The following is a 57,315-nucleotide window of genomic DNA, read 5'->3' as shown; positions in this document are numbered from 1 at the left end:
CGGCCCGGTGTCAGCGGCGTTCGACCAGGGCCTGGGTGACGACCCGCACGCTGCGGGCGATGTGCTGCAACTGCATGACCTCGGCCGCGTACATCTTGATCGTGTGCTCGATGACCGACTCGGGCATGCCGAGGCCGGGCAGGTCGGCGCGGGCGGTCTGCAGCGCGGTGCGGGCGACCCGGATCTCCTGCTGGACCTGGAGCTGGGCGTGCCGGCCGAGCAGCACCGGGTGGCGGAGCATGGCCGGATAGCTGGCGTAGCGGGCCGGCACCAGTTCACGCAGCCACTTCGCCGCCGAGCGCTCCCAGTCGTAGGTGCCCGGGGCCTTGACCTGGCAGGGCCAGTCCGAGGTGGTGCGCATGGTCATCAGAGTCATGGTGATCGCTTCCGGGATTGCGGCGTCGAGAGGGTGGTCCGACGAGGTCGGGGCGGCCCCGGCCTAGGGGATGACCGGGGCCGCCCGGGTGAGCCCCCTCGGCGCCGACGCGGGTAGGAGACGGCGGCTGGGAGGGCCCGTCGCGGCGCCCGCTGGACCGACGGGGAGCGCACGGCGAATGGGGAGTCGTGCGCAAGAGCGGAACCGGCGGCTTTCTGCGGGCGGGTGCGGCGTGGAGAAGTATTTATATATGCCGTCCGGTTTGCAAGACGTATGAAAACATTCATGCCCGCTTGGTGCCGGACGGTGCCCGTGTGCTCCGGTTCGGCCCCCGTGGCGCAAGCGCTTGCCGGTCCCGCGCGGGGCGGGACCGGGCGGGACCGGGCGGGCGGGACCGGGCGGGACCGGGCGGGCGCGTCAGTCCCGGAGGAAGAACTGGTGCTGGTCGGAGATCTGCTCGTAGTCCTCGAGCCGGGCCTGGGTGCGCTCGGGGTCGGCGTCGGTCATGGCCTGGAGCAGGGCGGCGGCCATGACGCCGGGCGCCGCGTAGGAGTCGAAGACCAGCCGGGATCCGGTGCCGGTCGCGAAGACGACGTCGGCGGCGTCGGCCACCGGTCCGAGCGCCAGGTCGGTGACGAGCGCGATCCTCAGCCCCGCGCTGCGCGCCACCCGCACCGCCGTCAGCGTCTCCTGGGCGTGCCGCGGCATCGAGAACGCCAGCACCCAGGTGCCGCCGGCCTCGCGTGACTGCAGCAGCGCGTCGTAGGCGACGCTGCCGCCCCGTGTCACCAGCCGCACGTCCGGGTGGATGCGGCGTGCCGCGTAGGCGAAGTACTCGGCCAGCGACGCCGAGATGCGCAGGCCCAGGACGGTCAGCGGGGTCGACGCCGACAGTTTGCGGCCCAGCTCGATCAGCTGGTCCGGGTCGCTGAAGTCGCGGCGCAGGTTCTCCAGGTTGTCGATCTCGGCGTCGACCGCCGCCTGGAGTTCGTTGCTGCCGTTCTCCTCGGTGGCCGGGCCGCCCGACAGCGTGCCGAGCGCGATGGACTGCAGCTTCTCCCGCAGTGCCGGGTAACCGCTGAAGCCGACCGCGGCGGCGAAGCGGGTGACCGAGGGCTGGCTCACCCCGACCCGCTCGGCGAGATCGGTGATCGACAGGAAGGCGGCCTCGTGGATGTTCTCGATCAGGTACTGGGCGATGCGCCGCTGGCCCGGGGACAGGTGGGGGCCGTCGAAGAGCGTTCTCAGCCGGGAAGTGGGGGAGGCCTCCGTCTCCGGAGCGGTCTTCCCCGAGGTGATGGCGGATGCCTGCGCGCGTGCCTGCTGCGGCGATGGCACGGGGGCGCCTCCTTTGTCTTCCACAGTGCCTCAACATAGCTCACACACCGTGTTGGCCAGGAGGTCGCCGACGGGCACGGGGAGCGCGGAAGCGCGTCACCCGCGGTGCGCCGCGGGTGAGATGGGGGAGAGCACGTATCGATCAGCGCCGAAAGATGGTGATCGAGTGGCCGACCGTATCGATCGGACGGCTGCTGTCGATCAACTCGGCGAGTCTGCCCTTCGCCTTGGCGATGGAGCTGTCCGAAACGACCAGCAGTCCGCGCACCTTCCGCGCGGGCACGGTCCGCGGGTCGGCGGCCCTGATGCCGTAGTACCGGGGCACCCCGCTGCCCTTGTACACGAGCCAGACGCGTTCGCCCGGGTGACGTTCGCGCAGCCGGTCTGCCAGCCGGCCCAGGTCCTGCCCCCAGTCCACGGCCGCGTCGTGCAGCCGCAGATGCGTCTTCGCGGGACCGCCGAACGCCTCGTTGGAGTACGGCAGATAGTAGGGGAAGGCCCGCAGCGAACTCACCGCGACGCAGGCCGCCAGCACCGCCGTCACGGCCACGGCGCGCACCCGGGCCCCGCCGCGGCCCACCGCGGTGACACAACCCGCCGCCACGGCCAGGAACATGGGCACGAACACCGCGTACCGCGTCCCGAAGTCCCGCGACCCCAGCATCGCCGCCGCCAGCAGTACGGCCGTCGGCGCGAGCAGGTACGGCGCCGCGGGCCGCAGCCGCCGTACCGCGAGGACCGCCGCCGTGCCGGCCGCCCACAGGGCCAGCATCCCGAGCGGGGTCTTCACCAGCAGCGCGGCGGGCAGGTAGTACCAGAGCGAGCCGGTGTAGACCCGCCCGAACAGGAACCCCTGCCAGGGGTGGTTCTCGAAGGCGAACTGGATCCGCATCCCGTCCCGGTACGCCTCCGGCAGCGGCAGCACCTCCACGGCCAGCCCGTGCAGCCCGCGCGCCACCGGCACCGGCTGCTCCGGCGCCCAGCGCAGCCGCGGGTCCACCAGCAGGTAGGTGATCCAGACGACGGCGACGGCGGTCAGCAGCACGACGCACGCGCCCGCCACGGCCCGCCGCCACGCCCCGCGCCGCTCAGGCCCCCGGCCCGCCCACCACGCCGACGCCGCCGCGAGCCCCACGACCACCGGGACCACGGCCAGCGCGCTCATCTTCGTCGCCAGCGCCGCGCCCAGGGCCGCCCCGGCGAACGGCAGCCACAGCCGTGGCCGCAGCCGGGCCCGCCACAGCAGCCACACCGAGGTCAGCACGAAGCCCGCCGCCGGCACGTCCAGCGTCGCCAGCGAACCGTGCGCGACCAGGTCGGGGGAGAAGGCGTACAGGGCCAGCGCCGCCAACCCGCCGACCGGACCGGCCAGTTCACGGGCGAAGGCGAACACCACCAGCCCGAACAGCAGGGTCAGCGCGATCACCGGGAGCCGCGCGAACAGCATCAGCCGCCAGGGATCGTTACCCGACCCGTACAGCAGGTGGCGCCCCACCTGCCCCTGATCGCCCTCGAAGGAGGCGTCGTAGGCCGGACCGGCGAGCGCCACCCCGACGCCCACGACGAGTTTGCCCAGCGGCGGATGCTCGGGGTTGAGCCGCAGCCGGTGCTCGTGGAGGTAGGAGGCGGCCGTCCCCACGTAGACGGGCTCGTCGATGGTGGGCGTCTGCCGGACCGCCGTCGTCACCATCGCCACCGCCATCTGGGCCAGCAGCACGGCCACCAGCAGCGGCACCGGCCAGGGCCGACGGGGCCGGTGGGACCGCGTCGGCACATCGCCGACCGCGGGCGGGCGGGGGCGGGTGCCCGGTTCGCTCGCCATCATCCGCCCCGCGGTGCGAACGGCCGGGAGGTGGCGGGAGGGGTGGTGCGGCGCCTCATGCGCCTACTGTGCACCAGCTCCCGCCGCCGACGGCGTCACCGCCCCAGGAGTCGTACCGACATCCCGTCCGCCGTGTAGACGGGTACGGCGCGCAGCGCGGCGGAGTTCAGCTCGATCCGGTCGAACTGGCCGCGCAGCGCCGCCGCGTGCAGCACCGGCACCGTGCTGCCCGCGGCCGGCGGCCGCTCGGCGTCCAGGCGCAGCGACAGCGCGGAGCCCCGCTCCAGCCGGGCCCGCCCCCGCACCCGCAGTGCGGGCGTGCGGCCGGCGCCGAGCGTGACCCGGAGGGTGCCGGAGTCCTGGACGTAGCCGCCCTCGACGCGGGCCGGTTCGGCGACGTCCAGCGTGCCGGCCGCCGTCACCCGCACCTCGCCGCGGCCCAGGGCCCGGGAGGCCCCGGCCACCAGCACACCGCCCGCCACCACGGTCCCGCCCCGGTAGCCGTTGTCGCCGGTCAGGGTGAGCGTGCCGGTGCCCAGCTTGGTCAGGCCGCCCACGCCGTCGATGTCGTTGCGCCAGCTGTCGGCCGCGTGGAAGCCGCCCGCCGCCGCGTCGAGCGTGACGCGCACGTCGGTGTCGAAGGCGCCGTACCCGTCGGCCGCGGCGAACAGGTTCAGCCGCCCCCACCCCTCGGGCCCGTCCAGCAGGACGTACCCCGCGGGCAGCGCGGTCCCGGCCAGCACCGCGCGCCGCTGCGCCGCGTCCAGGTAGGGCAGCCGCGTCTCCAGCAGCACCTCCGCGCCCTTGGGGACGGCCAGGGGCAGATCACGGCCGCGCCTCGGGAGGATGTACGTCAGCCGCGGGCGCGCGGAGCGGGCGTTGGCCGCCCGGTCGGCGTAGGGGTCGGTGGCGGTGTCCGCGGAGTGCGCCCAGGCGTACAGCCCGTCGGCCGTGGCGCCGGTGCGCTCCTGGAAGTAGGCGAGCGCCTGGGCGCGGGCGGCGGCCTTGAGTTCGGCGTTCGCGGGGTCGGCGAGCGCGGCCGCGGCGAGCGCGGTCGCCATGACCCGGCCGCCGATCACGTCGAACGGCGAGTGCATGCCGGCCGTGATCCGGGTGTCGGCCAGGGCGAGGGCGTGCGTCACGAGTTCCTGGAAGCGTTCCGGTACGGCGTACGCGAACGCCAGTCCGGCCAGGTGCAGGGCGTTGGTGTGACCGCTCGGGAACCCGCCGTCCTCGGCCGGGTTGGCGCCGCGCTGCCGCAGCAGTTGCGGGGCGACGACGACCCGGGAGTCGTACACCGGGTGGCCGAGGGCGTCCTTCTGCCCGGTGTCGACGACCTCGCTGTCCTCGTTCATGCGCCACGGACGGGGGTACTGGTAGGCGGCCTTGGCCGGGTTGCCGGAGGCGAACGGGCCGCGCACGGTGTCCACCAGCTGGGCCACCTTGCCGAGTTCGGAGGTGTACGAGCCCGCGCCGAGCGCCGATCCGGCCGGGGCGCCGGCGGGCACGGCGTCGCTGACGGTGCCGGCCGGGGTGCCGTCGGGGGCGGCGGTGATCGAGGTGACCGCCTTGGCGCCGGTGCGGTACAGCTCGGCGAGCGGGCCGAGGCCGGCGATCATGGCGTAGCTCTGGTGCTGACGGTCGACGACGAAGGCCTCCTTCGCCTGCTCCGCCGTCCGGGTGGTCGTCACCCGCACGCAGTGGCGGACGTTGGCGCGCAGCACCTCGGGCATCAGCGGGGTGCCGGTGTTCCAGGCCTCGCCGGTCCGCCACACCTCGGCGAAACCACCGAGGATCCGGACCACCGCGTTCGTGTCGGCGGTGAGGTTGGCGACGGTGTTGGTGCGGTAGTCGTCGACGAAGGCGGCGGCGCCGGCCGCGGCCTTGGCGTCGGCTGCGGCCAGCCAGGTCACGAACGTGGGCGCGGCCAGCACCCCGGCCGAGGCGCCCAGGGAGGTTCTGAGGAAACCCCTTCTGTTCAGGGGGACTTCACGGACCGCGGCGAGGGGGCGGGGCCCGGCGGTGGACGGCATACGACTGCCTCTCTGGAGCTTTACGGCACTGCGGCCGGGGGATCCGGCGCGGCGACTCGACGGTTCCGCGCGCCTCGTGACCGAGGGCGGGGGGCGTACCGCGAGGGGCGGTCACGGCGGATCGAGTCGTACCAGCGAAGATCTACGGGCGAGGGGTGTCGGTCGAGGGATCGTCCGGCGACCGCCCGCTGTCCCGGAAGTGAACGGGAAAGCGCTGTCGTGCAGTTGACCGGCGGAGCTGTGGACTGCCTGTATACGGGCTGTGGAGCGCTTTCGGTCGAGGTCGCGGGGATGCGGGGGCCGGTGTTGTCCCGCGCCGGGTCTTGCCGCGTCTCGCCGCGCGAACTGCCGGACTCGGGGCGGGAGTACGGCGCCGCCCTGGCCGACGGCATGGAGTCCTCCCCGGCCCGCCTCACCCTCCGGGGCGGCCGCGTGCACGCCGGCCGTGCGCGCCTCGGTGACAGTTGGGTGGCGGTGTGGTGGCCCCCGCCCTCAACTCCGGCGCCAGCCTTGATCCCCAGCCCTCAGCCCCCGCCCGCGTGAGCGCGTGCGCCCCGGACAACCGCCGTAACCCCCGTACCCCGGGCGCGCACCGCGTCCGTCACGGCATGGATCGGCTCCCCGGCGGGAGGAACCCGCGGGGAGCCGGAGTGGAGGGGGAGCCGGTCAGGCGGCCAGGATCCTGGCCTTCTGCTGCGCGAACTCCGCCTCGGTGAGCACGCCCTGGGCCTTCAGCTCGCCCAGCTGCTTCAACTGCTCGATCTTGTCCGACATGTCGGGGGCGGCCGGCGGTGCCGCCGGCTCGGCGTACGACGCCGCCTGCTGCGGTGGCGGCTCGTAGCGGTTCTGTTCCTGGGCGGCCCAACGCCCTTGCTGGCGGCGGCTCACCCGGTTCGACACGGCGGTGGCCGTTCCGGCCACGACCGCGGTGCGCGCGACTCCGCGCAGGAGACCTGGCATGACTGATCCCTTTCGGCCCGTCTGACGTGATCGGTGGTCGTTTCAGGTGGTGGCGGACTCGGCCGCGTCGAGGGCGGCCATCACCGCCGGCATGGGGATGCGCCCCGAGGCGACGAGCCTGGCGCCGCTGCGGTGCATGGCGGCGGCGAAGGGCGCCGCCCAACTGTTCTCGTAGATCAGAATGCCGGCGGAACTGCCCGGCTCCAGCGCGGAGGCCGCGTCCTCCAGGTCGTCCTGGCCGAGCAGCCCGGACGAGGCACCCTCGAAGACGGACAGGTCGAGCGTGCCGTCGCCGTCGAGGTCGGCGATCTCCATGCCGCTCACGGTTCCGTCGGTCTCCTTGCGGACGAACATCAGGTCGAGGATCCGGATGATGCCGCGGTCCACGAGGTCGACCAGGAGGGGGAAGCCCTCGCCCGTCATCCGGTTGCCCGGGAACTCGACGACCAGGTAGTCGATCGGGCCCACGGCTTCGTGTGCTTCGCTCACCATGTCACTCCTGCTCCTCGCGGCTACGCTCGGTGACGCCCCCCTCCCTCAATTGCAGCACCGGCCCGCGCTCCTCGCATGTCGGTCCGCCCGGCGACGGCACGGCCGACGCGGTGACCACCAGGTCCGCCCGCCGCCGGGTCCCGGCGACCAGTTCGGCGTTGCGCTGGTCCGACCTCATCACCCAGTCGACCGCCTCCCGGTGGCTCTTGCCGAACTCCTCGTGCCGGGCGATCAGCCGGCGCAGGCGCTCGTCCTCGTCCAGCGCGCAGAACCACACCTCGTCCAGTTCGGACCGCACCCGGGCCCAGTCGCCCGTCCCCAGCAGCAGGTAATTGCCCTCGGTCACCACCAGGCGGGCCTCGGGCGGCACCGGGATCGCCCCCGCGAGCGGCTGCTCCAGGACCCGCTCGAAGCCCGGCGCGTACACCGTGCCCGACGCGTCCGGCTCCGTGCGCAGCCGGTGCAGCAGGGCCGCGTACCCGGCGGCGTCGAAGGTGTCCGGGGCGCCCTTGCGGTCGCGGCGGCCCAGCCGGTCCAGTTCCACGTCGGCCAGGTGGAAGCCGTCCATCGGGACGTGGGCGGCCCAGGGCTCGCCGGTGCCGTTCAGCCGCCGTACGAGATGTTCGGCGAGGGTGGTCTTCCCGGCGCCCGGGCTGCCCGCGATGCCGAGGACCGCGCGGGGTCCGTCGGTGGTGAGGGCGCGGGCACGGGCGAGGAGGTCGTCGAAGGTCTGCGGCACGGGCCGAGTCTGCCATCGCCCACCCCGCCGGCGTCATCCGCGCGCACCGCGGCAGGCCCGCCGAGTCCGCCACCCGCGCACATCGCGGCCGACCCGCCGATTACTTCCGGCCGCCCAGGAAGTCGACATCAGGAGAAGCCGACGTAACGACCGGAGAGGGAAAGGAGGCGCGCCGTGTCCGAGGACGAAACGCGGATCCGCGCACTGATCACACGATGGGCCGAGGCCGTGCACCGGGGTGACCTCGACGGCGTGCTGCGGGACCACGCCGAGGACGTCGTCATGTTCGACGTGCCCCCGCCGCACGAGGGCATCCACGGCATCGAGGCGTACCGGGCCACCTGGCCGCCGTTCTTCAGCTGGCAGGCGAACGGCGCGTGCTTCGAGATCGACTCCCTCGACGTCACCGCCGGCACCGACGTGGCCTACGCCCACGCCCTGCTGCGCTGCGCCATGCCCGAGGAGCTGGCCAAACACCCCACGCACCGCCTCAGGCTGACCCTGGGCCTGCGCAAGGAGCACGGCCGCTGGATCGTCGCCCACGAACACCACTCGTTCCCGCACGACTGACCCCGCGGCGGCGCTGCCCGCGAACCGTGCACGCGACCGTACCGGAGAACGGCTGCGCGACCGGACCGGCGAAACCGGTGCGCGACCGGCCCGCGATGGTGTGTCATCCGGGGTGTGGCGATCGACTTGGGCGGGCCGGGGACCGAAGGACCGAGCGGGATCGTCGGCCTGCTGCGGGAGTGGCAGCACGACGGGGCGCCGTGGCAGCTGCACCCCGGGGACCTCGGCTGGCACTGGCGCTTCGGCGCGCGGGCGACGGCCGCGGCCCTGCGCACCTGGAGCCGGGACGGACGCATCCTCGCCGTCGGCCTGCTGGACGAGCCCGACCTGCTGCGGCTGACGACGGCGCCGGACGCGCGCCGCGACGAGGAACTCGCCCGGCGGGTGGCCGCGGACCTGTCCGCGACGCAGGGCGGCGTGTTCGCCGGACCGGAGGCCGCCGCCGAGGTTCCCGCGGGCACCCTGGTCCGGGAGCTGCTCGCCGCGGACGGCTGGGCCGACGACGAGCCCTGGGCGCCGCTGTGCCGCGACCTGACGGACCCGGTGCCGGACGCCGGTGCGCGGATCGAGGTGGTGGGGCCCGGACGGGCGGGCGCGCGGGCCGCCGTGCAGCGGGGGGCGTTCGGCAGCTCGACGTTCACCGAGGAGCGCTGGCACACCATGGCGGCCGGCCCGGCCCACGCCGACGCCCGCTGCCTGCTCGCCCACGACGACCGGGGCCGCGCGGTGGCCGCCGTGACGGTGTGGTCGGCGGGTCCGGGCAGGCCCGGTCTGATCGAGCCGATGGGAGTGCACCGGGACCACCGCGGACGCGGCCACGGCCGGGCGGTCACCGTCGCCGCGGCGGCGGCCCTGCGCCGGCTGGGCTCGTCGAGCGCGCTCGTCTACACCCCGGCGGCGAACACCGCCGCCGTGGCCACCTACGAGTCGGCCGGCTTCCGGCGGCTCCCGGAGATCCGCGACCTGCGCCGCGGCGACAGCCCCGGATAGCACCAGGCAGACCGCAGACCGCAGACCGCAGACCGCAGACCGCAGACCGCAGACCGCCGTCAGGCGCTCGGCGGAACCGGCGCTGCGCACCCGCCATCAGCGGGTTAATTTGTCCGTGTTTCATGCGTTTCCCTGACTCTTTGTCTCTCTGCTCCCCGTGACCCCGCCCGCCCTCGGCGGCTCCCACGGCGCGTAGCGGTAAGGGGTGGACGATGGCCCACGGCACCGACGCCATGCTCGTCGGCGGGGGGCGACGCGACACGGTGGCCGTGTCCGGCCCGTCCTGGCGGACCCGCGACAACGCGCTGCTCGCGGCCCTGGCCGGTGCCTTCACCGCCGCCCAACTCCTCCTCGTCCCCCCGGGCCTGGGCCTCGGCTGGGACGAGGTCGTCTACGTCAGCCAGGTCGACGACCCGGCCCCGGCCGCCTTCTACAGCGCGCCGCGCGCCCGGGGCGTGTCCCTGCTGGTGGCCCCGGTGGCGTCCTGGTCGTCCTCCGTGGTCCTGCTGCGCATCTACCTCGCCGTCCTCTCCGGCCTCGCCCTCCACCTGGCCCTGCGCGCCTGGCGCGGCCTCTTCCCGGCCCGCGTCCTGGCCGCCGGCGGCGCGCTGTTCGCCTCCCTGTGGGTGACGCTCTTCTACGCCCCGCAGGCCATGCCCAACCTGTGGGTCGCCCTCGGCGCCCTGCTCGCCGTCGGCTGCTTCCTGCGCGCCCTCACCTGCGCCCGCCCCGCCCCGGCGACCTTGTGGGGCGTGGCCGCGGGCGCCGCCCTCATGGCGCTGATGCGCCCCACCGACGCCGCCTGGACCGCGCTGCCCCTGCTCGTCGGCGCCCTCCTGCTGCGGCGCGTACGGCTCGGCCTGGTCACGGCGGCCGGGCTCCTGGCGGGCGCCGTCCCCTGGGTGGTGGAGGCGTACACCTCCTACGGCGGACTGCGGGAGCGGCTCTCCGAGGCGTCCCGGGTCCAGGGCGGGCTGGGCTGGCACCTCGCCGTCGACGACCAGCTGCGCGGCCTGGTCGGGCGCACCCTGTGCCGGCCCTGCACCGGCGCCCTCCCCAACCCCGTCGTCACCGCGTGGTGGGTGGTCCTGCCCCTGCTCGCCGTCCTCGCGCTCGTGATCGCCGTACGGTCCGGGCGCACCGCGCGCACCCTGATCCCCCTGGCCTGCGCCACCACGGCCGCCGTCCCGTACCTGTTCCTGATCGGGTACGCGGCCCCCCGCTTCCTGCTGCCCGCCTACGCGCTGGTGGCCGTGCCCGTCGCCGACGCGCTGCGCCACCTGGTCACCACCCCCGGCGGGCGGTGGCACCCGCTGCCCGCCGGCCTGCTCGCCCTCGGACTGGCCGGGCACCTGGCGGTGCAGTACGCCGTCCTGGACCACGTCGTCGACCGCACCGCCGCCGACCGCCGCGCCTGGGAGCGCACCGCCGACACGCTGCACTCCCTGGGAGTGGTCGCGCCCTGCCTGCTCACCGGGCACCAGGCCATCCCGGTCGCCCACTACACCGGCTGCTCCTCGGGCGCGATCGGCGGCAACAACGCCAACACCACGGCGGCGGAGATCCTGCGCACCGCCCGCCGGGTCCCGGTCGCCACCCTCAGCGTCCCCGGCGCCCCACCCCCCTCCTACGCGCGCGGCTGGCAACTCCACCGCGTCGAACGACTCGACGTCCGCATCGCCCCGGGTGGCACCGGCGGCGCCCCGGGCCGGGCCGGCGGGCCGGAGTGACGGCCGGGCCGGTCACCGGCGCCCGCGCGGGCGGACGGGCCGCCTACTGGCACGGCGCGATCGCCCTGACCGTGCTGGCCGTCGCGGGATGGCTCGCCAGGCGGCACTGGCCCGTGCTGGAGTCCGGCGCGGTGCGGCTGGCCCTGGCCGATCAGGGCTGGCTGCTGGTGGCCGCGACGGCGGCGGCCGGCACCTGGCTGTGCGCCGCGCTCGCCCAGCAGGGCGCGGTGTGCGCCCCGCTGCCCCGGGGGCGGCTCGTCGCCGCGCAGTTCGCCGCCTCGGCCGCCAACCACGTCCTGCCCGCCGGACTCGGCGCCGGCGCGGTGAACCTGCGCTTCCTGATGCGCTGCGGACTGCCCGCCGCCCGGGCGGCCACCGCGGTGGCGGTCAAGGGCACCGCGAGTGTCCTGGTGCGCGCGCTCCTCATCGCCTCCCTGGCCGTCGCCTGCCCGGGCGTGCTCCACCTGCCGGACGGCGCCCCGGCCGTGCCGGTCGCGGCAGGCGTCACCGTCGTGGCCGCCGCCGTCCTGGCCGGACCCCTGCGCGGGCGCTGCCGGCGGTGGCTCGGCGCCGCCCTGGCCGACATCGGCGCGGTCCACGCCCTGCCCCGCCGGGCGACGGCCCTGTGGGGCGGCTCGCTCGCCTTCGCCGTACTGCACTGCGCCGTCCTGGTCGCCGTGGCCCAGGCCGTCGCGCTGCCGCTGCCCCCGCCGCGGGTGGCGCTGCTCTACCTCGCCGCGAGCAGCGCGGCCGCCCTGCTGCCCACCCCCGGCGGCCTCGGCTCCCTCGACGCGGTCCTCGCCCTGGCACTCACCGCCGCCGGGGCGCCCGCGACGGCCGCCGCCTCCGCGGTGATCGGGTACCGGCTGCTGACGGTGTGGTTGCCGCTGCTCCCGGGGCTGCTGGTGCTCGCCGCGCTGATCCGCCGCAAGGCGCTGTGACCCGGGCGGAGTTTCCCGCGCGCACGGTTCAGGTAGGACCTTGGGTGTCGGTCCGGACCGAGGGGGAGTGCCATGACGCACGGCGAGCACGGCGGGCAACTGGGCGAGGAGTTCTTCACCCCGGGGTCCTCCTCGTTCACGGAGTTCCTCGCCGCCCACCGCCCCGAACTGCTCGCCACGCGCCGCGTCCTGCCCGACGGCATGCGCGCCGACGACGACCGGGTACCGCACGGCACCACCGTGCTCGCCCTCACCTACCGCGACGGCGTCCTGATCGCCGGAGACCGCCGGGCCACCATGGGCAACCTCATCGCCCAGCGCGACCTGGAGAAGGTGCACCCCGCGGACGACCACACGGCCGTCGCCTTCGCCGGAACCGTCGGCCTCGCCCTCGACATGGTCAAGCTCTACCAGGTGGAGCTCACCCACTTCGAGAAGATCGAGGGCACCCCGATGACCCTGGGCGGCAAGGCGCGCAGGCTCGCCGGGATGATCCGCGAGAACCTCGGCCAGGCCATGCAGGGACTCGCCGTGGTCCCCCTGCTCACCGGCTACGACCCGGCGAGGCCCGAGGGCGAGCGGGGCCGCATCTTCGGCTTCGACCTGGCCGGCGGGCTCTACGAGAAGCGGGACTTCCACGCCGAGGGGTCCGGGTCCCCCTTCGCCCGGGGCGCGTTGAAGAAGCTCTACCACCGGGACATGACCCGCCGGGAGGCGGCCCTGGCGGCGCTCCAGGCGCTGTGGGACGCCGCCGACGACGACTCGGCCACCGGCGGCCCGGACCTCGGCCGCCGGATCTACCCGATCGTCTCGGTCATCACCGAGGACGGCTTCGAGCGGCTGACCGAGCCCGAGACCGCCGCGCTGGCCCACGAGATGATCGAGCACCGCGGCAGCCGCCCCGACGGGCCGGCCGCCGCCCTGTGACTCAGGGCCCGGGCAGCAGCTCCCGCCGCCACTTGGTGAGCTGGCGGACCGGGTCCCCGGTGTACGACCAGGGAGTACGGGTGGCCCGGCGCCCGCTCGCGCGCAGCAGCTCGGCCGCGATGTCCGCAAGGCCGGCCAGACAGGCGGCATGGGTGAGGTAGTGCAGGTCGCGCAGTTCGGCGGGGGCGACCGAGTGCCCGCCGCGGCCCTGGAACCAGCGCTGCCAGGTGCGCCGTACGTCGCCCACCGCGCCGGCGTGGTCCCAGTGCTGGCCGAGCCCGGTGAGGGTGCTGCGGTCGCGGGCCGCGTCCAGCGTGTGCCGGTACTCCTCGACCCGGGCGTACTGGAGCAGCACCGGCAGCGCGCAGCCCGGCGGCGCCACCCCGGCCGCGTCCCGGGCGAAGTCGTACATCAGGCTGTGGCTGCCGTGCCAGCGCGCCGAGTAGTAGTGCAGCACCTGGAGGTGCCCCTCCACGCTGTACGGGTCCCGCCGGTGCAGCTCGTCCCACCAGCGGGCCAGCTCCTGGCGCCGTACCCCGGACGGGTACAGCCGGGCCACCGAGATCAGCGAGATCCACGGCGTGGGATCACCGGCGTACGCCTCGGCCGCCCGCAGACACGCCAGTACGGCCGTGTCGATGCGGCGCCGGTCGATCGGCACGCCCCGGCCGGCGGCGATGGCCAGGTTGAAGGCCCGGGTCGTCTCGGTGGCCGCCCGCAGCACCAGCGCGTCGGCGCTGTCCGGTTCGGCGGCCAGCCAGGACTCCACGGCGGACCGGTCGGCGCAGTACTGGGCGAGTGTGCGCACCCGGTGCCCGCGCGAGACCCAGTCGGGTCCGGTGACGCGCAGCAGGTCGCGCAGCCCCTGCCAGCGTCCGATGACGATGTCCTGGCGCGCGGAGGTCAGGGGCGCGTCCCCGCAGTCGGGGTCGAAGTCGGGAGTGCAGTGGTCTCGCGCCATCGCGGGCCCCCTCAGAAGTCGGTGGGGAGGCCCTCGTGGACGCGGGCGTGCGCGGTCGGGCGGCCCGCGGGCACGTACTCCGTCTCGACGGCGCGGGCGGCGTCCAGCCGGGCGGGCCGGTAGTAGTCGCTGCCGCGCCGCCGGTACCAGAACATCGGCAGCAGCCCCGCGGCCAGCCCACCGATCCCGATCGTGATCGCGGCCGCGTCCAGCTCACCGAGCGACTCGAAGAACACCCAGAACATGAACAGTGCGCCGAACAGCGGCCACACCCCGCCGAGGACGAAGCGGACCGGGGACCTCAGCAGCGTCCTGCGGTAGGCGACCACGACGGCGAGGCCGGTCAGGCCGTAGTAGAAGGCGATCTGCAGGCCGATCGCGGAGATCGCGGCGGCGAGGATGTCGCCCACCGTGCCGAGGGCGTTGGAGGCGACGAACATCACCAGCGCCACCGCGCCCACCACGACGACGGCCACCCACGGCGTGTTCCAGGTGGGGTGCACCTTCCCCAGCGCGGACGGCATCGTGCGGTCCCGGCCCATCGCGAACAGCGAGCGGGTGACCTGGATGAGGGTGGTCTCCAGGGTGGCGACGGTGGACAGCATCACCGCCAGCATCAGCAGCCGCCCGCCCCAGCCCGGCCAGATCTCCTCGCCCAGCGCGGCCAGCACGTTGGCCTCGCCGGCCCGGATGCGGTCCGAGGAGAGGACCACGTTCACCGCGACGGTGAACACCTCGAACAGCAGGAAGACCACCCCGAGGCCGATCAGCCCGGCGAGGCCCGTGGTGCGGCGGCTGTCGCGGGTCTCCTCGCTGAGGTTGCCGGTGACGTCCCAGCCCCAGAAGTAGAACGCGGCGATCAGCGCGCCCGAGGCGAAGCCCGTGACACCGTCGAAGTGGCCGAGGCCGAACCAGGACCAGTCGAAGGCGCGGGCGTGCTCGGAGTGCAGGACGGCGAGGACCGCGAACAGGGCGAGCAGCAGCAACTCGACGCCGGACATCACCAGTTGGGCGCGTACGGTGAGCCGGACGCCGCCCAGCACCACCAGCAGCATCAGCAGGAACCAGGCCGCGCCCACCACCGTGGCCCACGCGGTGTTCCGGGCGAGTTCCTCGTCGAACAGGGCGAGCGTCATCGACCCGGCGGGCAGCGAACCGGCCACCATGAACACGGTCGCCGACACCACCAGCGCCCAGCCGCTGAGGAAGCCCAGGAAGGGATGGAGGGTGCGGCCCACCCACGAGTAGCCGGCGCCCGCGTTGACGTCGATACGGCCGAGGTAGCGATACGCCAGCGCGATGCCGAGCATGGGTATCGCGCAGTAGAGCAGGGCGGCCGGTCCGGCCGTGCCGACCGCGCCGAACAGGACCGCGGTGGTCGCGGCGAGCGAGTACGCCGGGGCGCTGCCGGCGACCGCCATCACCACCGTGTCGAACGTACCGAGGGCACCTGCCTGAAGCCCTCTGCCCCTGGGGTTGCGCATGGCTGTGCTGCTTTCGTCGTGCACGCCACCGGGGCGGCCGACGGGCCCGGACGGCGTATGGGGGGTGGGGGGATGCACCGGCCGCGGTCCGGGGAGGGATGGCCTCGGGCCCGGACGGCGAAGGGGAGTTGGGCGACCGGTCGGGTCGTGCGACCGCAGAGTCGGCGTACGATCACACCGCGTGTGCACGTGATGAGTGATGATAGCCCCAGCCGCGGACCGTGCGGGACCGGGTGGGCGCGTACCGTCACGGACACCCGAAACGCCTTCGCGAGCAGGGGCGTCGGCCCGACGCCCGCCCCTCGGAGCGGAAGGTTCCGGGGGTGGGCGCGCAGGCGTCGCGTACGGGGTGTCAGCCGTCCATGCGGTCCAGGTGCCGGAGCCGGTTGGTGGCGTCCAGCGCGGCGACCTTGTACGACTCGGCGAGGGTCGGGTAGTTGAACACCGCGTCGACCAGGTAGTCGACGGTGCCGCCGCAGCCCATCACCGTCTGGCCGATGTGGATCAGCTCGGTCGCCCCGGAGCCGAAGCAGTGCACCCCGAGCAGCTTGCGGTCCCCGGGCGAGACCAGCAGCTTCAGCATGCCGTGCGAGTCGCCGATGATCTGCCCGCGGGCCAGCTCGCGGTAGCGGGATATGCCCACCTCGAACGGCACCCGCTCCTCGGTGAGTTGGTCCTCGGTGCGGCCCACGAAGCTGATCTCCGGGATGGTGTAGATCCCGATCGGCTGGAGGTGGTGCATCCGCCCCACCGGCTCACCGAACGCGTGGTAGGCGGCGGTTCGGCCCTGCTCCATGGAGGTCGCGGCCAGCGCCGGGAAACCGATCACGTCGCCGACGGCGTAGATGTGCGGCACCTCGGTGCGGTAGTGCTCGTCGACCTGGATACGGCCCCTCGGGTCCGCGGAGAGCCCCGCCTTGTCCAGGTCGAGTTCCTCCGTAAGGCCCTGCCGGCCCGCCGAGTACATCACCGCGTCGGCGGGGATCTTCTTGCCGCTCTCCAGCACGGTGAGCGTGCCCCGCGGGTGCTGCTCGACCGAGGCGACCGTCTCCCCGAACCGGAAGGTCACCGCCAGGTCCCGCAGGTGGTACTTGAGCGACTCCACGATCTCCACGTCGCACATGTCGAGCATCGCGGCGCGCTTCTCCACCACGGTGATCCGGCTGCCGAGCGCGGCGAACATGGAGGCGTACTCCATGCCGATGACACCCGCGCCGACGATGACCATGGAGCGCGGGACCCGTTCCAGGGTGAGCACGTTGTCGGAGTCCATGATGGTCCGCCCGTCGAAGGCGACGCTGGCGGGCCGCGCGGGCCGGGTGCCCGTCGCGATCACGATGTGCTCGGCGGTGAACAGCTGGTCCTTGCCGTCGGCGTCCCGTACGGCGACGGTGTGGTCGTCGACGAACCGGCCGGTGCCGGCGTACAGCGCCACCTGGTTGCGGGAGAGCTGGCTGCGGATGACGTCCACCTCGCGCCCCACGACGTGCTGGGTGCGCGAGATGAGGTCGGCGACGGTGATGTCCTCCTTCACCCGGTAGCTCTGGCCGTACAGGTCGCGCTGGGTGAGTCCGGTGAGGTAGAGCACCGCCTCGCGCAGGGTCTTGGAGGGGATGGTGCCGGTGTGGATGGAGACACCGCCGACCATGTCGGGGCGGTCGATGACGGCCACCCGGCGGCCCAGCTTGGCCGCGGCGATGGCGGCCTTCTGGCCACCCGGACCGGATCCGAGGACGAGCATGTCGAAGTCGGGCATCCTCCGGAGTCTGGCAGCACCAAGACCGTTTCCGAAAGGGCGGACCGGGAAACGGCGTCCGGCGAACGCGCCTCGGCCGCCCGCCAGTTGGACGACGGCCCGGCGTGATGCCGGTTCCCGGAGGGCGGTGCAGGGTCTTGGGGGCGCGGGGCGGCGATGCCGGCCGCCCGCCGGGCTTCACGGACTTGACGGCCCCGCCCGGCTTTCCGAACGTCACGGTACCCGTCCGGCTTTCCGAACGTCACGGTCCCCGTCCGGCTTTCCGAACGTCACGGTCCCCGTCCGGCTTTCCGGACCTCGTGGCCCGCACCGGCGCGCAGGCCACGCACACCGCGGGCCACCGGCGCCGAGGGCCGCACGCGGCCGCCGAGGCGCCCGTGGAGCCGCGGCGGATTCGCCGGTCATCCGGTCCAGCGGGTCCGGGCGGTGTGCCCGGACCCGTCGGAGCCCCGCCGAGCCGCTGTCCGCCCGCTCAGGGGAGCATCTTGTCGAGGGCCGCGGGTCCCTCCGCCTCCAGCTTCCGCCGGGCCCATTCCATATTGCGCGGGGTGATGTCCTTGCCCGAGGCAAGGACCAGGTCCTCCGGTGACACTTCGGTGCCCGTGCGGGCGTGGAGCAGGTCGTCCGGGGTGGCGCGGTCCTCGGACGGCCCGGACGAGGGCTGTGACGTCGGCATGATCTCGGCTCCTCGGGTCCGTTCACTGGGTGCGGCCCGGGCGCTGAAGCGCGAACGGGTCAGTTATCACCATTCAACGCCTCGGCGCGCCGTGCATCCCGAGGAGCCGACGAATCTGAAATGCCCACTTGATCGCGGCGGCGTCTAATGGGGAGGAGGCATCTCTCGGGCTACGCAGAAACACGGAGCTCATGTCACCGACTCGCGACACGACGGGGGAGCAGACGGGGGCGCCGCGGCCACGCGGACTGCGCAGGCTGGGGGAGGCATGCGCCCGGCATTTCGTGATCGTCATCGTCGCCTGGCTGGTGGCGCTGGTCGCCCTCCAGACGCTGAACCACCTGCACGGCGGAGAGTACTCGGACAACTTCTCGCTGCCCCAGTCGCAGTCGCAGAAGGGCCTCGACGTCCTCCAGGCGCACGATCCCGCGGCAGGCGGCTACAGCAGCCAGATCGTCGTCCACGACAAGGACAAGGCGCTGTCCTCGCTGGACTCGCAGATGTCCACCACGGTCGGCGACCTGGGCAAGCTCTCCCACGTCCTGTCCGCGCAGAACCCGCTCGACGCACCGCCCCCGCCCAGCGGCCAGCCCAACGTCGGCCCGGTGTCCACGGACGGCAAGACCGCCTACATCACCATGCGGTTCGACGTGCAGCCCTCCACCCTCGGCGACAGCTACCTCGACGGCGTGGACAAGGCCGTACAGCCGCTCAGATCGGCCGGGGCGGAGGTCGAGTACGGCGGTCCGCTCGGTGAGCTGGCCCGGCCCGAGGCCAACGACCGGGTGAGCGAGCTGATCGGCTTCGCGGTGGCGATCGTGGTGCTGCTCATCGGCTTCGGCAGTGTGATCGCGGCCGGCATCCCCCTGGTAACGGCCCTGATCAGCGTGGTCGGGGGCCTGGCCTGCCTCGGGCTGCTGGCCGCCGCCTTCACCTTCGCGACCGTCTCCCCGACCCTGGCCACGATGATCGGCATCGGCGTCGGCATCGACTACGCGCTGTTCCTGATCACCCGCCACCGGCAGAACCTCATGGACGGCGCCGATCCCGTCGAGGCCGCCGGCCGGGCCGCCGCCACCAGTGGCCGGGCCGTCCTGGTCTCCGGCTGCACCGTGATCGTCGCCCTCGCCGGCCTGTCCGCGTCCGGGGTGTCCTTCATCAGCAAACTCGGCGTCGCCGCCGCCGTGACGGTGGTCTCCGCGGTCGCCGGCGCCCTGACGCTCGTCCCGGCCCTGCTGGGCCTGATCGGCACCCGCATCGACCGCTACCGGGTGCGTAGGCCGGTCGCCGAGACCGACGCCGAACCGGGCGCCGAACCGCAGGGCACCTGGCACCGCTACGCGCAGCGCGTGGCGCGCCGGCCGGTGCGCTACCTGACCGCGGGCCTGGTCACCATCGCGGTCCTCGCCATCCCCGTCTTCTCCATGCAGCTCGGCCACATCGGCGACGGCGCCGACCCCACCTCCTTCACCGACCGGCGCGCCTACGACCTGATGACCGACTCCTTCGGCCCCGGCTCCAACGGCCCGCTGACCGTCGTCGTGGACCAGACGAAGGTGCCCGACTCCCAGCGCTCGGACCTGTCCTCGAAGGTGCAGAAGAGCCTCGACGACGTGTCCGGGGCGGCCGTCGCCACCCCGCTCACCACGACCAAGGACGGCGACGTCCTGATCTCCACCGTCTACTCCAAGACCTCCCCGCAGGACGCCGGCACCACCGACCTCACCAACCGCCTGGTCGACGACACGCTGCCCGACGCGGTCGCCGGCACCGACGCCAAGGGCTACGTGACCGGTACCACCGCGGCCCAGGTCGACTTCCGCGACATCGTGGCCGAACGGCTCCCCCTGATCATCGCCGTGGTCGTCGCCCTGGCCTTCCTGATCATCCTGGTTGTCTTCCGCGGCCTCCTGGTCGCCGTGAAGGCCGCTGTCCTCAACGTCCTGTCGATCGCCGCCTCCTACGGCGTCGTCGTGGCCGTCTTCCAGTGGGGCTGGGGCGGACCCGCGCTCGGCGTCAACGGCAAGGTGCCCATCGAGAGCTATGTGCCGATGATGATGTTCGCCATCATCTTCGGGCTGAGCATGGACTACGAGATCTTCCTGCTCTCCCGGGTGCACGAGGCGTGGCTGCGCACCCAGGACGCCAAGGCGTCCGTCGCCCACGCCCTGGAGATCACCGCCCGGGTCATCACCTGCGCCGCCCTGATCATGGTGAGCGTCTTCGCCGCGTTCATCGTCAGTGACAACATCGTGGTCAAGATGCTCGGACTGGGCCTCGCCGTGAGCGTACTGATCGACGCGACCGTCGTGCGCCTGCTCATGGTGCCCGCCGTGATGACCCTGCTCGGGTCGCACGCCTGGTGGACACCCCGCTGGCTGGACCGGGTCCTCCCGCACATCAACGTGGAGGGGGAGGAGGTACGGCGGCCGTCCGGCGCGGCCGAGCGGTGAGAAACCCGTGTGCCCGACGGCCCTCCAGGGGGTAAGGTCGCGATCTTCGGCCGGCGGAAGCCGCCCGGAGTCCCCGTGAGGGCCCCGCGCATGAACCTCGACGACACTCCCGCCCGGCTCCGCCTGCGCCACGCGCTGGACGGCCTGGACATCACCTTCCGCGGTGCGACCGCTGCCGCCGACGAGACCCAGTGCGAGTGCCACTGGGGCAGCGACGAGGAACTGGACCTGCTGAAGACCCCCGACGTGGAGCTGGACGCGGACCTGCTCCGCCGCACCTGGGACGCACCCGACTGGGACGACCACGGCGCGGTGCTGCGCCGCATCCTGCCCCAGTTCGGCAGGGAGCTGGTCGCCGGCCGGGCGGCGCCGATGTTCGGCATGTACGAGGTCGGCCGGTCGTTCGACCGCGGCCACTGGCGCGAGTGGCCCGCGCGACAGACCGTCGTCGTGTGGGAGTTCCTCCACGCCTGGTGGGCCGCCTGCCTCCAGGACCCCGAGCCCGCCGTCCCCGCGCACGAGCTGCTCGCCCTGTGCGCGGAGGCGTCCGGCGCGCTCACCCCGTGGCTCGACGTCTGGGCCGGCCTCGACCACCCCGTGGCCTCCCGCCACCTGGCGACGGCGGCGGCAGCGTGGGAGTACGAGCTGCTCGGCGACGAACTGCCCTGGCACACCTGGCACGACCCCGAGCCCCTGCGCGTCCAACTCGCCGACTGGCTTGTCCGGTTCGCCCCCGACCGGCTGCGCGCCCTCGACGTACCGGAGCAACTCCTGCACCGCATAAGGCTGATCGGGCTCACGGGGCCGGACCGCTGGTCGGACCCGCACTATCCGAACCGCGCGTACTGAGCGGCCTGGGCGCCGCCGTCAGGTGAGGACGGCTTCCCAGGTGTCCACCGCGTAGCGGACCGTCATCCCGTGCCGGGCGTAAAGGCCCGGCGCGCCCGTCGTGTTGCCGGTGTCCACACCCAGGCCCACCGTCTCCCGTCCGCGGCCCGCGAACACGGCGAACGCGTGGCGCAGCAGCAGTCCGCCGAGACCGAGGGCGCGCGCCTCGCCGCGTACGCCGAGGGAGCGGATCCAGCCCATGGCCTCGCGGTCGTCACGGGCGAGGAGGAAACCGGCGTCCCCGTGCTCCTCGGTGCTCGCTATCCACACCAGCGACCAGTCGAGGCCCTCGGCGTCGATGTCGTGCAGCCACTGCTCGTAGGCGCGCGGCTGGAAGTCGAAGTGCTCGGCGAAGGTGGCCTGGTACAGCTCGTGGACGCGTCGGCGGTCGGCCTCGTCGGCGCAGGCCCGCAGCCGGACGCCCGAGGGGGGAACCGGCGCCGGGTTCGCCTCCGGGTCCACCGGCCGGTGCAGGACGTGGTAGCGCCGGACGACGGACCAGCCGCGCTTCTCGATCAGCGCAGTGTCCAGCGTGGGCGCGACGTTGAGATGGAGATGGACCACGGCCCGCTCCGCGCCGTTGCCGCGGGCCCTGGCGAGCGCCCTGGTCTCCAGCGCCGTGAACAGCCGCTGCCCCGCCTCCTGGTGGTCGGGCAGGACGTAGTGGTCGACGTCGACCCGCTCCCCGCCCGACTCGTCCCACAGCAGCGCGTACGCCACCAGCCGTCCCTCGTCGAAGGCGAGCCAGGAGTCCTGGGCCAGATCGGTCTCGGGGTGCTTCAGATCGGCCTCGACGGTGCCGAGGTCGGTCTCCGGGCGGCCGATCTCGATGACGTCGACCTGGTTGAGGAGTTCGGTGACGGCGGGTGCGTCGGCGAGGGTGGCGGGGCGCACGAGGTAGGGCATGCGGCCAGGGTCGGATGCCGGGCGGGGCGTCCGCAACGGATTATCGGCGGGGCGGGCTTCAGGCGTCCTCGACGACCGTCCGCACCGGGGTGCCGGCCTCGATCGTGCGGCTGACCGTGCAGAGCCGGTCGTGCGAGGACTTCACCGCGCGCGGCAGGATCGCGCGGGCGCGGTCGCCGCCCTCGCCCTGCGGGAAGGCGACGGAGAAGGTCACCTCCAGGTCCGTCATCCGGTTGCCCTGCTCGTCGCTCACCTTGTGCCCCTTGACGGTGACGGTGAAGCGGTCCGGCTCCGCGTGCCGGGCGGTGGCGACGTCCACGTCGGCCATCGTGCAGCCGCCGATCGCGGCGAGCAGCAGTTCCACCGGGGTGAAGTCGGCGCCCTCGGTGCCGAACGCGAGTGTGCCGCCACGGGCGTTGACGGCGGTGAAGTGTCCGGTGGCGGTCCGCTCGACGGTGACGGAGCGCAGGGATTCGTCGGTCATGGGGCCGACCCTAGCCCGGCCCGGCCGCGGGAAAAGCGTGGACGCACCCGGGAGGATCCCCTACGGTGTGATCATCACGCCTTGAGACGACGGAAGGAGGCGAGTGCCGTGTCGTTCACCCTCTCCAGCGCTCCCCTCCCCGCAGTCCCGGCGTGCTTCGGCTGATCCGACCGGGAGCGCTCCTCGCAGCTCGTACACCGGAGGATTCACCCATGACCGAACCGGTCATCCGTACGCTCGACATTCACGACGCCCACCTGTTCGACGCCCTGCCCGACCCGCTGGGCGCCGCCGAGGCGCACCGCGCCACCGTCCACCGGCCCGAGTGGAAGCGCGTCGCCCTGCGCGACGGCCGCGTCGTCGCGCGCGGCGCCTGGTGGGGCGGCCCCGACGACACCGAACCGGTCAACATCAACTGGTTCGACGTGGCCGAGGGCGAGGAGGAGGCGGGCGCCGCACTCCTGCGCTCCGCCCCGTGGCAGGTCGAGCTGGAGTTCAACCTGCCCGCCGGGGGACGCGAGGACCCGGCCGTCCGCGCGGCGGCCGACACCGCCTTCGCCGCGGCCCGGGCGGCCGGCTACGAACCGCTCGTCGAGCGGTACCTGTACCGCTGGACGCCCGAGTGCGGACTCCCCGAGCGGCCCGGCCGGCTCGCCTTCGCACCCGAGGCCGACGACGCCGTGTTCCTCGACGCCCTGCGCCGCATCCACTCCGCCACGCTCGACGCGCACGCCCTGAAGGCGATCGAGGAGGGCGGCGTCGAGCAGGCCGCCCGGGAGGAGCTGGAGTTCTTCCACTGGTGCCCCTCCCCGCGCGAGTGGTGGCAGGTCGCCCGGAACGCGGACGGCGAGCCGGTCGGCATCCACATCCCCGCCCGCAACCAGACCTCCGCCGTCATCGGGTTCATCGGCGTCCTGCCCGAGCACCGCGGCAACGGCTACGCCTACGACCTGCTCGTGGAGTGCACCCGCTTCCTGGCCGAGCAGGGCGCCGAGTCGATCAGCGGGGCCACCGACCGGGGGAACTTCCCGATGGCCGCGAACTTCGCCCGGGCCGGCCACCCGGTGGTCCGGGAGCGGATCAACTTCCACCTCCCCGCCGTCACCGCGTGACCCCGCCGCTGTCGGTGCCGGGTGACATGCTGATCCGGCACTGACGGCGACAGACTGCTTTACGGAGGCACGGTGGGGTTCGACGGCATGGTGTGGCAGGTCCGCAGCGGGGACGAGTCGGTCGGGCGGATCACGATCGACGAGGCCGACTTCCCCTGGCTGTCCGGCCACTTCGCCCCCGGTCCCGCATACGCCTCGGTGCGCGACCTCTTCGCCCGTGAACTCGCCCTGCTGGAACGGGTCGACGAGCACGTGGAGGAGTGGGAGGCGGCCTACGGCGAGATCGAGCGCCGCGTTACCCTCTCCTCGCCGGACGGCCCGGTCGCCGAGTTCCTCCTGCACATCGAGGGGGACCGGGCCTGGTTCCGCTGGAACGAGACGCCCTTCGAGGAGTAGCAGGCGCGGGAGCGGTGGACCCGGCCCACCTCACCCGCCCGCACCCAGCAGGGCGTCCGCCTCGGCGAGGGTCCGGGTGACCCGCAGGGCGAAGGCCGCGTCGCAAGGGTGCGGACGGCCCGTCCGGGCGGCCGTGAGCAGGGCGTCCGTCGCCCGTCCGTAGGCCTCCAGCGCGCCCTGCCCGCTCGCCGGCAGACGCGTCACCCCCGCCGCCCCGCGCAGCTCCACGGCGCTCCCCGCGGCGGCCTCGGGCGCGGTCAGGCTCAGCGTCAGCGTGCTCGACGCCCCGCCGGCGTGCTCCAGGACCAGATGCGCGGTGTCCCCGGGGCCGTGCGCGGCCGCCGCCACCCGCCGCACCTCACCGAGGACCGGCACCAGCACCGACAGGGCGTGCGGACCCACGTCCCACAGGGCGCCCTTCTCCCGCCGCCACGGCGTCGCGAACGGACTGTCGCCGCCGCTGAACACGGCGCCCAGCCACTGGGCGTACGCGGTGAACCAGCCGTCCACGGAAGCCTGTTCGGCGATCCACGCGTCGATCTCCGGCTGGAACCGGCTGGTGAAGAACACCACCGACGCCACCCCCGCCTCCTCGGCCGCCCCGACCACCGCACGCCCCTGCTCGACCGTCGTCGCCAGCGGCTTGTCCAGCAGCAGATGACGGCCCGCCCGCGCGGCCCGCACCGCCAGCTCGGCCTGGACCGCCGGGGGCAGGGCCACGGCCACGGCGTCCACGTCGGCCAGCAGCGCGTCGACGTCGTCGTGGGCCGGGACCCCGTACCGGTCGGCCAGTACCTTCGCCGCTTCCGGGCGGCGGCCCCACACCCCGGCGAAGTCCACCTCCGGGTGCCCGTCCAGGGCCGGGGCGTGGACCATCGTGGCCCACGGGCCGGTGCCGAGCAGTCCGATGCGCATACCGCCGCCTCTCCACAACGCCGTCAGGACGACCTCGAGCGTTTCACACCGGGCCGGGGCACGGGCGGGCCGAGCCGCCCCCGCTCGGCCGAAAGGGGTGCCGGGAGACCGGTGACATTGCCGGTCCCCGGCACCGGTCCGAGCGCCCACAGTGGCACCGCCCGTTCAACGGCGGCGCCCACCGGTTCGGCAGTCCCCGTGCCGTCCGGCCGCCACGACAGAGAGGACGACCCGTCGTGCAGCTCCACCACCCCCACACCAAGCCCCGCAAGGCCGGCCGGCTCGCCACGGCCGCGGCGGCGCTCGCCGTGGTCCTCGGCCTCGGAACCCTCGCCGGTCCCGGCGCACAGGCGGCGGCCAACCCCTACGAGCGCGGTCCCGCGCCGACCAACGCCAGCATCGAGGCCTCGCGCGGCTCGTACGCCGTGTCGCAGACCTCCGTCTCCTCGCTCCTCGTCAGCGGATTCGGCGGCGGCACGATCTACTACCCGACCAGCACCGCCGACGGCACCTTCGGCGCCGTGGTCATCTCGCCCGGGTACACCGCCTACGAGTCCTCGATCGCCTGGCTGGGCCCGCGCCTGGCCTCGCAGGGCTTCGTGGTGTTCACCATCGACACCCTCACCACCCTCGACCAGCCCGACTCCCGGGGCCGCCAGCTCCTCGCCGCGCTGGACTACCTGACGCAGAGCAGCTCGGTGCGCACCCGCGTCGACAGCAGCAGGCTCGGCGTCATGGGCCACTCCATGGGCGGCGGCGGCACCCTGGAGGCCGCGAAGTCCCGGCCGTCGCTCCAGGCGGCCATCCCGCTCACCCCGTGGAACCTCGACAAGACCTGGCCCGAGGTCACCACACCCACGCTGATCTTCGGTGCAGACGGCGACACCATCGCCTCCGTCGGCAGCCACGCCGAACCCTTCTACACCAGCCTGCCGTCCGGAACGGACCGCGCCTATCTGGAGCTGAACGGGGCCACCCACTTCACACCCAACTCGTCGAACACGACGATCGCGAAGTACAGCATCTCCTGGCTCAAGCGGTTCATCGACAACGACACCCGCTACGAGCAGTTCCTCTGCCCGCTGCCCTCCCCGAGCCTGACCATCGAGGAGTACCGGGGCAACTGCCCCCACTCCTGACGCCGTTGTGCCCGTGCACGGCCGCCGCCCGGTCCGACTGGGCGGCGGCACATTTCGTTGATCCTTCATATGGTGCTCCGCCGCAGGTCACCGGTCCGTTGCCGGACCGGAACCCCGTCGTCGACATCCTTCCGCCGCGCGTTACGCCCAAGTAACGTCGCTGGAATGAGCGGTGACCGGAGTGTGTCGACCGCCGAGCGCGGACGCTCGGAACTCGCGCGCGGCAGGACGCAGTTGGCGGACGGACCGGTGGACGACGCCCGCGAGACGCTGCTGCTCGCGGCGTCCCTGCTGGCGGCCGAGGAACCCGAACAGGCGCATTCGGCGAGGTTGTTGGCGGCGGACGCGGCCTGGGCCGCGGGCGACAGGGCTGCGTGTCTCACCGCCCTGGGCGCGTCCGGGGCGCACCCCCCGGTCGCGGGGGACTACGGCACCGGCATGCGGGCCCTGCTGGAGCTGCGGCCCGCACAGGCGGCGGAGCCGCTGCGACGCGTCACGGAGCACGGGGGCGACCGGCCCGAAAACCTGCTGCGCGCGGCGGCCGCCGCCCTGCTCCTCGGGGACGTCGTCGCGGCCCGCCGGGCCGGCGCCCGCGCCCTCGCCGTCGCCCGCGACCAGGACTCCGCCGCCCTCCAGTCCCGGGCCCTGGAGTACCTCGCCTACGCCGAACTGCGCGCCGGACGACACGCCCAGGCCCGTACCCACGCCGAGGAGGGCGTCAGGACCGCCGACCGCGCCGGGCGGCGCAACACGGCCGCGCACCACCGGGCCATGCTCGCCCTGGCCGCCTCGATCGCCGGCGAGACGGCCACCGTCACCGCGCACGCCACGGCCGCCCTCGCCACCGCCCGTCGGCACGGCCTGGCCCAGGCGGCGACCCTCGCGGAATGGGCGCTGGCCCGCACCGACCTCGCCCGCGGCCGGCCCCTCGACGCCGCCGACCGGCTCGGCCCCCTGGTGCTCCCCGGCGTCCGGCGCGGCCACTTCGCGGTCTGGATGCTCGCCGTGCCCTGCTTCGTGGAGGCCGCCGTGCTCGCCGGACGGGGCGACGACGCGCGGGCCGTCGTCGCCGACTTCGCGCTGTGGGCCGAGTTCGGCGCCGACCCCCACGCCCCCGCCCAACTCGCCCGCTGCCGGGCGCTGCTCGCCCCCGAGGACCGCGCCGACGCGCTGTACGCCGAGGCGCTCGCCCGGCACGACGCGACCGGCGGCGACTTCGAACGGGCCCGCACCGAACTTCTCCACGGCCGATGGCTGCGGCGCCGGCGGCGGCTGAAGGAGGCCCGGGACCGGCTCGGCGCCGCCCTCGTGGGCTTCGAGCGGTGCGGGGCGCGGGCCTGGGCGGAACAGGCACGCGGGGAGCTGCGGGCCAACGGGGCCGCCGGGCCCGGGTGCGCGGGCGGCGAACTGGGACGGCTGACACCGCAGCAGCTGAGGATCGCCCGGCACGTCGCCGAGGGCGCCACCAACCGGGAGGTCGCACAGCGCCTCGCCGTCAGCACCCGCACGGTCGACTACCACCTGCGCAATGTCTTCGCCACGCTCGGGGTGCGGTCCCGGATGGAGCTGGCGCGCATGGTCGACCAACAGGGCCGGTGACGGCCGACGTGCGGATCCGTGAACGGGAGCGGGAAAAAAGACCGGTGCACGACCCTAGGGACCGACCGGACGGTATGTCATCCTTCGGGGCAGGACGAGTCGGGCGGCCGCCGCCGCCGTACGGGCGACGCGGGCGACCGGACACCGCTGAGCCTCCCGGCACGGGCGCACCGCCGGGAGTCCGAGGTTGGGGGAGGACCGCGATGCATCCTGCCGTACGGACACGCGCGATGATCCGCACCGGGCCGACGCCCGTTCCACAGCCGCGCGGGGGGCGGCGCGGCCGGTCGCTCATCGACGCCGACGCACTGGTCGTCCTGCACCGGGCCGCGCGCTCGCTCCTCGACGACCTGCCGGACCTCACCGAACGGCTGGTGGCGCTGCTGCGCGACCAGGAGACCGCCTACCGCACGGCCATGGAGGGCGACTACGCCGGAACCTGGCAGGAGGTGCACCGCTCGCTGCGGCACAGCGTGCTCTCCCTGCTCGACCCGCGCGGCAACCGGGACGCGGCCCGCCGCTGCTCCTGGCAGATCGGCGTCCGCCGGGCGGAGCAGGGCCTGCCGCTCGACGCCCTGCTGCACGCGTTCCGCCTCGGCGGCTCCCTGGTCTGGCAGCGGCTGGTGGAGGAGACCTCCCGCACCGCCCCCGAGGACGTACGGCTGCTCGTCCATGTGGCGACCGACGTGTGGGACTTCGTCGACGAGCACTGCACCCTCGTGGCGGACGCCTACCGGCAGGCCGAACGGCAGCTGGCCTGGCGGCGCGAGAACCGGGTACGGCTGCTGGCCGCCGCCCTCCTCGACGGCACCAGCCGCATCGCCGACCTGCCCGAGGCCGCCGACGCCCTCGACCTGCCGGAACACGGCCGGTTCGTGGTCGTCGCGGTCACCGGCGGACGGCCGGCGGCAGCCGCGGGCGCCCGCACCGTCGCCGTACCGCCCGGCACCCGTGTGCACTGGCATCCAGGAGGGGAAGTGGACTACGGCATCGTCCTGGTCGGCGACGAGGACCCGGAGGGCGACGAGGACCCCGTCCAGGCCCTGGACCTGTCCGCGCCGGGCAGCAGGATCGGCATCGGCAACGTGGTCTCCGGCCTCGCCACCGTGGGCGACGCCCGCCGACTGGCCGACCTCGCCCTGAACATGTGCCCGCCCGGGGGCGGCACGATCCGTCTGACCGAGCACCTCCCGGAGGCCCTCGTCGTCTCCTGCCCCGAGCTCGGCGCCACCCTCGCCGACCGGGTCCTCGGCCCCCTGCTCCGTCTGGAGCCCGCCGACCGGGACGTCCTCCTGGACACCCTGTCCGCCTGGCTGACCTGCGACGGCTCGGCCCAGCGCGCGGGCGAGCGGCTGTACTGCCACCGCAACACGGTGCTCAACCGGCTGCGCCGCTGCGAACAGCTCACCGGGCGCTCCCTGGCCCGCCCGCTGGACGTGGTGGAGATCAGCCTGGCCCTGACGGCCCGCAGACTCCTGCGCTGAACCGACCGCACCCCACGCACCTCACGCACCCCACGGCGCCCGGACCCCGATCCGGGCGCCGACCGCGTTCGGGGCGTGGCCCACGCCCCGAACGGGGGCGCCGTACGGCTGTTCCGAGTCCCGCACCGGGGCGCCCGTCCCGCCGGGCCCGCCTCGGGGCGCGTGCCGTCGTACGGGGGTCCCGCGCCGGGGCGCAGGGCCGGCCACCGCACGAGGGCGCCGTACCGCCATTCCGGGGTCCCCGCCCCGGGGATGCCCTTGGCACGGGCACCGGCTGCCGCCCCGGTCTGCCGTTCCGGCCCCTGCACCCGGGGTGCGTACCGCGCCCGTTCCGGGTCCTCGAACCGGGCTGCCACGCTTCTGTTCAGGCCGCCCGCACCGGGCCGCCGCGCCTCTGTTCAGGCCGCCCGCGCCAGGCCGCCGCACCTACCGTTCAAGCCATCCGCACCAGCCTCCGCACCCCCGTCCCGGGCCCCCGTCGAGCCGGTTCGCCCCCGCCCTCCTGCCTGCCCCCGCCCTCGCCGGGGAACCTTCGCGCACCTCACCCCTGGGCACCCGCACAAACCCCGCCCGTACCCGTTGGGACCGCGCAGCGACCCCGCCCGCAGACCTGTTCCGCCTGCCCGCGCTCGTGCTGTCGTGAGCTCCCCTTCCCCCAACGTCCCGTGCCGAGCGGCACGGACCCGAGGAGCCGTGATGCCCGAAGCACCACCGGACGACGAACCGGCCCTGCACGTCGAGGAAGTGGACGTGACCTACGGCCGGGCCCTGTCCGCCCTCCGCTCCGTGTCGCTGAGCGTCCCGCACGGGGGTGTCGTCGCCCTGCTCGGCGCCAACGGCGCGGGCAAGACCACGCTGCTGCGCGCGGTGTCGGGCACCCTGCGCCTGCACCGCGGCGCGGTCACCGCCGGGCGCATCCGCTACGGCGCCACGGAACTCGACGGCCGCGACCCGGTCGCCGCGGTCCGCGCCGGTGTGGTGCAGGTACCGGAGGGCCGGCGGGTGTTCGCCGGGCTCACCGTCGACGAGAACCTGCGCACCGGCGGCCTCGGGCTCGGCCGGCGCAGCCCCGCCCTGGTCCGCGAGTCCCGGGACCGGGTGTTCTCCCTCTTCCCGCGGCTGGCGGAACGCACCGGACAGGCCGCCGGTCTGCTCTCCGGCGGCGAACAGCAGATGCTCGCCATCGGCCGCGCCCTGATGGCCGCCCCGCGGCTGCTCCTGCTCGACGAGCCCTCCCTCGGTCTCGCCCCGCAGATGGTCGCCCGGATCGCCGACGTGGTGAAGGAGATCAACGGCCAGGGCACCGCCGTGCTGCTGGTCGAACAGAACGCCGGCATGGCGCTCTCCCTCGCGGACAGCGCCTACGTCCTGGAGGTCGGCGAGGTCCGGCTCTCCGGGGACGCCGACGAACTCGCCCGCACCGACGCCGTACGGCGGCTGTACCTGGGCGAGACCGCCGACGGTCAGGGGGCCGCGTGAACGACCGCACCACCACGCCACCGGTGCTCGCCGTGCGGGACGTCACCGTCAGGTTCGCCGGGCTCACCGCCCTGGACTCGGTGTCCTTCACCGTCGCCCCGGGCACCGCGCACGCGATCATCGGGCCCAACGGGGCCGGCAAGTCCACCTGTTTCAACGTGCTGTCGGGCCTGTACCGCCCCGCCTCCGGCACCGTCAGCCTCGGCGACACCGAGCTGACCCGGCTCGCCCCGCACCGCATCGCCGCCCTGGGCGTGGCCCGCACCTTCCAGAACATCGTCACCACCCAGGGAACGGTCGCCGACAACCTGATGCTCGGCCGCCACCTCCTCTCCCGCGCCGGTTTCGCCGCCAGCGCCCTGCGTCTGCCGCACGTCGTGCGCGAACAGCGCGAGCACCTCGCCAAGGCCCGGGAGATCGCCGAACTGACCGGCCTGGGGCCCCACTTCGACTCCCCGGTCGGCCTGCTGTCCTACGGCGACCGCAAGCGCGTGGAGTTCGCCCGCGCCCTCTGTCTGGAGCCAACCGTGCTGCTGCTCGACGAACCCGTGGCCGGCATGAACGCCGCCGAACGGGCCCGCACCGCCGAGACGATCCGCGCCGTGCGCGCCGAACTCGGCCTGTCCGTGGTGCTGGTGGAGCACGACATGGGGCTGGTGATGCGGCTCGCCGACGAGGTGACCGTCCTCGACTTCGGCCGCGTCATCGCCCACGGCACCCCCGACGAGGTCCGCCGCGACCCCGAGGTGCTGCGCGCCTACCTCGGCACCGAGGCGACCGACGCTCCCGAGGCCGCCGAGGCGAACGGCGCGAACGGGGAGGACGCGGCATGACCGGCTTCCTCGACAACGTCCTCAACGGCCTCGCCCTGGGCTCCGTCTACGCCCTGGTCGCCCTCGGGTTCGTCATCATCTTCAAGGCCTCGGGCGTCATCAACTTCGCCCACGGCTCCCTGCTCCTGCTCGGCGGCTACCTCACCGCCGTCCTCCACGAGGACATCGGCTTCGCGGGCGCCCTCGCGGTGGCCGTCCTGGTCACGGCGGGCGTCGCGGGCCTGATGGACCGGTTCCTGCTCCAGGCCGGCGGCCAGGACGCGCACTCCTCCCATGTGCAGACCATCGTCACCATCGGTGTCGACATCGTCCTGCTCACCGATCTGTCCCGCCGCATCGGCGGGGACCTGCTCTCGCTCGGCGACCCCTGGGGCGACTCGGTCAGCGGCCTCGGCCCCATCACCGTCGCCGACAGCCGGCTCGCCGCGATCGTGGTCTCCTCCGTCGTCATCGGCGGCGTCTTCGCCCTCTTCCGGTACACCGACTGGGGCCTGGCGCTGCGGGCCTCGGCCGAGGACATGGAGGCGGCCGCCCTGATGGGCGTACGGCTGGTGCGGATGCGCACCCTCGCCTGGTGCCTGGCGGGCGGCCTCGCCGCACTGGCCGCGGTCTTCCTCGCGGCCTTCCCGGCCCCGGGCCTGGAGCGTACGACCGGACAGATCGCGCTGAAGGCGTTCCCGGCCGCCATCCTCGGCGGCATGGCCTCGCCGCCCGGCGCCCTCGCGGGCAGCATGCTGATCGGCCTGACCGAGGCCCTGGTCGCCGGCTACCAGACCGACCTGCACGTCCTCGGCGAGGGATTCGGCGACGTCGCCCCCTACGCGGTCATGATCCTGGTCCTCCTCGTGCGGCCCAACGGGCTGTTCGGCGCGAAGGGAGCGGCCCGTGTCTGAACTGCTGCGACGCTACCGCGCCTGGACCGTCCTGCTCGTCGTCGTGCTGTGCGTCCTGCCCTTCTACCTGGACGCCTTCTGGCTGCGCATCGGCCTGTTCTCGATGGCCGCCGCCGTCGGCGCCGTGGGCCTCGGCCTGCTCTCCGGCACCGCGGGCCAACTCTCCCTCGGCCACGCCTTCTTCCTCGCCGTCGGCGCCTACGGCTACGTCTGGCTCGCCGGCGACACCGGCCCCGGACTGCCGCCCGCCGTCGCCCTGGTCCTCGCGGTGCTGCTCGCCGGGGCCGCGGGCGGACTCTTCAGCCCCGTCGCCGGCCGGGTGCGCGGCATCTACCTGGGCGTCGCCACCCTCGCCCTGGTCTTCCTCGGACACCACGTCCTGCTCACCGCGGACTCCGTCACCGGCGGCTTCAACGGCAGTTCGGTGCCGCCGCTGGAGCTGGGCGGGTTCACCTTCACCGAGTCCGACCCCGAACTGACCGTGCTGGGGATCCCGTTCGGCGCCGAGGAGCGGCTCTGGTACCTGGGCCTGGCCCTGTTCGCGCTCACCTGGTTCTCCGCCCGGGGTCTGCTGCGCGGACGCCCCGGCCGGGCCCTGGTGGCCCTGCGCGACAGCGAGACCGCGGCCGCGGTGATGGGCGTGCACGTCTCCCGCTACCGCTCGGCGGCCTTCGTGGTCTCCTCCATGTACGCGGGCCTGGCCGGGGTGATGCTCGCCCTCGCCTTCCGCCGGGTGGTCCCGGACTACTTCGGGCTCGCCCTCTCGGTCGACTACCTCGCCATGATCGTCATCGGCGGCCTCGGCTCGGTGGCCGGCGCCACTGCGGGAGCGGTGTTCGTCACCGCGCTGCCCCTGCTGATGACCCGGTACGCCGACCAGCTCCCCCTGGTGGCCGCCCCCGGCACCACCGACGGCGTGGTCGGCCCCACCGAGGCCGCCCGCTACCTCTACGGAGCGGCGATCGTCCTGATCCTGCTCTTCGCCCCCGACGGGCTGCACGGCCTGGTCCGGCGCACCCGCGCCCGCCTGAACCGCCGACGCGCCGCCCCCGGGGCCGCGGACCCCGCGACCCCGGCCCAACCATCCGCCTCAGCCGTACGAGCCAAGGAGCCGACACCGTGAACCACCCCACGCACCGCACCAGGACGGTCCTGGCCGCCGCCCTGACCGCCCTGCTCCTCGCCGGCACCGGATGCAGCTCCAAGGCGGACAGCGACAGCGCCGCGGACGGCGCCGACGGAGTCAAGGCCGGACCCGGCGTCACCGACAAGGCCATCAAGCTCGGCGCGCTGACCGACCTGACCGGCCCGTACGCCACCCTCGGCAAGTCCATCGTGCAGGCCCAGCAGATGTGGGCCGACGAGACCAACGCCAAGGGCGGCATCTGCGGCCGCAAGGTCGAGATCGTCGTCAAGGACCACGGCTACGACGTGCAGAAGGCGGTCACCGCCTACGCCGACATAGCCCCGGACGTGGTCGCGCTGCCCCAGGTCATCGGCTCCCCGGTGGTCGCGGCCCTGCTGGACGACATCGAGCGCGACAAGATGCTCACCTTCCCGCAGGCCTGGGCAGCCTCGCTGCTCGGGAAGGACTCCGTGCAGGTGCTGGGCACCACCTACGACCTGGACATGATCGCCGCCGTCGACTTCCTCACCCGCACCAAGGGCCTGGCCAAGGGCGACACGATCGGCCACGTCTACTTCGAGGGCGACTACGGAGCCAACGCCCTGGAAGGCTCCGAATGGGCTGCCAAGAAGGCCGGGCTGAAGGTCGTCGGCCAGAAGATCAAGGCCACCGACACCGACCTGTCCGCGCAGGTCTCGGCGCTGCGCAAGGAAGGCGTCAAGGCGATCCTGATCAGCGCCGGCCCCGCCCAGACCGCCTCGCTGGTCGGCGTCGCCGCCTCCCGCGGGCTCCAGGTGCCCGTCGTCAGCAACGCCCCCGGCTACGCCCCGCAGCTGATGGAGACGCCGGCGGCGAAGGCCCTGGAGGCCATGCTGAGCGTGGTGAGCGCGGCCCCGGCCGTCTCGGCGGACGTGCCCGGGGTGAAGACGATGGTGGCCGCCTACCAGAAGAAGTACCCGGGCGCCCTGGTCGACTCCGGTGTGCTCTCCGGCTACAACGCGGCCCAGCTCATGGGCGCCGACCTGAAGAAGGCGTGCGAGGACGGCAGCCTGGCCCGGGAGGACGTGGTCGCCGCGCACCGGTCGCAGTCCAACGCCGACGCCGGCCTCGGCACCCCGCAGAACTTCTCCGACAAGGCCAAGCCCGCCAGCTCCTCCACCTACGTCCTCAAGCCCGACGCCAAGGCCGTCGGCGCCATGGTGATCGTCGAGGAGGCCCACGAGGCGCCGGGAGTGGAGGAGTACCTGGCCTCGAAGTGAGCCCGACGCCAGGCCGGCCGGCCTGACGGTGAGTCACCCGGACCCGCGGTGCCCTACCGGCGCCGCGGTTCCGGCGTTTCAGCGCCGCCGGCCCTTCGGCACCGTCGCCGATTCAGCGCCGCCGCCGATGAATGCGTTCTCTTTCCTCTATTGGACCCGCGGCCCCCGGGGCCGTCAGGCTGGGAGCGCGTCCCGGCCGCGTCCCCCCGGCGGGCCGGGACCACCCGCCGTACCGCGCACGAGCCGGAAGAGGTCACGCGCCCATGCAGATCCGCCGCATCGGTGATATCGATGTCAGCGCCGTCGGACTGGGCGCGATGCCCATGTCCATCGAGGGGCGCCCGGACGAGGCCCGCTCGATCGCCACCCTGCACGCCGCCCTCGACGCCGGCGTCACCCTGATCGACACCGCGGACTCCTACCACCGCGACGCCCACGAGGTCGGCCACAACGAGACCCTGATCGCCAAGGCCCTCGCCTCCCACCCGCGGGGCGCCGACGTCCTGGTCGCCACCAAGGGCGGCCATCTGCGCCCCGGCGACGGCAGTTGGACCCGGGACGGCAGTCCCGCCCACCTGAAGCGGGCCTGCGAGGCGTCCCTACGCCGGCTCGGGGTGGAGGCCATCGGGCTCTACCAGTTCCACCGCCCCGACCCGCGGGTGCCCTACGAGGAGTCCGTCGGAGCGATCCGCGACCTGCTGGACGAGGGCAAGATCCGTATGGCGGGCGTCTCCAACGCCGACCCCGGGCAGATCCGGCGGGCGTACGAGATCCTCGGCGGCCGGCTGGTCTCGGTGCAGAACCAGTTCTCCCCGGCCTTCCGCTCCAGCGAGCCCGAACTGCGCCTGTGCGACGAACTCGGCATCGCCTTCCTGCCCTGGAGCCCGCTCGGCGGCATCTCCCGGGCGGGCGGCCTGGGTTCGGCCCACGCCCCCTTCGCCGCCGTCGCCGAGGCCCACGGGGTGAGCCCGCAGCGGGTCTGCCTGGCCTGGATGCTCGCCAAGTCCCCGGTCGTGGTGCCGATTCCGGGCGCCAGCCGCCCGGAGACGGTCCGGGACTCCGCCGCCGCGGCCGAACTCGTCCTGACCACCGAGGAGATCGCCGCCCTGGACGCGGCGGGGGGCGACGGGGTATGAGGAGAGGGCAGGCTTAGAAAGCGCTTGCTCCCGGGGTCGGTCCACTGCCGGTCCCGGGCCCGCTCCTCGTTCGCCGCAGACCCTGGGAAGGACCACCGCCCGTGGCCTCGCCGCTGGAAAGACCCCTCGACCACCGCTACCGGGGCGAACACCCCATCCGCACCCTCGCCTACCTGTTCCACCCCGACCGCCGCCGACTGGGCGCGGCGGTCGGGGTGTTCACCGTCAAACACAGCCCGATCTGGCTGCTGCCGCTGGTGACCGCCGAGATCATCGACACCGTCGTGGAGCACGGCCCGATCGGCCGGCTCTGGCTCTCCACCGGCGTCATCATGTTCATCCTGCTCGTCAACTACCCCCTGCACGTCCTCTACGTGCGCCTCCTGTACGGCAGCGTCCGCCGGATGGGCACCACCCTGCGCTCCGCGCTGTGCACCCGGATGCAGCAGCTGTCCATCGGCTACCACTCCCGGGTCAGCGCCGGAGTGCTCCAGGCGAAGGTGGTGCGCGACGTCGAGACGGTCGAGCAGATGGTGCAGCAGACCGCCGAGATGGGCCTCGGCGCCACCACCGTGCTCATCGGCGGACTCGTCATCATCGGCTTCCGCACCCCCGAGTTCCTGCCGGTCTTCCTGATCGTCGTACCCGCCGCCGCGCTCGTCGTCGCCCGGCTCAGGTCCCGGCTGCGCACCCACAACGAACACTTCCGCCACGAGGTGGAGACCCTCTCCTCCCAGGTCACCGAGATGACCCGGCTCATCCCCGTCACCCGCGCCCACGGCCTGGAGGGCAAGGCGCTGCGCCGGATGAACGGCACCCTGCACCGGCTGCTGACCTCCGGAATGCGCCTCGACCTCGTCAACGGCAAGTTCGGCTCGCTGTCCTGGGTCGTGCTCAACGTGCTGGGGGTGCTGGTGCTGGCCGGCGCGGCCCTGATCTCGTACTACCGCGTCTGGGGCGTCACCCCCGGCGACGTCGTGATGCTCAGCGCCTTCCTGACCACCCTGACCAACTCCACCGCCACCCTCGCCGGTCTCGCCCCCGTCATCACCAAGGGCCTGGAGTCGGTCCGCTCCGTCGGCGAGGTCCTCCAGGCGCCCGAACTGGAGGACAACGAGGGCAAGAAGGAACTCACCGCGCTGCGCGGCGCGGTCACCTTCCAGGACGTGGGCCTCGCCTACGACGGCGGCCGGGCCGCGGTCCGGGACTTCGACCTCTCGGTCGCGCCGGGCGAGACCATCGCCCTGGTCGGCGCCTCGGGGGCGGGCAAGTCCACCGTCCTCAACCTGGTCATCGGCTTCATCCGGCCGACCTCCGGGCGGATCCTCCTCGACGGCACCGACATGAACACCCTGGACCTGCGCACCTACCGGCGCTTCGTCTCGGTCGTCCCGCAGGAGTCCATCCTGTTCGACGGCACGATCCGGGAGAACGTCGCCTACGGCATGGACGACGCCGACGAGGAGTCCGTGCGCACGGCCCTGCGCGACGCCAACGCCCTGGAGTTCGTCGAGCGCATGCCGCAGGGCCTGGACACCCTGGTGGGGGAGCGCGGCGCCCGGCTGTCCGGCGGCCAGCGCCAGCGCCTGGCCATCGCCCGCGCCCTGATCCGGGACCCCCGGGTGCTGGTCCTGGACGAGGCGACCTCGGCCCTGGACACCCGCTCGGAGGCGCTGGTGCAGCAGGCGCTCGCCCGGCTGATGCGCGGACGCACCACGTTCGTGGTGGCGCACCGGCTGTCCACGGTGCGCGGCGCCGACCGGATCGTGGTGATGGCCGACGGCCGCGCCGAGGAGATCGGCACCCACGAGGAGCTGATGAACCTGGGCGGCGCCTACACGGCCCTGCACAGCGGCCAGGTCGCCTGACCCCGGCCGCCCTGGCCGCTCAGGCCGCGCTGCTGCGCGGAACCCGGTGCGGGCAGCTGCGGTCGTGGTCGCAGCCGAGGCTCGTCCACCACCGGTCGCAGCAGGCGACCCCGAGTTCCGCGCGCACGATGTGCTCGGTGGCGTCCTGGTCCGGGCCGCCGCCGAGCGGACCGGGCGTCACCGCGCGCCGCGCCCACTCCTCCAGGGCACGGCGCTGGTCGCCGATCACGCTCTCGCGGACCACGCCGATCACCGGCACGATGCTGGCGGCGCAGAACAGACACGCGGCCCACAGGGGCCCGTACCGGTATTCGAGGACCGCTGTCCAGGCCAGCCCGGTGCTGGTGGTCAGGTAGAGGGCGGCGAGGAGGCGGCTGGAGCAGTTCATGGGCGTACACCGTCCGTGCGATGGGGGATGCCCCGTGAACAACGGCGGGAGCGGCCGGGGGACTCGGGTGATTTTCGGAGCCACCCCTTCGAACTGCTGTCAGGCACCTACCCCGGCGGGGTCGGCGGCCCTGGTACGGAAGGCGGCGCGGTAGGCGTACGGCGTGGTGCCCACGGTTTTGCGGAAGCGTTCCCGGAACGCGGTGGGCGAGCCGAAACCGGCCTGACGCGCGATGCGTTCGACCGGTTGGTCGCTGCTCTCCAGCAGGTACTGGGCGCGCCGCACCCGTGCCCTGAGCAGCCATTGCAGGGGCGTGGTGCCGGTCTGCTCCCGGAAGCGGCGGCCGAAGGTGCGCTCGCTCATCCCCGAGCGGGCCGCCATCGCCGAAAGGGTGATCTCCTGAGCCAGATGGTCCTCGATCCACTGCAGCACCGGCTCCAGCGTCGAGCCGCGCGGCACCGGGGGGTGCGGGTGCACGATGAACTGGGCCTGTCCGCCCTCCCGTTCGAGGGGCATCACGGACATCCGGGCGGCGTTGGCGGCGACCGCCGAGCCCAGGTCCCGGCGGATCATGTGCAGGCACATGTCCAGCGCGGCGGCCGCCCCCGCCGAGGTGAGGATCCGACCGTTGTCGACGTAGAGCACGTCCGGCTCCACCCGCACCTTCGGGTGGGCTCGGGCCAGGGCGTCGGCGGCCACCCAGTGCGTGGTGGCGCGCAGGCCGTCCAGCAGGCCGGCCTCCGCGAGGACGAACGCGCCCACGCACACCGACGCGATCCGGGTGCCTGCACCGGCGGCCCGCCGCAGCGCTGCGAGCACCTCGGCGGACGGGGGAGGGGCGCCCTCGGCGCGGCCCGGCACGATGATCGTGTCCGCGTCCGCCAGCGCCTCCAGGCCCCGGTCGACCCGCAGGGTGAAGCCGCAGTCGGCGCGCACCTCGGGCCGTTCGGCGCAGAGCCGGACCCGGTAGGCCGGGCGGCCGTCCGGCAGCAGCGTCCAGTCGAACACCTGCATGGGCGCCGCCATGTCGAACGGCACCACGTCGTCGAGGACCAGGATCGCCACGGTGTGCATGACGCCCACGATAGGCGGGTTCCCGCCGGGGCCCGCGACCGAGGTCGGGGCCCTGTCCGCCACGGAGTCGCAGCTCAGAGGTGTTGGCGGGAATCCGTCGGAAGCTGTCACTTCCGCCACTGTGCGATCACCCGGGCGGCTCCTAGCGTGGCGGCGTACCCCAGCACCCCGTGGCCCGGAGGCGACGCCGCCCGATGACGAAGTTCCTGCTCACCCTGCACGTCCTGGCCGCGATCGTGGCCGTCGGCCCGGTCGCCGTCGCCGCCAGCATGTTCCCCCCGGCGGCGCGCGCGGCCGGGGACGCCGGCGAGCGCGGTCTGACCACGGTCCGGCTGCTGCACCGCATCTGCCGGGTCTACTCCGGCATCGGGATCGCTGTGCCCCTCCTCGGCCTGGCCACCGCCGCCGCGATGGGTGTCCTCGGCGACGCCTGGCTTGTCACGTCGATCACACTCACTGCCGTCGCCGCGGGAATCCTGGCCGCCTTCGTCCTGCCCCGCCAGGACGACATCCTGGAACGGCTCACCGCCGACGGCTCCGTGGAGAGGTCCGGCACGGTCCAACTCGCCATGTTCACCGGCGTCTTCAACCTGCTCTGGGCGACCGTCACGGTCCTCATGATCGTCCGCCCGGGTTCCACCACGGGGGCGTGAACGGGGGCGCGAGGTGTGCCGTGGCGCTCTACCATCGCGCCGCCCGCCGTCAAGGCCGATCCGTGAATTAGCACCCCCGTGTACTCGGGCGCCTACACTCAGCGGTCGTGCCCATGCGGATGGGCCGCGATGCGAAAGGCGCGTTGACGGGTGTTCCAGGATTCCCCCATTTACGACCGACTGATCTCGGAGCGCGGCGACGTTCCCTCACAGGTGCGCCGGGAGGCCGAGCGCGTCAGCAGGGAACTGGAGTTCGTCATGCAGCCGCTGAGCTCCTTCGGCGCGGCGCCCGCCGAGCGCCCCGCGCACCCCGGCAACGGCTGGCAGCGCACCGCCCTGCCGCCCGGGCAGCTCTGACTCAGCAGGCCGTCGAACCGGCACCGTCCAACCGCGAGGACCGGTGCCCGGGCGGCCCGGCCAGCCACTCCGCTATCGTCCGCGCGATCGGCTGGCCCGTGTCCACCTCGATGAAACCGAACTGCCCCGACTGGTTGCACTCCAGGAACCACCAGGTGCCGTCGGCGTCCTCGACGAAGTCGAACGCCCCGTAGGCGAGTTGGGCGCCGCGCAGATAGGCGCGCACCCCCTCGGCGATCCGGGCCGGCACCTCGGCCGGCTCCCAGGGCACGGTGGTGGAGGCGAACCGGACGTCCACCTCGTCCGGACGCGCGTCGGCCGTCACCGGCTGGCGGGCGGCGAGCAGGCGCTCGCCCACGGCGGTGAGCCGGATGTCGGCCCGCTTGGCGACGCGCCGCTGGAACAGGGTGGGCCCGAAGGCCACCGCGGAGAAGTCCGCGTCCGGGGCGACCCTGCTGGTCGGCACCGCCCGCGGCGGGTCCTGCGGATGCGCGCCGGAGACCGGCTTGACGACCAGGTCCGGATAGCGGCCGGCGAAATCGCGGGCTGCCTGCGGGAAGGTCGTGATCAGGGTCGCCGGCACCGGCAGACCGCAGCTCTGGGCGAGCCGCAGCTGCCACGGCTTGTGCCGCGCCCGGTGCGCCGCGTCCGGGTCGTTCATCCAGCGGGCGCCGCTGGAGCGCAGCATGCCGTACAGCGCCTGCGCGGACTCCTCCGTCAGCCAGGGCGACGGGCGCCGCGCACGGGCCGCCGGCGCCCCCGGACGGCGTACCCACACCGAGCGCACCCCGTCCAGGCTCACCAGCCGCCCCCCGGACGACAGATGGCCGCGGAAGGCGCCGTGCACATACTCCCCCGACAGCGCGGCCCCACCGGTCAGGTCGGCGGGATCGAGCCGGACCACCGGCACCGCGCGGGCGTTGAGGTGCACGATCACCATGTCGGCGGTGACGTCCTCTTCAGTGGTCAGAATCAGTACGGTCATAAGGGCTGTTCCGCGTTCAGTCGTCGAAGTGTGTCTTCGAGCCCGCGGTTGACGTCGTTGTCCCCAGTTCTCTGAGCAGTGCGTGGTCGCTGGCGGCGATCCGCCCGTCCAGGAGCACGTTCAACTGCAGTCCGGAATCGTAGGCGTAGACAGCGCTGACCTCGATGTCCGCTGCCGGACGTGCGTAGTTGAGTGCGAACGGCTGCATCGTCTCTCCCTCGCCGGTGCTGCTCCGGTCAAGCGAGGCACCCACCCTGGGACGTCGCTTGGTCCGCCGACTTCCTTCGGCTTCCACCCACTTATACGATTCGAACGGGTGATTGGTTTCCTTACTCTCCGTCACCATCATCGGCCCGGGTGGCCCGACTACCGCTCCCGGCCCGCCCGTTGGCCGACACGGGGCCCGTGCTCCATCACCGTCCCGGCGGACCCGCGCAGCGTGCGCAGGGCCAGCAGGAGTACGCCGATGTCGTCCAGGTACACCGGATCGGGGACGAGGTCGACCGGCAGCACGAAGTACGCCAGCGCGCCCCAGAACACCCAGCGCGGACCGGTCGGCAGGCCCGCGCGCCGCAGCCGGCGCCGGGTCCGCACCAGCCTGACCAGCACCGTCACGGCCAGGGCCAGCAGGGCGGCCGCGAGGACCGCGGCGAGCACGATCAGCTGTGTGGTCGAGTCCACCGGTGCCTCCTCACTCGTGGAGCGCGTACGCGTCTCCTGACGGATTCCCTGCTGCGGCGCGCGTATGACCCGGCACGCCGACGGTAGCCGCCGAACATCTGTCCCGGCTGTGACGCGCGGCTCATCCGCCCGGACCACTCGGGTGGCGGGGCGGGACGGACACCCCTAGTAATGGTCTGCGTACAGTCGCGTGTCGCTTCGGGGGCGCATCACCGGCAACGCATCTCCCCTGGAGCCGAGCATGATCACCCGCTCTTCGTCACCCAGTACCAACGACTCCGACATATCCGCCGCCGTACCCTCGGCTCCGCCCGACGCGTCCGGGCCCGCGCACCACGATCCGGTCGGCGGCCTCCTGCACGCCGCCGTGGCCGACCGGCCCGTGGAGGAAGTCGCCCACCTCATCACCCTGCTGGAGCACTCTCCCGACCACGCCCGGGCCACCCTGGAGGCGCTCCGCGCCGTCGGCGTCGACCGCTCGGTCGAGGACGTCACCCAACTGGTCGACCTGCTCACCCGGCCGCCGCGCACCGCGCGCAGCGCGGACGAGACGATCCGCGCCGCGGCCGAACAGCGCCCGCTGGACGACGTGACCCGGCTGGTGGCGCTGCTGCACCAGGCCGACCTCGAACCCCACTGCGGGCGGGAGGCGGTCCGCGCGGCCGCCACCGGCCGCCCGGTCGAGGAACTCGTCGAACTGATCCGACGGCTGTCGCAGGAGTCCGGCGAGACCCCCGCGTCCGTCGAGGCCGGAGAGGCCGCGGAGACCGGCCGGCCCGCGCAGGGCGCCGAGCCCGAACCGCCCGAGGACTCCGGGCCCGTCGCCGAAGGGCGCGCGGCCAGGACCCTCACGGCCCGGCGGACGGTCCGCCCGCCCGTCTGGCCGGGCAGGTTCGCCGTCGCGGCCCTGGTGCTGTGCGCGGTGGCCCACTTCCCGCTCTACCGCGACGGCGCCTCGCTGCGGGTCTACGCCCTCACGCTCGGCATGTCGGTGGTCTGCCTGGCCTGGGCGCTGCTGCTGACGCTGCGGGTCGACGCGGTGGTCCTCGCGGGCGCCGCGGTCCTGCCGGGCGCGCTGGCCGCTGCCCAGCTGTTCGAGGGCGGGCTGCCCTCGGCGGGCCTGTCCCGGGCGCTGGACCTCACCCTCGCCCCGGCGTGGGCCGCCGGACCGGTCGCCGTCGGCGCGTGCCTGGTGGCCCTGGCCGCCCTGCTGGTCCACCTGACCGTGCGGACGCGGCCCGGCGCCGAGGCACCGGATCAGGAACCGGCGCGGGTCGGTACGGCGAAGTAGCAGGCGTCAGCCGACGTCGCTGTGGCGCTCCGCGGGCTCCTCGTCCCGCGGGGCGCCCACCGTCGTGCCCGGGCGCCTGGCGAGGGCGCTCTCCCGCAGCCGTCCGAAACCCCGGGTGAGCTGCTGGAGCGGCGACTCGGGCCGGGGCCGCTCCGGGGGCGGGGCGTCGCCGGACTCCCGGTAGGCGGCGAGCGCCTCATGGGCCTGCTCGGCGGCCTCCCGGTACAGGTCGCGGGACTTGGTCATGGCCTCCAGCGCGTCGGAGTACATGGCCACCAGGGCCCGCTCGCGGGCCAGTTCCTCCTCGAGGGTGAGCAGCCCCCACCGCTCGCGCAGCGCGGTCACCACCGCCTCGGCGCCGTCCGGCAGTGGCCTGGGCAGCGCGGCGTACCGGGTGACCGCGGCGATCAGCTCGGCCGGTTCCGAGCCGTCGAGGAAGACGCTGCGCACCGTGAACCCGGCCGCGTCGTAGTCGGCCGGGGCCACCGGGCCGGGCAGCACCACGGCGCCGCCGCGCGGGACCTCCGCCCCGGTGTCGCGCAACGCCCAGTTGACGTAGCGGAGTTGGTGCGGGGCCGCGCGGTGCTCGACCACCCGGTGCCGCAGGCCCGGCGGGAGCATCCCGGCGAGCGGGGTCCGGCCGCGGCCGTCGGTGGTCATCGCCTCGTGGACGACGACATGGATCGTCCAGCCGTCCCGGGCCGCGTCCTTGAGCAGGCGGCGCAGCGCCTTGTCGTCGTCGGGCAGGGGGTTGATGCCGCGCAGCCGCCCGCCGGTCAGCGGCTCGTGGTCCCACTCGGAGTCCGGATCGGACGGCCAGAACAGGGCGGCGGGTGACGGCCACCGGGGGTCCCAGGGGCGCTCGGCCTCCGCGGCCAGCTCCCAGTGGCCGGTCCCGGAGAGGGTGAGCCGGGCCCGTACGGTCACCGAGCCGTCGGCCCGCAGGCGGGCCTCGAAGACCCTGGTGTCCTCGGCGCCGTCCTCGGCCGGTTCTCGGAAGTCGTCGAGGGCTCCCTCGGTCTGGTGCCGCCGCAGTGCCCGCCGGACCACCTCCTCGGCGGACGGGCCGCTGTGGCGGCCGCGGGCCAGCCAGATCGTGGGGTCGGTGGCGGGGCGGACGGTCGACGTGCTTGGCATGGGTCCTGGGGGGACGGGGGCAGGGACTCGTCCCAGTATCGACTGCGCCGACCGTCACGCGTCACCCGGGGGTCCGCACACGGGGTGTGCGCGGCGCGCTCCGGCCGGGCACCGCGCACGCGTGTCCCGGCGCGGTCCCGGGCTGAAGAATGGCCGGTGCGCAGGGCCCGCCCGTCATCCGCGTCGGGGCGGGCCCTGCGCCCGCCGGTCAGCCGTGGTACTTGATGTAGCCGTTGCCGTCCGGGTCCGAGCCGCGCTTGGTGTAGGAGTGCGAGTCGGCGCCCGCGCCGGTGGGCTTGGTGAGGTAGATGGAGTCCTTGTCGTTGTTCCAGATGAAGTTGCAGTTGTCGCGGTAGACGACGTTGTTGGCGTCGGAGTCGTTGCCGTGACCCCCGCGCAGCTTCACCTGGTCGCCGGGCTGGAGGTAGTGGTTGGCGGTGAAGACGAACCAGTTGCCGGCCGCGTCCTCGACGACGTAACCCTTGAGGTTGACCGTCTTGGTCGACGAGTAGTTCTTGATCTCCAGGTACTCGCCCTTGGAGTTGCCCGTGGCGCAGTTGTTGGAGTCGCTGCCCGGGGCGTCGTACTGCACCCCGCGGATCTTCAGTGCCGACGAGTACTCGGCGGCCTGGGCCGGCGTGGCGGTGAGCGCGGCCAGGGTGCCGGCGGCGGCAGCCGTGGCGAAGAACAGGCGTGTGCGCATGGCGAAGTCCCCCCATGTGAAAGTTCAGTGAAGAAACAGGATCATATGCAAAGACGTGGTCCTGTTTTCCACTTCCCCCGGAACTCCGCCCGCCGGTCAGTAGCGCTGGGCCTTGGCGACCTTCGCCGTCAGCTGCGGTTCGGCCGGCTTCCTGCTGATGGCGAGGGGCTGGGCGCGTTCGCCGGGCTCCAGGTCCTCGGCGCCCACGTAACGGGTCTCGACGACGTTGCCGTCGGCGTCGCTGAAGTCGACCTGGACCGCGTAGGAAGCGGTCGCGTCCGTGCTGTTGGTGATGTTCACGACGACGGCGAGCAGACCGCCCGTCTGCGACCTGGGCTTGCCGGTGAGGGAGACGTCGGCGGTGGCGTTGCCGCGCCCGTCGACGTCCTTCAACTGCTCCTGGGCCGCCGCGTTGGCGCGTGCCACCTCGGCGGAGACGGACGCCTCGAACTCCGAGGCCCGGGCCGAGGCCGAGGAGGCGGCCGCGGAGAGCGACGCCTTGACGGACTCGGCGGCCGAGGCCAGCGCGGAGGGCGCGCTGCCGGAGAAGCTGGCGCTGACGGGGGGAGTGGGCGTGCTGTCCGCGCTGTCGCCGCCGTCGTCGTCCGAGCAGGACACGAGCGAGACCGCGCCCAGCGCGGCCACCAGGACGCCGGTCAGTGCCCTGGCCGCCGAGTGCTTCCGGGACGGGCTGGTCGGTCGTCGCATGGGGCCTGTGCGCATGGCTGGTGATCCTTCCGGTCGGACTGTCGCGCCCCCCGGCGCCATCGTGCACGACGCGTAGTCGGCCAGCCACTCGGGTTCCTCACCGGTGGGCGGCACGCGAAAGGGCCCGGGGTGGAAAGCCCCGGGCCCTCGCACGAACCGTCGGGCTCAGGCGCCGCTCTCGCGGAGCATGTCCTCACGCTCGACGATCTTCACGCGCTCACGGCCCTGCTGCTCGCCCAGCGCCCTCTCCGCGGCGTCCAGCCTGTACCAGCCCTCCCAGGTGGTGAAGCGGATCTCGCGCTCGGTGAGGAACGCCTCCACGGCCTCCGGGGCGGGCGCGTCCGGCGTCTGCAGACGGCCGCCCGCGAAGTCCGCCAGAAGGTTGGCGACCGTCTCGTTGGCGTCGCCCTTGGTGTGCCCGATGAGGCCCACCGGGCCGCGCCGGATCCAGCCGGTGACGTACGTCGAGGTCAGGTGCTCGCCGGACTCCTGCATCACCCGGCCACCCTCGTCCGGGACCGTGCCCGAGTCGATGTCCCAGGGCAGCTTGGGCAGCTTGTCGGAGAGGTAGCCGACGGCGCGGTACACCGCGTTCACGTCCCAGTCCGTGAACGCGCCGGTGCCCTTGACGTTGCCGGTGCCGTCCAGCTCGGTGCGCTCGGTGCGCAGGCCCACGACCTGCCCGTCCTCGCCGAGGATCTCCACCGGCGATTCGAAGAAGTGCAGGAAGAGTTTGTGCGGGCGGTCGCCGACATCGCGGATCGCCCAGTTCTCCAGGGTCTTGGCGACCATGTCGACCTGCTTGTTGGAGCGCCGCTGCTCGATGGAGCCCTCGTCGTAGTCGATGTCCTCGGGGTTGACGATGACCTCGATGTTGGGGGAGTGGTCCAGCTCGCGCAGCTCCATCGGGCTGAACTTCGCCTGCGCCGGGCCGCGGCGGCCGAAGACGTGGATCTCCACGGCCTTGTTGGCCTTCAGGCCGTCGTGGACGTTGGCCGGGATCTCGGTGGGGAGCAGCTCGTCCGCGGTCTTGGCGAGGATCCGGGAGATGTCCAGCGCCACGTTGCCGACGCCGAGGACGGCGACCTTCTCGGCCTCCAGCGGCCAGGTGCGCGGGACGTCCGGGTGGCCGTCGTACCAGGAGGCGAAGTCGGCGGCGCCGTAGGAGCCCTCCAGTTCGACGCCGGGGATCTTCAGCTCGCGGTCGAACATCGCGCCGGTGGAGAAGACCACCGCGTCGTAGAAGGAGCGCAGGTCGTCCAGGTGGACGTCGGAGCCGTAGTTCACGTTGCCGAAGAGGCGGACCTGCGGCTTGTCGAGGACCTGGTGCAGGGCGTTGACGATGCCCTTGATGCGGGGGTGGTCGGGGGCGACGCCGTAGCGGATCAGGCCGAACGGGGCCGGCATGCGCTCGAAGATGTCGATGGAGACACCGGGCTCGGCGGCCACATCGGACTTGAGCAGCGCGTCGGCGGCGTAGATCCCGGCGGGGCCGGCTCCGACAATGGCTACCCGCAGGGGGCGGGGCATGATCAGGTTCCCTTCGAGCGATGACAAGCAACTCGATGGGAAGCCTAAGCTAAGGCAACCCTAAGTCGGTACGCGGGTCCGGTCTATGAGCTCATAAGCCGGACTTATGAGTGAATCCGGACCGTGCGGGACCGCTCCCGGCGCCCCGCGGAGGGGCCAGCGGTCGCGTCCTCCCGCCGCATCGCCCGCACCCGGGCGTCGAGGAACGCGTCAAGGTACCGCACCCGGCCGCCGCCCCGAGCCGGGGGCGGTCGGGGCGGCCCCGCTCAGGGCAGCGGCTGCTCGGCCCAGATGACCTTGCCCCCGGCGGTGTACCGGGTGCCCCAGCGGTCGGCGAGCTGCGCCACCAGGAACAGGCCCCGCCCGCCCTCGTCGGTCATCGTCGCGTACCGCAGATGCGGGGAGGTGTTGCTGGTGTCGTAGACCTCGCAGATCAGGGTCCGGTCGCGCAGCACCCGCACCCGGATCGGACCCTCGCCGTACCGGACGGCGTTGGTCACCAGCTCGCTGAGGATCAGCTCCGTGGTGAACGACAGGTCCTCCAGGTCCCACTGTGCGAGCCGCCGGCTCACCGAGGTGCGCACCCGGCCGACGGCCGACGGCTCGGACGGCACGTCCCACTCGGCGATCGAGTCGGCGGGCAGCGCCCGGGTCCGCGCCACCAGCAGCGCGATGTCGTCGCCGGGCCGGTCCGGCAGCCGGGCGTCCAGCACCGTCCGGCAGGTCTCCTCCGGAGTGCTCCCGGACCGCTCCAGAGCCTCGCGCAGCAGTTCGAGCCCCTCGTCGATGTCCCGCTCCCGGTCCTCCACCAGGCCGTCGGTGTACAGCACCAGCCGGCTGCCCTCCGCGAGATCCAGCTCGGCCGTCTCGTACGGCAGCCCGCCGAGCCCGAGCGGCGGACCCACCGGCACCTCCGGGTACTCCACCGAGCCGTCCGGGGCGATCACCGCGGGCGGCGGATGACCGGCCCGGGCCACGGTGCAGCGCCGGGAGACGGGATCGTAGACCGCGTACAGGCAGGTCGCCCCGGTCACCGGACCGGTGCCGCCCTCCTCCGCGTCCTCCGTCTCGTCCTGGTCGATCCGGGCGACCAGCTCGTCGAGCAGCGCGAGGAGTTCCTCCGGCGGCAGGTCCAGCGCGGAGAAGTTGTGCACCGCCGTTCGCAGCCGCCCCATGGTGGCCGCCGCGTGCAGCCCGTGCCCGACCACGTCACCGACCACCAGCGCGATCCGCGCCCCCGACAGCGGCAGCACGTCGAACCAGTCCCCGCCCACCCCCGCCTGCGCCGGCAGATACCGGTAGGCGATCTCCAGCGCGTTCTGCTCGGGCAGGCTGCGCGGCAGCAGACTCCGCTGCAGGGTGACCGCCATGCTGTGCTCGCGGGTGTACCGGCGGGCGTTGTCGATGGAGACCGCCGCCCTGGCCACCAGCTCCTCCGCCAGCTCCAGCTCCTCCGCGTCGAACGGCTCCGCCTTACGCGAACGCCAGAAGCTCACCACGCCGAGCACCAGCGCCCCGGTGCGCAGCGGCACCGCGATCAGCGAATGGATGCCGTACTCCAGCACCTGCGCCGACCGCTCCAGATCCTGCGCCTGCCAGCCGGGCGCCTCGCTCAGCCGCGGCTCCAGGACCGCCCGGCCGTCCCGCAACGCCCGGGCCTGCGGCGAGGTCGGCACGAACGTGATCCGCCGGCCCACCGGGTACAGCGGCGCGTCCTCCCGGACACCGTCGGCGACCGTACGGCGCAGCGGGGTGACCGTCTCCGGCCGGCCGCCGTCGAGGACGGCGCCGAACAGGTCGACGGTGACGAAGTCCGCGAACCTCGGCACGACCAGTTCGCCCAGCTCGTGGGCGGTGCGGGTCACGTCCAGGCTGGTGCCGATGCCCACCCCGGCGTCGTAGAGCATGCTCAGCCGCTCCCGGGCCGTCTCCGCGCGGCCGGACAGCGCCCGCAGCTCGGTGGAGTCGCGCAGGGTGGCCACGCTGCCGTGCGGGCCGCCCCGCAGATTCGTGGGCCGCTGGTTCACGGCCAGCAGCCGGTCCTTGACCAGGTGCACCTCGTCGGTGGCGACCCGGCCGGAGCCCAGCAGCTCGGCGGTGTCCGCGGCGAGCCCCAGGTCGGACACGGGACGGCCCTCGGCGTCGGCGGGCAGGTCCAGCAGCCGGTGCGCCTCGTCGTTGGCGAGCAGCAGTCGGCCTTCCTCGCCGACGATCAGCACGCCCTCGCGTACCGCGTGCAGCACCGCGTCGTGGTGCTCGTACATGCGGGTCATCTCGTGCGGGCCCAGTCCGTGCGTCTGCCTGGTCAGCCGCCGGCTGACCAGGGCGGTCCCGCCGGTCGCCAGGGCCAGCGCGGCCGCCGCCGCGCTCAGCACCAGCGGCAGCTGCCGGTCGGCGGTGCCGCCGACGGTCGCCGTCGTGATCCCGGCCGACACCAGGCCCACCACGTTCCCGTCGTCGTCCTCGACGGGTACGACGGCCTGCACCAGCGGCCCGATGGTGCCCGTGAGCTCCTCGGTGACGACCTTGCCGCGCAGCGCGGGCTCGATGGTGCCGACGAACTTCTTGCCGATGCGGTCCGGCTTGGGATGGCTGTAGCGGATGCCGTCGGTGTTCATCACCACGACGAAGTCCACCTTGGTGTCCTCGCGCGCGGCCTCGGCGCGCGGCTGGAGCACCGACGAGGGGTCGGGCAGCTCAAGGGCCTCCCGGGTGCCGGGCGCGTTGGCGAAGGACTCGGCCACCGCCACCGAGCGGTTGCGGGCCTCCCGCGTGCTGTCGTGCCGTACCTGGAGCACCAGAGCGACCACGGCCGCCACGACCAGCAGCACCACGATGACGACCTGGAACAGGAACACCTGGCCGGCCACGGTGAGCCGGCTCAGCGGTGACCGGTGCCGCCGGCCGTGCCGGCTGCCGGAACGCTCGCCGCCCGTCGCCCTCCCCCCGCGCACACCACGGGCACGGCCGGGCGCTCGGTGGGGGCGCGGACCGCTGGGGCGACGGAGCGGCCGGGCCCCGGAACGCCCCGGGAGTCGGACCATGAGCCATGTCTACACTGCCGGACCGCGCGAGGCGAGAGGCGTCACACTTCGTGACAACTCGACCTCCTGTTCCCACCCGGCACCTCACGGGTTCACAGGCTCACGGGTTCACGGGTTCACGGGTCTCCCGGGGCGAAGCGGCGGGTGGCGAGGAGGAGCGCGATGTCGTCCGGGCGGTCGGCGGTGTGCCGGGCGGTCGCGGTGAGCCGCTCGGCGATCCTCGGCAGGGACTGCCCGCCGGGCAGCTCGGCGGGGGTGCCGGCCCGGGTCAGCGCCACCCGCAGCCTGCCGATGCCGTCGTCGATGTCCCCGCCCGGCCGCTCCACCAGCCCGTCGGTGTACAGGGCGAGCACCGCCCCGGGCTCGACGGTGAACTCGGTGACCGGGTACTGCTCCTGCGCGTCGACCCCGAGCACCACGCCACCGCGCAGCTCGACCAGGTGCGTACGGCCGTCGGGGCGGCGCAGCAGCGGCGGCAGATGCCCGGCCCGGGCCGCCCGGGCCGCGCCGGTGACCGGGTCCAGCCGGATGTAGCAGCAGCTGGCGAAGAGCCCGGAGTCGATGTCGATGAGCAGCCGGTTGGTGCCGCTGAGCACCTCGTCGGGCGGCCGGTCCCCGAGCGCGAAGGCCCGCACCGCGGAGCGCAGCTGGCCCATCGCGGCCGCGGCCTGCACGCCGTGCCCCTGCACGTCACCGATGACCAGGGCGAGCCCGTCGCCGGCGGTGACCACGTCGTACCAGTCCCCGCCCACCTCCATGCCCTCCGTCGCGGGCAGGTACCGGCCCGCGGTCTCCATCAGCGGATGCGCCGACAGCCGCCGGGGGAGGAGGGCCTGCTGGAGGCCGCGGGCGAGCGCCGCCTCGCTCTCGTAGCGCTGCGCCTTCTCCAGGGCGTGCGCGATCAGCCCGGCGAGGGCGGTCAGCGCGGCGCGCTCCTCGGTGCTGAAGCCGCGCGGCCGGTCGAAGCCGAGGATGCACGAGCCGACCGGGCGTCCGGAGGCGATCAGCGGCAGGAAGGCCCGCGCGCCCTCCGTGGCGTCCAGCGCGATACCGGGGTAGGCGTCCTTGAGCTGCTGCATCGAGTCGAAGAACAGCGGGCGCCCGTTGGTCAGGGTCTCCACGCCGGGCAGCCGCGCGTCGAGCCCGATGCCCTCGAAGGGCGCGAGGAACCCCGGCGGGAAGCCGCTCTCCCAGGCCAGGAAGAGATGACGGTCCTGGAGGAGGTAGATCGCCAGCTTGCGCCCGCCGAACGCGGGCAGCAGCTCCCGCATGACCACCGCGGACACCTGCCGCGCGGTGACCGCCTCGGTGAGCGCGATCGCGAGCACGATCGGCCGGTACAGCGGCGCCAGCGACGGGTCGACGACCGCCTCGGCGTGCCGCGTCTCCCCGGCCGGCGGGGTGCGCCCGGGCGGTGCGACGCCCCCGGGCGGCAGCACGTCCTCGACCGGCGGCGAGTCCTCGGCGGGCTCGGCGGCGGGCGCCCCGGCGACCCGGTGGGCCGGGCGGACCGTGCAGGTCAGCAGGTCGGGGCCGGGCAGCAGGGACATCGCGAGCCAGTCGCCGTCGTACGGCCCGGCGCCGTCCGGGCCGGGCCGGCCGAGGTGGAAGTGCAGCGGCTCGGGCGACAGCAGCGCGCCGCGCATGTGGTCCTCGCAGCCGGGCTGGTTCAGCCACGGCACGGCGTCCCACAGCGGCACGCCCAGCAGTTCCGCCAAGGGCCGCTCCAGCAGTTCCTCGGCGCGCGGATTGGCGTAGACGATCGTCCCGAGCCGGTCCAGTGCGAAGACGCCCTCGGGCAGCAGGTCGGCGGCGGTGCCGGCGGCCGCCCCGGCCCCCGGATCCAGTACGGCGCCGTGCACGACCGCGGCGGGGGCGCCCGGGGGGCCGGGCGCGGTCCAGACCTCGACGAGCCGCAGCGAGCCGTCCCCGGCGTGCGTGTACAGCGGCACCGGGTGGGGGCGCCCGCCGGCGGTGTCCCGCAGGGCGGCCAGCAGGGGCTCGACGTCGGAGGGGGCCACCAGGGCGTGCGCGAACGTCCGCGCGTCACCGGTGCTCCCCTTGGCCGCCGGTCCCAGCAGGGCGCGCAGCCGCCCGTCCGGGGTCACGGCCCCCGTGCCGGGGTCCCAGGTGAAGAATCCGGCCCGGCCCGGCGGACGCGCGGCGGGCGGCCGTACGCACAGCGGCTCGCCGTCCCACAGCAGCTCCTGTTCCGGTACGTCCTTCAGGCGGCCCGCCAGCTCGGCGGCGACCCGGGCCAGGCGTTCCCGCTCGGGGATCAGCTCGATGGCGTCGGAGGCGGAGGGGCGCAGGACGGTCAGGACGCCGTGCGCCTTGGGGCCGACCCCGACCGGCACGTACAGCGAGCCGAACTGGAAGGGCAGGCCCGCCGCGAACTGGGGGTAGCGGCGCATCGTCTCCGTCGCGTTGGCCAGCACCACCTCCACGCCCATCCGCAGGGCGTCCGCGACCGGGAACGGCCGGTCGACGTGGAGCCGCCACCAGGGCCTGAACAGGGGGCCCGGCAGACCCACGAGCACGGACAGCCGCAGGGTTCCGGACGTGCGCGAGCGCAGGTAGACCCCGGCCGCGTGCCCGCCGCCGACCCTCAGTGCCTCCAGCGAGGCGTCGATCAGCAGCTCCGTCGGCCGTCCGGGCCTCCGCTGCGCGTCCTCGGCGCTCCCAGTCATCGGCCCCTACCTCGTCCGTGCGCTGTCGCACGGGGCGACACAGCAAGAATGCGCCACATGGACCGCCCGGCGCACCCGGGGCGGACGCGACGGGCCTCTCCGGCGGGGTGCGGCGCGGGGGTGGGGCGGCGTCGGGGAGGGGGCGGTCGGGGGCCGGGGCAGGGTGCGGGCCCGGTGCTCCATTCGGGTGGGGGAGGTGGCTGGGTCGGTGAGGTGGTGTGGTGGGGCCGGGGGTGAACCCGGGCATCCGGTTCGATCCTGGATCAAGGGGCGGTGCCCCGGTACATGCCACATGCGTTTGCCTTGATCATGGACGGGTAGTCCGCAACCGGCCCTAATTCAGCATGTGTTGGAATTCTCCCTGCGCAAGTGTCCACAATTATTGACACTTTGATCCTCGGTACTGGACGATTGAACTATCCGATCGGACGCACATCCGTGTGTCCGCCCTGTCCACGGGGCGGCGCGGTGAGGGGAAGCAGGATGACTCCGCCGTTAGGGCCCACCGCCTCCGAGCCCGACGCCGGGGGCGGCTACACCGAGCGGGATCTGGCCGAGACCTGTGCCCACATCACCGAACTGCTCAGCGAGTGCGCGAGCCTGATGCAAGCACTGGGCCCCGAGGGCCGGTGGGAACCGTCGAGCCCCGACGCCACCACCACCCGCGCCGAGGCCGCCCAGCTCCTCGCCACGATGTCCCGGCTGCTGGCCCGCACCCGGCACGGCCTGCGCAAGGTCGACGCCCGGGCCCGCCAGCAGGCGTACGAACTGGAGCACTACCCGCCGCACGACCTGTGAGCGGACCAGGGTGTCACCTGCGCCGCGCGTCGTCGATGACGGCGCTGAGGATCTCGTCCATCTCGGTGAGCGGCCCGCCGTCGCCCGGTGGCTCGCCGCGGCGCGTGCGAGCCGCGCTCGCCTCCTGCTCGTAGGCGTCGGTGACCGTCCGCAGGACGCGCAGCCGGTCCACGACCGGCCTGAGCCGCGCGGCCAGGGCCTCGCTCTCGGTGTAGAAGCAGAAGCCGGGCAGGGCCCCGAAGAACCGTTCCATCCCGGCGACGTTCTCCGGGCTCGTCCGGCGGCCCTCGGTGAACACGTAGTGCACGGTCTGCCGACTCAGCCCCGAGCCACGGGCGATCTCGCTGTAGGTGTACGGCCGTTGCGACCGACCGCGGGCCCGCCGGGAGGCCGGACGCTTCAGGCGCGTGGCGCGCAGGAAGAGCAGCCGGGCCAGATACGGCGCCTGCGCCGCGGCCTGTGGGCCGCCGGTGTCCGGATCGGCGCCCGCGAGGAGTTCGGCGACGCGGCCGGGCTCGATGCCGCTGTCGTAACTGAGCCGGCCGGGGTCGAGCAGCCGTGCCAGGTGGTCGCGTGCCGTGGGCGGCAACGCCCTTTGCAGTTCGTGGAGTTCCGCGAGCAGTGTCGCCAGGCACTCCGGTGCGGGGTGTGCGTCCGACGCCCCGTCCGTCGGTCCGTTCACGTGGGTCTCCGTCGCTCGCCTGCGTGACGATCCGTGCGATGGGGGCGCAGCGGATTGCGTCGATGGTACGGGCGGTCGCCGGGCGTGAGCCGGAGCGGCGGGAAGCCTGAACAAGGCTTGACCGTTCGGGCATTGCCCGTGTCAGCGCGCCGATGGAAGAGGACGCACACTTTCCGCCTGTGGGCCCCGGTCGCCCCGCACGACCCGGAGCTGGACGCGTTGGCCCGCCTCCAGGGAGCGGAAGCCGGTCGTCTGGATCGCGGAGTAGTGGACGAAGACGTCCTGGTGGCTGCCGATGTCGATGAAGCCGTAGCCCTTCTCCTTGTTGAACCATTTGACGGTGCCTACGAGCGGGCGGGAGAAGGCTGCGTTCGGAAAGAGGAGGATGCGCCTGTCGGGGCCCTGCTCGTGGATGGAGACGCGATCGCCGAACCGGCTCGCGATGTCACCGAGGGTGAGGAACTCCGCCTCCTGGGGAACGCCGTTCGTGACCGCGGTGATCAGCTCATGGGTGAAGGCGCGCACGGAATGCCGGGCGTCTCTGGTGGGTCTGATGAAGGTGCAGTGGCGGGGCGCCCGGAAGGGATCGAGCGCGGCCCAGACTCTGTTCGAGGCACTGGTGACGATGTCGAGGATCAGTACCTTGAATTGGGCCGGGCTGTCCTCCAGCAGCGAACGAAGTGTCCTGAACGGCAGCGAGGTCGACTGGGTCAGGTCGCGCCTGGTGTCGGAGAGGGCGAGGTAGAAGTCCCCGTCCGCCTGCTCCATCAGGTAACCCGAGTAGTAGATCAGGAGGGTGTGCTCGGCCGAGCGGACGTGGTCGGAGAACAGTGAGTCGTACGTCTCCTGGCGGGTCTGGTTCCAGAGGAACGCGACGTTGCGGACGTCGAAGGCACCGCCTCCACGTCTGGGCCCGAGCGCCGTCGCGAGGTCGTGTGCCGTGCCGGCGGCGTCCGGCAGGTTCGGGAGGTCCGCGTACCGGTCGGCTCCGATGATGACGGCCCGCGAGCGTGCGGGATCCACGACGTCGGGGTTTCGCCGAGTTGACCTGGGGGGTGTGGGGGCCGGGAGGAGGTGCGGGATACGCGTGGCCGAGAGCCGACCGTCTCCCCGGATCTCGTGCACCATGCCGACCACCCTGCCGTGCAGGTCGACCACTGCCGACCCGTGTATGGGCAAGGGATCCGAGGCTGCCGGTGCAAGGGTGAAGTCGTCCCCACGGACTGAGGCAACCCGGTAGCGGGCCTGCACCGCCTCTTCCGACTGGGTGAACCCGTCCCAGCTGAAACCGACGACGAGGGCCCAGTCCCCGATCGACGGCGTGGGAGCGGAGGGGAGGGGTGGCATCTGAGGGGCGCTCCCGAGGTCCGGACTCGTCAGCAGGCGCAGAGGCGATCGCGCTGGCTCAAGCGTCAGTGCAGCGTGCCAGGTATGGGGTGACCTCCACGGGCGCGATTCGATGCGCAGGGGTGCGGTACCCGCTGGGAGCTGAGCCAGGGGCGCCAACACCTGCCCACTTGAAAGCAGGAGCCCAGAGACCGACCCCTCACGGTCCGGGGTGATCCGCACCACCCGAGGCTCCACGGCTCTGGTCAGGTTTCGGATCAGTGGGGAAATGGTCCTGCCTTGCAGGGCGTCGACGTTACGGAGGAGGAGGGCCATGTCGCTCAGCCCTCTTGCCTGAGCGACATGGGCGAGGCGATCGAGGGAGCTGAGGCGAGCGAAACGCGCGAGGACCGGCCAGAGTCCGTCCGGCGGTTCCAGGTCCGGGAAGTCCCGCCGGTCGCTCCACTCCACGAAGTCGCCGACGACGTAGTGATTCGACGGGCGCGAAGCCGCGGCCATGATCGTCGGGCCGTTGGGCACCGACTGGCATACGTAGTCGAGTGCGAGTGAGAACCAGGTGAGGGGAAGTTGCCTCTCGTCCGACGCGGACATGTAGGTGACCGCCGCGGCCTCCAACAGTTGGCGCGACATCTCGGCCGGGTGTCCCAGGCGACGGATGTCGAGCGCCGCCCGGAGGACCGCCTCGGCGTGGGCGGGGGCATCGCGAACGCGCCTGACCGTCTGCGCCTCCACGGCGGGGGACGGAACATCCAGCAACTCGATCAGGTCCAGGTCTGTCCGCGGTGGGCCCAGATCCGTCGGCCTGAGTTCGCCCAGCACCAACACCGGGTGGCTGGAGTCCATCAGCTCCACCAACTCACTGATGGCAGCGGTCGACCGACGGTCGGACCTCAGCAGAGGGGAGGGCAGATCGGTCAGGATCACGGCTGTGCGCGGAGTCAACCAGTTGGCCGCGTCCCTCAGTTCGTCCGCGGACTGAGGGACCCGGATGGTCCAGTCGTCCGGCAGCGAGGCCACGGCCCGGTCGATGGCCGAGGTCGTGCCCGTACCGGCCTCGCCCACCAGCAGCGCGAAAACGCTGCGCCCCCGCAGGGCCCGGGTCAGTACCCCCTGCAACTGGTGGTCCACGTACCGCTCGACCGGGTCGGGCCCGGACCGAGGGGCGGGCGCCACCCGCTTCCGAGCCGCGAACGGCACCGCCTCCGGTACGAGCCCCCGCTCGGCCGAGCCCTCCCCGCCCCCGCCCCCGCGCCCCGCGAGGAAGTCGCCGCCGCTGGCCGCGCCGTACTCGCTGATGCCGGCGCCCATCTCGCGCCGTACGAGTTGCTGCACCGCGGTGATGGAGTCCCGGCGTTGGCCGCCGAGGAGGGCTTCGCGGACCCCGGGGCGGAAGTCGAAGGAGAGGTGGTCCGGGTCCGTCACCGCGTCCTGGCCCCAGGGGACGAAGAGGCCGCCGAGCGCGACCTCCGCCAGGTGGCCGTG

General features: G+C 73.5%; 49 protein-coding genes and 1 pseudogene (1 of these 50 cut by a window edge). 23 read left to right on the top strand and 27 right to left on the bottom strand.

What is annotated here, in order from left to right; translation table 11 throughout:
• Window positions 1-10: 10 nt before the first annotated feature.
• The 7 genes from ABT296_RS19480 to ABT296_RS19450 all read right to left on the bottom strand — a co-directional run bounded on the left by ABT296_RS19480 (window position 11) and on the right by ABT296_RS19450 (window position 7,760).
• Window positions 11-376 (bottom strand): hypothetical protein, encoded by a 366-nt coding sequence (locus tag ABT296_RS19480; protein WP_351928872.1) that lies wholly within the window; start codon window positions 374-376, stop codon window positions 11-13.
• 417 nt (window positions 377-793) lie between these two features.
• Window positions 794-1,714, bottom strand: a complete 921-nt coding sequence (locus ABT296_RS19475; protein WP_351928870.1) for a MurR/RpiR family transcriptional regulator — start codon at window positions 1,712-1,714, stop codon at window positions 794-796.
• A gap of 142 nt (window positions 1,715-1,856) precedes the next feature.
• Window positions 1,857-3,536 carry a phospholipid carrier-dependent glycosyltransferase gene (locus ABT296_RS19470; protein WP_351928868.1) on the bottom strand — a complete coding sequence of 560 codons (1,680 nt, stop codon included), beginning with the start codon at window positions 3,534-3,536 and terminating at the stop codon, window positions 1,857-1,859.
• 95 nt (window positions 3,537-3,631) lie between these two features.
• Window positions 3,632-5,569, bottom strand: coding sequence for a phosphatase PAP2 family protein (locus ABT296_RS19465; RefSeq protein WP_351928866.1), 1,938 nt, complete (start codon window positions 5,567-5,569; stop codon window positions 3,632-3,634).
• A gap of 666 nt (window positions 5,570-6,235) precedes the next feature.
• Entirely contained in the window at window positions 6,236-6,529 is a 294-nt protein-coding gene (locus tag ABT296_RS19460; protein ID WP_351928864.1) for an SHOCT domain-containing protein, read from the bottom strand.
• Window positions 6,530-6,571: 42 nt separating this feature from the next.
• Entirely contained in the window at window positions 6,572-7,021 is a 450-nt protein-coding gene (locus ABT296_RS19455; RefSeq protein WP_351928862.1) for a DUF6325 family protein, read from the bottom strand.
• A gap of 1 nt (window position 7,022) precedes the next feature.
• A complete protein-coding gene (locus tag ABT296_RS19450) occupies window positions 7,023-7,760 on the bottom strand; it encodes a nucleoside/nucleotide kinase family protein (RefSeq protein WP_351928860.1) in 738 nt (245 codons plus the stop codon).
• A gap of 174 nt (window positions 7,761-7,934) precedes the next feature.
• On the opposite strand from ABT296_RS19450, the gene ABT296_RS19445 reads away from it, so the two are divergent.
• The 5 genes from ABT296_RS19445 to prcB all read left to right on the top strand — a co-directional run bounded on the left by ABT296_RS19445 (window position 7,935) and on the right by prcB (window position 12,918).
• Window positions 7,935-8,330, top strand: a complete 396-nt coding sequence (locus tag ABT296_RS19445; RefSeq protein ID WP_351928858.1) for a YybH family protein — start codon at window positions 7,935-7,937, stop codon at window positions 8,328-8,330.
• A gap of 114 nt (window positions 8,331-8,444) precedes the next feature.
• Entirely contained in the window at window positions 8,445-9,320 is an 876-nt protein-coding gene (locus ABT296_RS19440; protein ID WP_351928856.1) for a GNAT family N-acetyltransferase, read from the top strand.
• 212 nt (window positions 9,321-9,532) lie between these two features.
• Entirely contained in the window at window positions 9,533-11,050 is a 1,518-nt protein-coding gene (locus ABT296_RS19435) for a hypothetical protein (protein ID WP_351928855.1), read from the top strand.
• Window positions 11,047-11,991: a lysylphosphatidylglycerol synthase domain-containing protein gene (locus tag ABT296_RS19430; RefSeq protein WP_502977283.1), complete on the top strand. Its 945-nt coding sequence runs from the start codon at window positions 11,047-11,049 to the stop codon at window positions 11,989-11,991. Before ABT296_RS19435 ends, ABT296_RS19430 begins: the two co-directional genes overlap by 4 nt.
• A gap of 72 nt (window positions 11,992-12,063) precedes the next feature.
• Window positions 12,064-12,918: a proteasome subunit beta gene (gene prcB / locus ABT296_RS19425; RefSeq protein WP_351928853.1), complete on the top strand. Its 855-nt coding sequence runs from the start codon at window positions 12,064-12,066 to the stop codon at window positions 12,916-12,918.
• A gap of 1 nt (window position 12,919) precedes the next feature.
• On the opposite strand, the gene ABT296_RS19420 is transcribed toward prcB, so the two are convergent.
• From ABT296_RS19420 to ABT296_RS19405, 4 genes are all read right to left on the bottom strand, one after another.
• On the bottom strand, window positions 12,920-13,879 hold the full coding sequence (locus ABT296_RS19420; RefSeq protein ID WP_351928851.1) for a hypothetical protein: 960 nt from the start codon (window positions 13,877-13,879) through the stop codon (window positions 12,920-12,922).
• An 11-nt stretch (window positions 13,880-13,890) separates the two neighbouring features.
• Window positions 13,891-15,363, bottom strand: coding sequence for an APC family permease (locus tag ABT296_RS19415; protein ID WP_351928849.1), 1,473 nt, complete (start codon window positions 15,361-15,363; stop codon window positions 13,891-13,893).
• A 352-nt stretch (window positions 15,364-15,715) separates the two neighbouring features.
• Entirely contained in the window at window positions 15,716-17,119 is a 1,404-nt protein-coding gene (gene sthA, locus ABT296_RS19410; RefSeq protein WP_351928847.1) for a Si-specific NAD(P)(+) transhydrogenase, read from the bottom strand.
• Window positions 17,120-17,591: 472 nt separating this feature from the next.
• Window positions 17,592-17,795, bottom strand: a complete 204-nt coding sequence (locus ABT296_RS19405) for a hypothetical protein (protein ID WP_351928845.1) — start codon at window positions 17,793-17,795, stop codon at window positions 17,592-17,594.
• Window positions 17,796-17,986: 191 nt separating this feature from the next.
• On the opposite strand from ABT296_RS19405, the gene ABT296_RS19400 reads away from it, so the two are divergent.
• Both ABT296_RS19400 and ABT296_RS19395 read left to right on the top strand, forming a co-directional pair.
• Complete coding sequence (locus ABT296_RS19400; RefSeq protein ID WP_351928843.1) at window positions 17,987-20,248, top strand: MMPL family transporter; 2,262 nt, start codon at window positions 17,987-17,989, stop codon at window positions 20,246-20,248.
• 90 nt (window positions 20,249-20,338) lie between these two features.
• Window positions 20,339-21,097 carry a hypothetical protein gene (locus ABT296_RS19395; RefSeq protein ID WP_351928841.1) on the top strand — a complete coding sequence of 253 codons (759 nt, stop codon included), beginning with the start codon at window positions 20,339-20,341 and terminating at the stop codon, window positions 21,095-21,097.
• A gap of 18 nt (window positions 21,098-21,115) precedes the next feature.
• On the opposite strand, the gene ABT296_RS19390 is transcribed toward ABT296_RS19395, so the two are convergent.
• Window positions 21,116-22,042, bottom strand: a complete 927-nt coding sequence (locus tag ABT296_RS19390) for a GNAT family N-acetyltransferase (protein WP_351928839.1) — start codon at window positions 22,040-22,042, stop codon at window positions 21,116-21,118.
• A gap of 58 nt (window positions 22,043-22,100) precedes the next feature.
• Entirely contained in the window at window positions 22,101-22,526 is a 426-nt protein-coding gene (locus ABT296_RS19385) for an OsmC family protein (RefSeq protein ID WP_351928837.1), read from the bottom strand.
• 212 nt (window positions 22,527-22,738) lie between these two features.
• Between ABT296_RS19385 and ABT296_RS19380 the strand changes: the two genes are divergently transcribed.
• Window positions 22,739-23,638 carry a GNAT family N-acetyltransferase gene (locus ABT296_RS19380; protein ID WP_351928835.1) on the top strand — a complete coding sequence of 300 codons (900 nt, stop codon included), beginning with the start codon at window positions 22,739-22,741 and terminating at the stop codon, window positions 23,636-23,638.
• A gap of 72 nt (window positions 23,639-23,710) precedes the next feature.
• On the top strand, window positions 23,711-24,034 hold the full coding sequence (locus ABT296_RS19375) for a hypothetical protein (RefSeq protein ID WP_351928833.1): 324 nt from the start codon (window positions 23,711-23,713) through the stop codon (window positions 24,032-24,034).
• A 30-nt stretch (window positions 24,035-24,064) separates the two neighbouring features.
• On the opposite strand, the gene ABT296_RS19370 is transcribed toward ABT296_RS19375, so the two are convergent.
• Complete coding sequence (locus ABT296_RS19370) at window positions 24,065-24,949, bottom strand: Gfo/Idh/MocA family protein (RefSeq protein ID WP_351928831.1); 885 nt, start codon at window positions 24,947-24,949, stop codon at window positions 24,065-24,067.
• 236 nt (window positions 24,950-25,185) lie between these two features.
• On the opposite strand from ABT296_RS19370, the gene bdeA reads away from it, so the two are divergent.
• From bdeA to ABT296_RS19320, 10 genes and pseudogenes are all read left to right on the top strand, one after another.
• Window positions 25,186-26,088, top strand: a complete 903-nt coding sequence (bdeA, locus tag ABT296_RS19365; protein ID WP_351928829.1) for a bis(hydroxyethyl) terephthalate hydrolase — start codon at window positions 25,186-25,188, stop codon at window positions 26,086-26,088.
• Window positions 26,089-26,283: 195 nt separating this feature from the next.
• A pseudogene (locus tag ABT296_RS19360) lies at window positions 26,284-27,687 on the top strand (LuxR C-terminal-related transcriptional regulator); the annotation flags it as partial.
• 203 nt (window positions 27,688-27,890) lie between these two features.
• Complete coding sequence (locus tag ABT296_RS19355; protein WP_351928827.1) at window positions 27,891-29,171, top strand: PucR family transcriptional regulator; 1,281 nt, start codon at window positions 27,891-27,893, stop codon at window positions 29,169-29,171.
• Window positions 29,172-29,867: 696 nt separating this feature from the next.
• Window positions 29,868-30,650: an ABC transporter ATP-binding protein gene (locus tag ABT296_RS19350; protein WP_351928825.1), complete on the top strand. Its 783-nt coding sequence runs from the start codon at window positions 29,868-29,870 to the stop codon at window positions 30,648-30,650.
• The gene (locus tag ABT296_RS19345) at window positions 30,647-31,483 is read left to right on the top strand and encodes an ABC transporter ATP-binding protein (RefSeq protein WP_351928823.1); all 837 of its coding nucleotides are present in this window, start codon (window positions 30,647-30,649) and stop codon (window positions 31,481-31,483) included. The genes ABT296_RS19350 and ABT296_RS19345 overlap by 4 nt, the downstream gene beginning before the upstream one ends.
• Window positions 31,480-32,376, top strand: coding sequence for a branched-chain amino acid ABC transporter permease (locus ABT296_RS19340; RefSeq protein ID WP_351928821.1), 897 nt, complete (start codon window positions 31,480-31,482; stop codon window positions 32,374-32,376). The genes ABT296_RS19345 and ABT296_RS19340 overlap by 4 nt, the downstream gene beginning before the upstream one ends.
• A complete protein-coding gene (locus ABT296_RS19335; RefSeq protein ID WP_351928819.1) occupies window positions 32,369-33,499 on the top strand; it encodes a branched-chain amino acid ABC transporter permease in 1,131 nt (376 codons plus the stop codon). Before ABT296_RS19340 ends, ABT296_RS19335 begins: the two co-directional genes overlap by 8 nt.
• Window positions 33,496-34,761, top strand: a complete 1,266-nt coding sequence (locus ABT296_RS19330; protein ID WP_351928817.1) for an ABC transporter substrate-binding protein — start codon at window positions 33,496-33,498, stop codon at window positions 34,759-34,761. Before ABT296_RS19335 ends, ABT296_RS19330 begins: the two co-directional genes overlap by 4 nt.
• 263 nt (window positions 34,762-35,024) lie before the next feature.
• Window positions 35,025-35,897 (top strand): aldo/keto reductase, encoded by an 873-nt coding sequence (locus ABT296_RS19325; RefSeq protein WP_351928815.1) that lies wholly within the window; start codon window positions 35,025-35,027, stop codon window positions 35,895-35,897.
• A 101-nt stretch (window positions 35,898-35,998) separates the two neighbouring features.
• On the top strand, window positions 35,999-37,765 hold the full coding sequence (locus ABT296_RS19320) for an ABC transporter ATP-binding protein (protein ID WP_351928813.1): 1,767 nt from the start codon (window positions 35,999-36,001) through the stop codon (window positions 37,763-37,765).
• Window positions 37,766-37,784: 19 nt separating this feature from the next.
• Here ABT296_RS19320 and ABT296_RS19315 read toward each other — a convergent pair whose 3' ends face one another.
• Together ABT296_RS19315 and ABT296_RS19310 are read right to left on the bottom strand one after the other, a co-directional pair.
• Window positions 37,785-38,153 (bottom strand): hypothetical protein, encoded by a 369-nt coding sequence (locus ABT296_RS19315; protein WP_351928811.1) that lies wholly within the window; start codon window positions 38,151-38,153, stop codon window positions 37,785-37,787.
• Window positions 38,154-38,252: 99 nt separating this feature from the next.
• Window positions 38,253-39,227 carry a GlxA family transcriptional regulator gene (locus ABT296_RS19310; RefSeq protein ID WP_351928809.1) on the bottom strand — a complete coding sequence of 325 codons (975 nt, stop codon included), beginning with the start codon at window positions 39,225-39,227 and terminating at the stop codon, window positions 38,253-38,255.
• Between the two features lie 194 nt (window positions 39,228-39,421).
• Between ABT296_RS19310 and ABT296_RS19305 the strand changes: the two genes are divergently transcribed.
• Together ABT296_RS19305 and ABT296_RS19300 are read left to right on the top strand one after the other, a co-directional pair.
• A complete protein-coding gene (locus tag ABT296_RS19305) occupies window positions 39,422-39,880 on the top strand; it encodes a hypothetical protein (protein ID WP_351928807.1) in 459 nt (152 codons plus the stop codon).
• A 150-nt stretch (window positions 39,881-40,030) separates the two neighbouring features.
• Window positions 40,031-40,237, top strand: a complete 207-nt coding sequence (locus ABT296_RS19300; protein ID WP_351928805.1) for a hypothetical protein — start codon at window positions 40,031-40,033, stop codon at window positions 40,235-40,237.
• Window position 40,238: 1 nt separating this feature from the next.
• On the opposite strand, the gene tgmB is transcribed toward ABT296_RS19300, so the two are convergent.
• The 3 genes from tgmB to ABT296_RS19285 form a co-directional block, all read right to left on the bottom strand.
• A complete protein-coding gene (tgmB, locus tag ABT296_RS19295; protein WP_351928803.1) occupies window positions 40,239-41,222 on the bottom strand; it encodes an ATP-grasp ribosomal peptide maturase in 984 nt (327 codons plus the stop codon).
• A 16-nt stretch (window positions 41,223-41,238) separates the two neighbouring features.
• The gene (gene tgmA / locus ABT296_RS19290) at window positions 41,239-41,430 is read right to left on the bottom strand and encodes a putative ATP-grasp-modified RiPP (RefSeq protein WP_351928801.1); all 192 of its coding nucleotides are present in this window, start codon (window positions 41,428-41,430) and stop codon (window positions 41,239-41,241) included.
• Between the two features lie 158 nt (window positions 41,431-41,588).
• Window positions 41,589-41,903: a YkvA family protein gene (locus ABT296_RS19285; protein WP_351928799.1), complete on the bottom strand. Its 315-nt coding sequence runs from the start codon at window positions 41,901-41,903 to the stop codon at window positions 41,589-41,591.
• Window positions 41,904-42,144: 241 nt separating this feature from the next.
• On the opposite strand from ABT296_RS19285, the gene ABT296_RS19280 reads away from it, so the two are divergent.
• Window positions 42,145-43,194: a hypothetical protein gene (locus ABT296_RS19280; RefSeq protein WP_351928797.1), complete on the top strand. Its 1,050-nt coding sequence runs from the start codon at window positions 42,145-42,147 to the stop codon at window positions 43,192-43,194.
• Between the two features lie 6 nt (window positions 43,195-43,200).
• Here ABT296_RS19280 and ABT296_RS19275 read toward each other — a convergent pair whose 3' ends face one another.
• The 6 genes from ABT296_RS19275 to ABT296_RS19250 all read right to left on the bottom strand — a co-directional run bounded on the left by ABT296_RS19275 (window position 43,201) and on the right by ABT296_RS19250 (window position 53,006).
• Window positions 43,201-44,331 (bottom strand): hypothetical protein, encoded by a 1,131-nt coding sequence (locus tag ABT296_RS19275; protein WP_351928795.1) that lies wholly within the window; start codon window positions 44,329-44,331, stop codon window positions 43,201-43,203.
• A gap of 208 nt (window positions 44,332-44,539) precedes the next feature.
• Entirely contained in the window at window positions 44,540-45,034 is a 495-nt protein-coding gene (locus ABT296_RS19270) for a lamin tail domain-containing protein (protein ID WP_351928793.1), read from the bottom strand.
• 96 nt (window positions 45,035-45,130) lie between these two features.
• Window positions 45,131-45,757, bottom strand: coding sequence for an FxLYD domain-containing protein (locus ABT296_RS19265; protein ID WP_351928792.1), 627 nt, complete (start codon window positions 45,755-45,757; stop codon window positions 45,131-45,133).
• A 150-nt stretch (window positions 45,758-45,907) separates the two neighbouring features.
• On the bottom strand, window positions 45,908-47,272 hold the full coding sequence (locus tag ABT296_RS19260) for an FAD-dependent oxidoreductase (protein ID WP_351928790.1): 1,365 nt from the start codon (window positions 47,270-47,272) through the stop codon (window positions 45,908-45,910).
• Window positions 47,273-47,538: 266 nt separating this feature from the next.
• Window positions 47,539-50,316: a SpoIIE family protein phosphatase gene (locus ABT296_RS19255; RefSeq protein WP_351928788.1), complete on the bottom strand. Its 2,778-nt coding sequence runs from the start codon at window positions 50,314-50,316 to the stop codon at window positions 47,539-47,541.
• Between the two features lie 116 nt (window positions 50,317-50,432).
• The gene (locus ABT296_RS19250; RefSeq protein WP_351928786.1) at window positions 50,433-53,006 is read right to left on the bottom strand and encodes a SpoIIE family protein phosphatase; all 2,574 of its coding nucleotides are present in this window, start codon (window positions 53,004-53,006) and stop codon (window positions 50,433-50,435) included.
• 483 nt (window positions 53,007-53,489) lie between these two features.
• Between ABT296_RS19250 and ABT296_RS19245 the strand changes: the two genes are divergently transcribed.
• A complete protein-coding gene (locus tag ABT296_RS19245) occupies window positions 53,490-53,804 on the top strand; it encodes a hypothetical protein (protein WP_351928784.1) in 315 nt (104 codons plus the stop codon).
• A gap of 13 nt (window positions 53,805-53,817) precedes the next feature.
• Here ABT296_RS19245 and ABT296_RS19240 read toward each other — a convergent pair whose 3' ends face one another.
• The gene (locus ABT296_RS19240; RefSeq protein WP_351928782.1) at window positions 53,818-54,486 is read right to left on the bottom strand and encodes a hypothetical protein; all 669 of its coding nucleotides are present in this window, start codon (window positions 54,484-54,486) and stop codon (window positions 53,818-53,820) included.
• Between the two features lie 141 nt (window positions 54,487-54,627).
• Window positions 54,628-57,315: the 3' portion of an SAV_2336 N-terminal domain-related protein gene (locus ABT296_RS19235; protein ID WP_351928780.1), read on the bottom strand. The gene runs 1,263 nt beyond the window's last position; only the last 2,688 of its 3,951 coding nucleotides appear in the window; the start codon falls outside the window, past its right edge — the gene reads right to left on this strand; its stop codon occupies window positions 54,628-54,630.

Origin of the sequence: Streptomyces sp. NPDC000983 (assembly GCF_040299205.1) — a bacterium.
Lineage (GTDB): Bacteria > Actinomycetota > Actinomycetes > Streptomycetales > Streptomycetaceae > Streptomyces.
This window is presented reverse-complemented; position numbering and strand designations above follow the sequence as displayed.

Coding starts and splice junctions, on each gene's coding strand:
- ABT296_RS19315 (WP_351928811.1), bottom strand. CDS start 38,153: ATGAACTGCTCCAGCCGCCTCCTCGCCGCCCTCTACCTGACCACCAGC.
- ABT296_RS19480 (WP_351928872.1), bottom strand. CDS start 376: ATGACTCTGATGACCATGCGCACCACCTCGGACTGGCCCTGCCAGGTC.
- ABT296_RS19380 (WP_351928835.1), top strand. CDS start 22,739: ATGACCGAACCGGTCATCCGTACGCTCGACATTCACGACGCCCACCTG.
- ABT296_RS19255 (WP_351928788.1), bottom strand. CDS start 50,316: ATGGTCCGACTCCCGGGGCGTTCCGGGGCCCGGCCGCTCCGTCGCCCC.
- ABT296_RS19435 (WP_351928855.1), top strand. CDS start 9,533: ATGGCCCACGGCACCGACGCCATGCTCGTCGGCGGGGGGCGACGCGAC.
- tgmA (WP_351928801.1), bottom strand. CDS start 41,430: ATGCAGCCGTTCGCACTCAACTACGCACGTCCGGCAGCGGACATCGAG.
- ABT296_RS19270 (WP_351928793.1), bottom strand. CDS start 45,034: ATGCGCACACGCCTGTTCTTCGCCACGGCTGCCGCCGCCGGCACCCTG.
- ABT296_RS19470 (WP_351928868.1), bottom strand. CDS start 3,536: ATGGCGAGCGAACCGGGCACCCGCCCCCGCCCGCCCGCGGTCGGCGAT.
- ABT296_RS19275 (WP_351928795.1), bottom strand. CDS start 44,331: ATGCCAAGCACGTCGACCGTCCGCCCCGCCACCGACCCCACGATCTGG.
- ABT296_RS19390 (WP_351928839.1), bottom strand. CDS start 22,042: ATGCCCTACCTCGTGCGCCCCGCCACCCTCGCCGACGCACCCGCCGTC.
- ABT296_RS19460 (WP_351928864.1), bottom strand. CDS start 6,529: ATGCCAGGTCTCCTGCGCGGAGTCGCGCGCACCGCGGTCGTGGCCGGA.
- ABT296_RS19400 (WP_351928843.1), top strand. CDS start 17,987: ATGTCACCGACTCGCGACACGACGGGGGAGCAGACGGGGGCGCCGCGG.
- ABT296_RS19245 (WP_351928784.1), top strand. CDS start 53,490: ATGACTCCGCCGTTAGGGCCCACCGCCTCCGAGCCCGACGCCGGGGGC.
- ABT296_RS19385 (WP_351928837.1), bottom strand. CDS start 22,526: ATGACCGACGAATCCCTGCGCTCCGTCACCGTCGAGCGGACCGCCACC.
- ABT296_RS19305 (WP_351928807.1), top strand. CDS start 39,422: ATGACGAAGTTCCTGCTCACCCTGCACGTCCTGGCCGCGATCGTGGCC.
- ABT296_RS19265 (WP_351928792.1), bottom strand. CDS start 45,757: ATGCGCACAGGCCCCATGCGACGACCGACCAGCCCGTCCCGGAAGCAC.
- prcB (WP_351928853.1), top strand. CDS start 12,064: ATGACGCACGGCGAGCACGGCGGGCAACTGGGCGAGGAGTTCTTCACC.
- ABT296_RS19310 (WP_351928809.1), bottom strand. CDS start 39,227: ATGCACACCGTGGCGATCCTGGTCCTCGACGACGTGGTGCCGTTCGAC.
- ABT296_RS19420 (WP_351928851.1), bottom strand. CDS start 13,879: ATGGCGCGAGACCACTGCACTCCCGACTTCGACCCCGACTGCGGGGAC.
- ABT296_RS19405 (WP_351928845.1), bottom strand. CDS start 17,795: ATGCCGACGTCACAGCCCTCGTCCGGGCCGTCCGAGGACCGCGCCACC.
- ABT296_RS19415 (WP_351928849.1), bottom strand. CDS start 15,363: ATGCGCAACCCCAGGGGCAGAGGGCTTCAGGCAGGTGCCCTCGGTACG.
- ABT296_RS19395 (WP_351928841.1), top strand. CDS start 20,339: ATGAACCTCGACGACACTCCCGCCCGGCTCCGCCTGCGCCACGCGCTG.
- ABT296_RS19280 (WP_351928797.1), top strand. CDS start 42,145: ATGATCACCCGCTCTTCGTCACCCAGTACCAACGACTCCGACATATCC.
- ABT296_RS19350 (WP_351928825.1), top strand. CDS start 29,868: ATGCCCGAAGCACCACCGGACGACGAACCGGCCCTGCACGTCGAGGAA.
- ABT296_RS19355 (WP_351928827.1), top strand. CDS start 27,891: ATGCATCCTGCCGTACGGACACGCGCGATGATCCGCACCGGGCCGACG.
- ABT296_RS19250 (WP_351928786.1), bottom strand. CDS start 53,006: ATGACTGGGAGCGCCGAGGACGCGCAGCGGAGGCCCGGACGGCCGACG.
- ABT296_RS19370 (WP_351928831.1), bottom strand. CDS start 24,949: ATGCGCATCGGACTGCTCGGCACCGGCCCGTGGGCCACGATGGTCCAC.
- ABT296_RS19455 (WP_351928862.1), bottom strand. CDS start 7,021: ATGGTGAGCGAAGCACACGAAGCCGTGGGCCCGATCGACTACCTGGTC.
- ABT296_RS19465 (WP_351928866.1), bottom strand. CDS start 5,569: ATGCCGTCCACCGCCGGGCCCCGCCCCCTCGCCGCGGTCCGTGAAGTC.
- sthA (WP_351928847.1), bottom strand. CDS start 17,119: ATGCCCGACTTCGACATGCTCGTCCTCGGATCCGGTCCGGGTGGCCAG.
- ABT296_RS19325 (WP_351928815.1), top strand. CDS start 35,025: ATGCAGATCCGCCGCATCGGTGATATCGATGTCAGCGCCGTCGGACTG.
- tgmB (WP_351928803.1), bottom strand. CDS start 41,222: ATGACCGTACTGATTCTGACCACTGAAGAGGACGTCACCGCCGACATG.
- ABT296_RS19340 (WP_351928821.1), top strand. CDS start 31,480: ATGACCGGCTTCCTCGACAACGTCCTCAACGGCCTCGCCCTGGGCTCC.
- ABT296_RS19260 (WP_351928790.1), bottom strand. CDS start 47,272: ATGCCCCGCCCCCTGCGGGTAGCCATTGTCGGAGCCGGCCCCGCCGGG.